Origin of the sequence: Methylomonas lenta, from assembly GCF_001644015.1 — a bacterium.
Lineage (GTDB): Bacteria > Pseudomonadota > Gammaproteobacteria > Methylococcales > Methylomonadaceae > Methylomonas > Methylomonas lenta.
In genome coordinates this window covers 56,705-112,266 of record NZ_LUUI01000044.1, presented here as the reverse complement: position 1 = coordinate 112,266, position 55,562 = coordinate 56,705, and the positions used below count along the sequence as shown (strand labels likewise).

49 protein-coding genes (1 of these 49 cut by a window edge) are annotated in these 55,562 nt (G+C 39.8%); 24 read left to right on the top strand and 25 right to left on the bottom strand.

What is annotated here, in order from left to right; all coding sequences use genetic code 11:
- Positions 1-36 precede the first annotated feature (36 nt).
- Positions 37-474 (top strand): YcgN family cysteine cluster protein, encoded by a 438-nt coding sequence (locus A1359_RS03290; RefSeq protein ID WP_198159254.1) that lies wholly within the window; start codon positions 37-39, stop codon positions 472-474.
- Here the strand turns inward: A1359_RS03290 and A1359_RS03285 are convergent.
- The 22 genes from A1359_RS03285 to A1359_RS03185 all read right to left on the bottom strand — a co-directional run bounded on the left by A1359_RS03285 (position 455) and on the right by A1359_RS03185 (position 24,073).
- Positions 455-2,524, bottom strand: coding sequence for a sulfatase family protein (locus A1359_RS03285; RefSeq protein WP_083960469.1), 2,070 nt, complete (start codon positions 2,522-2,524; stop codon positions 455-457). The genes A1359_RS03290 and A1359_RS03285 overlap by 20 nt on opposite strands.
- 10 nt (positions 2,525-2,534) lie before the next feature.
- Entirely contained in the window at positions 2,535-3,788 is a 1,254-nt protein-coding gene (locus tag A1359_RS03280) for a putative O-glycosylation ligase, exosortase A system-associated (protein WP_066977928.1), read from the bottom strand.
- A gap of 33 nt (positions 3,789-3,821) precedes the next feature.
- On the bottom strand, positions 3,822-4,754 hold the full coding sequence (locus A1359_RS03275; RefSeq protein ID WP_066977926.1) for a glycosyltransferase family 2 protein: 933 nt from the start codon (positions 4,752-4,754) through the stop codon (positions 3,822-3,824).
- 9 nt (positions 4,755-4,763) lie between these two features.
- Positions 4,764-5,699, bottom strand: a complete 936-nt coding sequence (locus A1359_RS03270) for a sulfotransferase family protein (protein WP_083960468.1) — start codon at positions 5,697-5,699, stop codon at positions 4,764-4,766.
- Positions 5,700-5,710: 11 nt separating this feature from the next.
- Positions 5,711-6,655, bottom strand: a complete 945-nt coding sequence (locus tag A1359_RS03265) for a glycosyltransferase family 2 protein (RefSeq protein WP_066977921.1) — start codon at positions 6,653-6,655, stop codon at positions 5,711-5,713.
- Positions 6,656-6,667: 12 nt separating this feature from the next.
- Positions 6,668-7,342, bottom strand: coding sequence for a polysaccharide deacetylase family protein (locus A1359_RS03260; RefSeq protein ID WP_198159251.1), 675 nt, complete (start codon positions 7,340-7,342; stop codon positions 6,668-6,670).
- Between the two features lie 95 nt (positions 7,343-7,437).
- Entirely contained in the window at positions 7,438-8,394 is a 957-nt protein-coding gene (locus A1359_RS03255) for a glycosyltransferase family 2 protein (protein WP_198159250.1), read from the bottom strand.
- 69 nt (positions 8,395-8,463) lie between these two features.
- Positions 8,464-9,036 carry a D-sedoheptulose-7-phosphate isomerase gene (locus tag A1359_RS03250; protein ID WP_066977915.1) on the bottom strand — a complete coding sequence of 191 codons (573 nt, stop codon included), beginning with the start codon at positions 9,034-9,036 and terminating at the stop codon, positions 8,464-8,466.
- 9 nt (positions 9,037-9,045) lie between these two features.
- Positions 9,046-10,104 carry a glycosyltransferase family 9 protein gene (locus tag A1359_RS03245; RefSeq protein WP_066977911.1) on the bottom strand — a complete coding sequence of 353 codons (1,059 nt, stop codon included), beginning with the start codon at positions 10,102-10,104 and terminating at the stop codon, positions 9,046-9,048.
- Between the two features lie 103 nt (positions 10,105-10,207).
- Positions 10,208-10,399, bottom strand: a complete 192-nt coding sequence (locus A1359_RS22210) for a hypothetical protein (protein ID WP_157200446.1) — start codon at positions 10,397-10,399, stop codon at positions 10,208-10,210.
- A gap of 574 nt (positions 10,400-10,973) precedes the next feature.
- Positions 10,974-11,807, bottom strand: a complete 834-nt coding sequence (locus tag A1359_RS03240) for a glycosyltransferase family 25 protein (RefSeq protein WP_066977909.1) — start codon at positions 11,805-11,807, stop codon at positions 10,974-10,976.
- A gap of 18 nt (positions 11,808-11,825) precedes the next feature.
- Positions 11,826-13,754, bottom strand: a complete 1,929-nt coding sequence (locus A1359_RS03235; protein WP_066977906.1) for a hypothetical protein — start codon at positions 13,752-13,754, stop codon at positions 11,826-11,828.
- A 17-nt stretch (positions 13,755-13,771) separates the two neighbouring features.
- On the bottom strand, positions 13,772-15,034 hold the full coding sequence (locus tag A1359_RS03230) for a glycosyltransferase family 4 protein (protein ID WP_157200445.1): 1,263 nt from the start codon (positions 15,032-15,034) through the stop codon (positions 13,772-13,774).
- Between the two features lie 40 nt (positions 15,035-15,074).
- Complete coding sequence (locus A1359_RS03225) at positions 15,075-16,034, bottom strand: glycosyltransferase family 2 protein (RefSeq protein WP_066977900.1); 960 nt, start codon at positions 16,032-16,034, stop codon at positions 15,075-15,077.
- Positions 16,027-17,049 carry a glycosyltransferase family 2 protein gene (locus A1359_RS03220; protein ID WP_066977898.1) on the bottom strand — a complete coding sequence of 341 codons (1,023 nt, stop codon included), beginning with the start codon at positions 17,047-17,049 and terminating at the stop codon, positions 16,027-16,029. The genes A1359_RS03225 and A1359_RS03220 overlap by 8 nt, the downstream gene beginning before the upstream one ends.
- 68 nt (positions 17,050-17,117) lie before the next feature.
- Positions 17,118-18,128 (bottom strand): class I SAM-dependent methyltransferase, encoded by a 1,011-nt coding sequence (locus tag A1359_RS03215; RefSeq protein ID WP_066977896.1) that lies wholly within the window; start codon positions 18,126-18,128, stop codon positions 17,118-17,120.
- Between the two features lie 4 nt (positions 18,129-18,132).
- A complete protein-coding gene (locus tag A1359_RS03210; RefSeq protein WP_066977894.1) occupies positions 18,133-19,389 on the bottom strand; it encodes an ABC transporter ATP-binding protein in 1,257 nt (418 codons plus the stop codon).
- 53 nt (positions 19,390-19,442) lie between these two features.
- On the bottom strand, positions 19,443-20,261 hold the full coding sequence (locus tag A1359_RS03205; protein WP_066977892.1) for an ABC transporter permease: 819 nt from the start codon (positions 20,259-20,261) through the stop codon (positions 19,443-19,445).
- Positions 20,262-20,317: 56 nt separating this feature from the next.
- Entirely contained in the window at positions 20,318-20,938 is a 621-nt protein-coding gene (locus A1359_RS03200; protein WP_066977890.1) for a tetratricopeptide repeat protein, read from the bottom strand.
- On the bottom strand, positions 20,935-21,840 hold the full coding sequence (locus A1359_RS03195) for a hypothetical protein (protein ID WP_066977887.1): 906 nt from the start codon (positions 21,838-21,840) through the stop codon (positions 20,935-20,937). Before A1359_RS03195 ends, A1359_RS03200 begins: the two co-directional genes overlap by 4 nt.
- Positions 21,825-23,072 (bottom strand): glycosyltransferase family 4 protein, encoded by a 1,248-nt coding sequence (locus A1359_RS03190; RefSeq protein ID WP_066977884.1) that lies wholly within the window; start codon positions 23,070-23,072, stop codon positions 21,825-21,827. Before A1359_RS03190 ends, A1359_RS03195 begins: the two co-directional genes overlap by 16 nt.
- A gap of 47 nt (positions 23,073-23,119) precedes the next feature.
- Positions 23,120-24,073, bottom strand: coding sequence for a glycosyltransferase family 2 protein (locus tag A1359_RS03185; RefSeq protein ID WP_066977881.1), 954 nt, complete (start codon positions 24,071-24,073; stop codon positions 23,120-23,122).
- 87 nt (positions 24,074-24,160) lie between these two features.
- Between A1359_RS03185 and xrtA the strand changes: the two genes are divergently transcribed.
- Positions 24,161-25,660 carry an exosortase A gene (xrtA, locus tag A1359_RS03180; RefSeq protein WP_066977879.1) on the top strand — a complete coding sequence of 500 codons (1,500 nt, stop codon included), beginning with the start codon at positions 24,161-24,163 and terminating at the stop codon, positions 25,658-25,660.
- Between the two features lie 176 nt (positions 25,661-25,836).
- Positions 25,837-26,691: a transglycosylase SLT domain-containing protein gene (locus tag A1359_RS03175; protein ID WP_066977876.1), complete on the top strand. Its 855-nt coding sequence runs from the start codon at positions 25,837-25,839 to the stop codon at positions 26,689-26,691.
- 26 nt (positions 26,692-26,717) lie between these two features.
- Here A1359_RS03175 and prsR read toward each other — a convergent pair whose 3' ends face one another.
- Both prsR and prsK read right to left on the bottom strand, forming a co-directional pair.
- The gene (gene prsR / locus A1359_RS03170) at positions 26,718-28,091 is read right to left on the bottom strand and encodes a PEP-CTERM-box response regulator transcription factor (RefSeq protein WP_066977873.1); all 1,374 of its coding nucleotides are present in this window, start codon (positions 28,089-28,091) and stop codon (positions 26,718-26,720) included.
- Complete coding sequence (gene prsK / locus A1359_RS03165; RefSeq protein ID WP_066977870.1) at positions 28,060-30,162, bottom strand: XrtA/PEP-CTERM system histidine kinase PrsK; 2,103 nt, start codon at positions 30,160-30,162, stop codon at positions 28,060-28,062. Before prsK ends, prsR begins: the two co-directional genes overlap by 32 nt.
- Before the next feature lie 103 nt (positions 30,163-30,265).
- Between prsK and A1359_RS03160 the strand changes: the two genes are divergently transcribed.
- The 21 genes from A1359_RS03160 to A1359_RS03060 all read left to right on the top strand — a co-directional run bounded on the left by A1359_RS03160 (position 30,266) and on the right by A1359_RS03060 (position 55,218).
- Positions 30,266-30,739: a Crp/Fnr family transcriptional regulator gene (locus A1359_RS03160; protein WP_066977867.1), complete on the top strand. Its 474-nt coding sequence runs from the start codon at positions 30,266-30,268 to the stop codon at positions 30,737-30,739.
- A 296-nt stretch (positions 30,740-31,035) separates the two neighbouring features.
- Positions 31,036-33,453, top strand: a complete 2,418-nt coding sequence (locus A1359_RS03155) for a tetratricopeptide repeat protein (protein ID WP_232322090.1) — start codon at positions 31,036-31,038, stop codon at positions 33,451-33,453.
- Between the two features lie 49 nt (positions 33,454-33,502).
- The gene (locus tag A1359_RS03150; protein WP_066977860.1) at positions 33,503-34,198 is read left to right on the top strand and encodes a polysaccharide biosynthesis/export family protein; all 696 of its coding nucleotides are present in this window, start codon (positions 33,503-33,505) and stop codon (positions 34,196-34,198) included.
- Positions 34,199-34,234: 36 nt separating this feature from the next.
- Complete coding sequence (locus tag A1359_RS03145; RefSeq protein ID WP_066977857.1) at positions 34,235-35,770, top strand: XrtA system polysaccharide chain length determinant; 1,536 nt, start codon at positions 34,235-34,237, stop codon at positions 35,768-35,770.
- 15 nt (positions 35,771-35,785) lie between these two features.
- The gene (locus A1359_RS03140) at positions 35,786-36,679 is read left to right on the top strand and encodes an XrtA-associated tyrosine autokinase (RefSeq protein WP_066977854.1); all 894 of its coding nucleotides are present in this window, start codon (positions 35,786-35,788) and stop codon (positions 36,677-36,679) included.
- Positions 36,666-38,261: a TIGR03016 family PEP-CTERM system-associated outer membrane protein gene (locus tag A1359_RS03135; RefSeq protein WP_083960467.1), complete on the top strand. Its 1,596-nt coding sequence runs from the start codon at positions 36,666-36,668 to the stop codon at positions 38,259-38,261. The genes A1359_RS03140 and A1359_RS03135 overlap by 14 nt, the downstream gene beginning before the upstream one ends.
- Before the next feature lie 20 nt (positions 38,262-38,281).
- Complete coding sequence (locus tag A1359_RS03130; protein WP_066977851.1) at positions 38,282-39,310, top strand: XrtA/PEP-CTERM system-associated ATPase; 1,029 nt, start codon at positions 38,282-38,284, stop codon at positions 39,308-39,310.
- Position 39,311: 1 nt separating this feature from the next.
- Entirely contained in the window at positions 39,312-40,439 is a 1,128-nt protein-coding gene (wecB, locus tag A1359_RS03125) for a non-hydrolyzing UDP-N-acetylglucosamine 2-epimerase (protein ID WP_066977848.1), read from the top strand.
- A gap of 8 nt (positions 40,440-40,447) precedes the next feature.
- Complete coding sequence (locus tag A1359_RS03120) at positions 40,448-41,314, top strand: XrtA system polysaccharide deacetylase (RefSeq protein WP_066977845.1); 867 nt, start codon at positions 40,448-40,450, stop codon at positions 41,312-41,314.
- Positions 41,311-42,330 (top strand): FemAB family XrtA/PEP-CTERM system-associated protein, encoded by a 1,020-nt coding sequence (locus A1359_RS03115; protein WP_066977843.1) that lies wholly within the window; start codon positions 41,311-41,313, stop codon positions 42,328-42,330. Before A1359_RS03120 ends, A1359_RS03115 begins: the two co-directional genes overlap by 4 nt.
- Before the next feature lie 6 nt (positions 42,331-42,336).
- Positions 42,337-43,536 carry a TIGR03087 family PEP-CTERM/XrtA system glycosyltransferase gene (locus tag A1359_RS03110; protein WP_066977840.1) on the top strand — a complete coding sequence of 400 codons (1,200 nt, stop codon included), beginning with the start codon at positions 42,337-42,339 and terminating at the stop codon, positions 43,534-43,536.
- Positions 43,523-44,677: a TIGR03088 family PEP-CTERM/XrtA system glycosyltransferase gene (locus A1359_RS03105; RefSeq protein ID WP_066977837.1), complete on the top strand. Its 1,155-nt coding sequence runs from the start codon at positions 43,523-43,525 to the stop codon at positions 44,675-44,677. The genes A1359_RS03110 and A1359_RS03105 overlap by 14 nt, the downstream gene beginning before the upstream one ends.
- A gap of 20 nt (positions 44,678-44,697) precedes the next feature.
- Positions 44,698-46,584, top strand: a complete 1,887-nt coding sequence (locus A1359_RS03100) for an XrtA/PEP-CTERM system amidotransferase (protein WP_066977834.1) — start codon at positions 44,698-44,700, stop codon at positions 46,582-46,584.
- A gap of 101 nt (positions 46,585-46,685) precedes the next feature.
- On the top strand, positions 46,686-47,324 hold the full coding sequence (locus tag A1359_RS03095; protein ID WP_066977831.1) for a hypothetical protein: 639 nt from the start codon (positions 46,686-46,688) through the stop codon (positions 47,322-47,324).
- Between the two features lie 10 nt (positions 47,325-47,334).
- Positions 47,335-47,601, top strand: coding sequence for a hypothetical protein (locus A1359_RS03090; protein WP_066977828.1), 267 nt, complete (start codon positions 47,335-47,337; stop codon positions 47,599-47,601).
- 9 nt (positions 47,602-47,610) lie between these two features.
- Positions 47,611-48,480 (top strand): HprK-related kinase A, encoded by an 870-nt coding sequence (locus A1359_RS03085; RefSeq protein WP_066977825.1) that lies wholly within the window; start codon positions 47,611-47,613, stop codon positions 48,478-48,480.
- Between the two features lie 34 nt (positions 48,481-48,514).
- Positions 48,515-49,609 carry a nucleotidyltransferase domain-containing protein gene (locus A1359_RS03080; RefSeq protein ID WP_232322089.1) on the top strand — a complete coding sequence of 365 codons (1,095 nt, stop codon included), beginning with the start codon at positions 48,515-48,517 and terminating at the stop codon, positions 49,607-49,609.
- A gap of 52 nt (positions 49,610-49,661) precedes the next feature.
- The gene (locus A1359_RS03075; RefSeq protein ID WP_066977822.1) at positions 49,662-50,873 is read left to right on the top strand and encodes a TIGR04063 family PEP-CTERM/XrtA system glycosyltransferase; all 1,212 of its coding nucleotides are present in this window, start codon (positions 49,662-49,664) and stop codon (positions 50,871-50,873) included.
- On the top strand, positions 50,870-52,072 hold the full coding sequence (locus A1359_RS03070) for a glycosyltransferase (RefSeq protein WP_066977819.1): 1,203 nt from the start codon (positions 50,870-50,872) through the stop codon (positions 52,070-52,072). The genes A1359_RS03075 and A1359_RS03070 overlap by 4 nt, the downstream gene beginning before the upstream one ends.
- On the top strand, positions 52,072-53,424 hold the full coding sequence (locus A1359_RS03065; RefSeq protein ID WP_157200444.1) for a phenylacetate--CoA ligase family protein: 1,353 nt from the start codon (positions 52,072-52,074) through the stop codon (positions 53,422-53,424). The genes A1359_RS03070 and A1359_RS03065 overlap by 1 nt, the downstream gene beginning before the upstream one ends.
- Before the next feature lie 9 nt (positions 53,425-53,433).
- On the top strand, positions 53,434-55,218 hold the full coding sequence (locus tag A1359_RS03060; protein WP_066977813.1) for an asparagine synthetase B family protein: 1,785 nt from the start codon (positions 53,434-53,436) through the stop codon (positions 55,216-55,218).
- 35 nt (positions 55,219-55,253) lie between these two features.
- Here the strand turns inward: A1359_RS03060 and hemJ are convergent, their stop codons facing one another.
- A protein-coding gene (gene hemJ / locus A1359_RS03055) for a protoporphyrinogen oxidase HemJ (protein ID WP_066977810.1) crosses the window boundary here: on the bottom strand, positions 55,254-55,562 show its 3' portion. Its footprint extends 117 nt past the window's final position; the window shows 309 of its 426 coding nt (coding positions 118-426); the start codon falls outside the window, past its right edge; it ends in the stop codon at positions 55,254-55,256.

Below are 55,562 nucleotides of genomic sequence, written 5' to 3'. Positions count from 1 at the left end.
ATTCGCACCCACAGCTGACGAACTTGTTTCATGCGCATTCCTAACATGAAATTCTGGGAAACAAAAACCTTAGCCCAAATGACTACTGCAGAATGGGAGTCATTATGTGACGGCTGTGGTAAATGCTGCCTAGTGAAGCTTGAAGACGAAGATACTGGTGAAATTGCCTTTACGAGTGTGGTTTGCGATCTGATTGATTTAGAAAGCTGTCGCTGCACTCGCTATAGTGAGCGCTGTACCTTAGTGCCGGAATGCATTGATTTAAAACAACACGATTTTGCCGAATACAAATGGTTGCCATCAACCTGTGCTTACCGATTGCTAACAGACGGCAAGCCCTTACCAGACTGGCATCCGCTAAATTCCGGTACGGTTGAATCCGTCAAAGATGCCGGTGTCTCTATTAGTAGTTATGCAATCAAAGAATCACAGGTAGACGATCCGGAAGACCATATTATTGAATGGTTGGATTGAAAATCCAATCCTCTAATTTAGGTTTTAATTCACTCAATATATCCGGATATAAATCGATCACATTTTTGTAAGGATCAGTTTTTAAATCATATAACTGATAAACAGGCCCATGATAAGTAGGTATGTATATCAGTTTCCAACGATCATTCTGAATAGAACGGTTCTTAGCCTGTATGACAGTTGGATAATATTTTTCGTCAATAACCATCGTACCTGACTTGATGTCTGGAATAGTCAGTAATTCGATGATATCCGGATAAGTGATCTGATCCGGATGCAGGCCCGGTATTTTCCCCATCCAAACACCCGTTTCTTGAAAAGCATAGAGATTAGGGTTTGAATTGTCATTTATATAGGGTGCTAAGCTAACACCATCAATATTATTTGGAATTTCCATACCTAATAAATCCAGCATGGTTGGCATAAAATCAATCGATCGGCAGACATGGCTGAATTTGACATTTTGCGGCACACCTGGTCCGCTGATAATCAAAGGAATTCTGCCGCTCGGATCATTACCAACCAATGTATTACCTTGGCCCCAGCATTCAGTTTCAAAAAAATCAGTGCCGTGATCACTATACAGAACGATAAAAGTATTTTCCCTTAAGCCGCATTTATCAATATGGTCGATAATCTTGCCGACTTCGTCGTCGAACTCTTTTACACAACTGTCATAGAGATTTATGATTTGACTAATATCATGAGCTTCAGAAGTTGACTCTTGGCTTTCGACAATCTGCTCTGGCGTGCTGAAGTCACCCATAATAAAGCGCGAATCTCCTGCATAATCCTTAGGAGTGAATAAATTATAATATGGGTATTCAGATCCAAAAGGCACATGGGTGGAAGATGTAAAAAGGTTGATCAGGAAGGGTTTTTCTTTTTTGGCTAATCGCGAAATTGTGTCGCGACACTCCTGGCCTAGATGACTGGTTAACGGTACGCCAGCAAGATAATATAATTCGGGCAAAAAACGTTTACCGAATCGGTTGTGGGTAAACAGGGTTAGAAACAGCCGTAAATATGCCGGACCTTGCCTAAGTAATAATTTTATATTCCATTGATCTTGTGGAACTGATAGTTCTTTAAATCCAAAGTTGATCTTTTTAAAATCTGCGCCTGCCCAATCCGAAATTGCAGCAGTTGAAAAGCCTTGGCTATTCAAAATGTTAATAAAGTTATCCGCTGGTAAGTCAGTTTGGGTAGCGTCCGGGTAGTTGTCTCTTATTTGATGGTTATGGGGCCATAAAGAGGAAAATAATGAGGTTAAGCTGGGTGCTGTTCGGGCCAGAGGTGTAATGCAATTTTCGAAAATAACACCTTGAGTACAGATTTTATCAATATTAGGTGTTAACTTTCGATGATAGGCGTATGCGCCTAATCTATCGATTCTAAGAGTATCAACACCAATCATAATTACATTGAATTTACTTTTTGTACATTCAATTATAGGCAGTATTCTGATGTGGTTGTGATTCCAGATGCTCAGAAATAGATATAGAGCAATAAAGCCTAATAAGTAGATCGTCAAAAAATTATCATTTTCAAAATTAGAGAAATAAATAGCCAAAATCGTGGCAGATAGAGTTAATCCTGAAAGTAAAACTCTCGCCCATAGCAGGAGGTTTGGAGTAAGTATGCGCCATAACGGCAGAAGACGAGAAAAGCGAAACTGACTGGATAATTGTAAAGCTGCCGGTATATTAAGTAGTTGATGACAAAGTAAATAAAAAGATACAAGTGTTACGGAGATCAATGAAGCAACTATACCTGATTGAATTGTCAATAAATTATATGAGGAACATTTTGAAATGGTATATAAAAGAATTGGGCCTGGAAGAGAAATATAGAAAACTATAACTAAGATCCAAGACGAAATTCTAGAATAAGACAGAATGGCATAGATGCGAAAATTCTTTTCGATAGTGCTCTTGATTTTTGGCCCTGTTCTGCTATAGCTATTTAAGGCAATAGCAGCTAATCCGGTAGTTACAAGAATTGAAATAGCCAAAGGCAATATAGTTAGTAAATAAAAGGAATCAACCATATTAAATGCTTTACCGTATTTTTTTAACTAGAGGGGTTGATTTAACCTTTAACAGACTCTCCAGTTCTTCTAATGCAAATTTTTTAATCAAGGCAGAAATAAAAATCAAGTGATACAGTAAATCCCAGTAAGAAATGCCGAGAAAAGCAGAGCCTATCATATAGGCCAAAAGTGAAGCTTTCAGTGTTGTACTGTAATTGGTTACCCATGCTAGTTCTGGGTAAATGCTGGTTTTCATAGGCAGTCTAATCAGACTGATGAAACTGCCCAGTAGCATGGATAACCAAATACCGAAAGCAATAAAACCATGTTCAGAAAAAATTTCAACATAAGCACTATGCCAGTCACGTTGCGTCACATAAATCCAGCCATCAAATCCAGCCCCAATAAGCGGATGTTGTTTTGCATAATTCCATCCATCAGTCCATGCTTCGATACGAGTCATTGCCGATTCATCTTCTTCGTAAGTATTAATGGTATCCATGCGAGAGAACCACTCTTGCGGTAAATAGGGAATCAATATAAATACGCCAATAAATATTAATGGAACTAGAAGAATTTTATGTTTGCTTTTCGATAGCATGTACATGCCAGAACCAATAAGAGCTAAAAGTGCTCCTCTAGACCAGGAAGAAATTGCCGAAGCGATGCAAACAGGAATAGCAAAAAGCAGAAAATTTTTGAGTAATTTATTCGGAGTTTCCGAACGAAAAAGAATTAGAAAAGGAATGATGATTATAGTAGCAACTGCAAACTCATTATTACCTTCAAATTGAGTTGCTGGTGGCCCCCATACTCTGTAAGAAAAGCCTGTAGCTAAAGCGAAAAGGCCGCCTTTAAAGGCAATAAATCCAAAAGAGCAACCTATAGTGACTATCAAACAGTATAGTTTATAACGTGTGTTAATTAGTGAAAGCGTAAGTAAAAATGGTAGATAGATTTTACTAACATTGATTAACTTTAATTCAGCTTGAATAGGCACCATTGCAAGTAGAGTGGTGAGGACGAAATAGCACCATAATAAAATAAAAGCATTCACGCGCCAATCAAAGAATATGGATTGTTTATCTTTTTCTTTCAAATATAAAAGAAAACTAATTAAAAAAAGAATCAAATAAAGTGGTAGGCTATGAACAAAACCCCACGCATAAGAATGTGGGTTCATGTAACTAAAAATAGCTAAAGCTAAAACACAATGCCAAGGGGTTTTTATTGAATCATATATTAAATAAATGAAGAAAAGTAAAACAGCTATATCACGCATTTTATTGGCTGGTAATTAAAGTATAAGATGTACTTACTGCTTTGCAAGTAAGCCAATTATTTCACCTAAGGTAGAAAATAAACGCATTAGATGAAATCGGTATTTATCTGCATTAAACGCTATAATGGTGTGAAAAATATTACTAGATAATTGTCTAAATAAATACAAAGGAATAGGTTTTCTGTCAGGGTTTATAGATAATGTTATTGATTTATTTCTTTGATAAGACTTAATTAATAGGTACTTCAGAGTTAATCGGTTTTTATCGACGTAGTGATATTGTATAATAGATGGAATATATTGAATAATATGACCTTTATTGATTGCTCTAATAAAAAAGTCAGTATCTTCACTACCCACTAAATTGTGACCTATTGGCCCTAAACATGTAGAGAATACGCCTACATCATCGAAAATATCTCGTCTTATAACAACCTGTCCTCCTGGTGGTAATTCATTTTCTACAGTGAGTTGAGTCGGATAATTTCCGAGATCAAAAACAGGAATGGGAAAAGGGTAAATTCGATATTGACCTTCAGTGTGTATCCAATTGGGTTCATCACCCTGCCAATTCGGCTTTAAAGGACCACATAAAATAGATGCATCTGGATAGGCAAGGATTGCTTTTGTGATCGCAATAAAGTAATGAATATCAATTATTTGGTCATCATCTACAAAGCATATATACCCATCATTAATTAAGCTTAATGCGCGATTTAAAGCATAAGACTTTCCAGGCATTGGTTCAAGCTGGTAATCAAAAGTTATTGTGTTTTCAGTGAGATATGTGGTTTTATGATGTTCTAGTTTACTTACAGTATCATCTGTGCACGCATTTGCAATTACAAGCACGGTAATTTTGCAGTCATTTGGTGTGACCGCCAGATAAATAGAATTGATTGCTTTCATAAGCAAGTCAACCCTATTATGTGTGCAGATAGCTACAGTTAAATGAAGTAAACTCATGGGTCGCAATCAGTTTCTAAAAAAATTGAAATAAATATCACATAACTTTATGTGAGCTTCGTATACCAAGTGATTAAACTTTGATATTGAAGCACAAGGGTTGGAAAGCTCATACCCATACTCAGTCAGTGTTGAACCTGCCATGGCTTCAAATATTTGTAATTCTTTTATACTCATATGATTTCTCCATTTCTGAGTATTATTTGCTTGCAAAGGTCGCGTTAATAATGGTGTTTTTCCACTCTCATTAGATCTTTCAAAATTAATGATTGATTCATTATATTCAATATTTAAAAATTTACATAAAGCCTTGAGCGATTTATGTGGTGAATTAAGTAGATTTGTATACTTAATCTCAAAATAACAATCTGGATTATTTATTCCAAAATCTTTTCCAGATCTAACATACTTATTCCATGTATACGCTGCATGATAAATATTGTAAATTCTTAAATCCCAGCGCCTTTCTAGCATTGATATCGCACAGTCACGACCATCTCTAATAATATGCACTATTCTAGCGTTTGGGAACATTTCTTTGATTAATGGTAAGTGCAAAATGTAATATGGAGTTTTTTCTCCCCAATATTTTTTGTGCTCCGCGGTGGCGTTCATTTGAAAAATTGTCGATATCACATCTGGTATTGTTGAAGTTTTTAATGCGTGAAGTTGATCACTTAAAATATTTATATCAAATTTGATGCCATGAAAATCATCGTCAAAAAAGTCTGGTCTAGCATTATAAATTTCTGTTAAAAGAAACTTTAAATTTTCCTTAACTTTAAGATCACCAAATTCGGCGTGTCTTTGATAGATAGGAATAAAAAAATGTGATTCCCCGGTAGGTAGAGATATTTCGGGATGAGATTTGAGCATATACTGGAGAAGTGTTGTGCCAGATCGTGGGGCACCAACAATGAAAATAGGCGGGTTAATATTGTTCATTGTAGGATCACTTATTTAATATTATTAGTGTTTTTTTTAAAATAACCAGTCATTGTTCCTGCAAAGTAATAAACATTCATCAATTGTCTAAATGACCCTGATAAACCATTCTTGTTACTTAATAAAATATAATGGTAAATGCTTCGTAAAAATTGAGGTATTATAAAAAAAGGGATTCCAAGTATTTGACGCTTGTATTGCATTGTGTCTTGAAGAGCAGTTTGTATTCCCGCATTATGATGCAAAGTTAGAAAAAACCTTTTAGTGAGTTGATGGGGTAATATTTTATGGAATACCAAGGCGTCAGGATGATAATAGAATTTACCGCCAGCGTTAGCTAGCCGCTGAAAAAAATCAGTTTCTTCACCTTTGAATAGTTCGTCTTTCTTCAGGCCTTCACCTTTTCGACCTAAATCAGTGTCAAAGTTACCTATTAAATCAATTACCCGTCTTTGGATTGCCATATTACCACCAAAAGGAAATTCGCTAATACCATCCATTAGCCGAGGTGATGAACCAAAATCTTGATGACCTAAAAAGCCACACATATCGGGTGTAATCCATTTGGGCAGGTTCTCTGTTGATTCTAAGTGTATGCGTCCACCAACTGCATCACAATTATGCTCAACAAAGGTTGAATAAATCGAGTTTAGCCATGTCGGTGTGACACGTATATCATCGTCGATAAAAACTATATAATTACCAGTAGAATATTTTATTCCTGTATTGCGAGCAATAGATAAACCCTGCTTTCCTTCAAAAACGTAATGTATGTCGAGTTTTGTCGTTTTAGCATAATCTTCGACAACTGCTTTTGTTGCATCGGATGAGTTGTTGTCAACTAATATAATTTCCCAGCTTAGATTGTGTTTTAACTTTTGTTGATCAAGACAATTAAAACACTCGTCTAAATTTTGATATCTATTATAGGTGCAAATAATAATACTAAGATCCATGCGTAATTGTCCTCAAGAAATAAGTCGATTAAAAAATCGACTTAGGTAGTATTTAGCAGGATAAAACAAGCTTGCATCGTTCATTCCAAAAGTCATTTTTTGTTGAAGTTTCCACCATGGGTCATTTCCATAAACTTCAATGCGATGTAGAGTTAGAGCATCACGATCTGTAGTATTGAATCCGGATCGAGTTGAGCAGGCAAGGCTAAATCCTGCTCTGTCAACTTGATTCCGATTTTCGGCCGAAAATAAACCAAAAGGATAGGCAAAAAAATTACATCTCTTACCTAATGTAGTTTCTATTGTCTGTTTTGATATGCTAATTTCATTACTAACAGCTTCATTGTCGATCTCGGGTAGTCGAGGATGGCTAATAGTGTGGGCGCCAAATTCAATGTTGTGTTGGCTCATTTCTTGTATTTGTTCCCAATTCAACATCTTTCTTTCCGGGAAACCTCTTTTAGTCATCCAAGCATTGGTGGCACCCAAATATCCTGTAGTTAAAAAAATAGTAGCCGGTATATTATGTTTTTTTAAAATAGGAAGTGCGTTCAAATAATTATCCTCAAAACCATCGTCCAGTGTAATTATTACTGAATTATTTGGGATTTCTGCGCCTAAGTTAAAATGATCATCAATTAATTTCAGTGAAATTGGATTAAAACCAGATTGACGTAGTTTTGACATATGTCTATCGAACAACTCTGGCGGACATGCGTACTTGACTTCCTCATTTGATAATGGTTTGGAAATCATGTGATACATTAAAATTGTAAACCGTGTCATTTTAGGTCTGTTTTGCCAAAAAAGTTAACTAATCCTGAAAATAAGCTGTAAGGCAAAAAGCTGACCGCTATATAAGGTAAGTCTTTGAAATGCCATATGCTTGAGATAAATACAACACGAAAAAGCTGTTGAGCAGAAATTAAATCTCTTTTCCAGAAAGCTGTGTATGCTTGAGTTATAAGATAGCCATCGACTAATTCGCTTAGCTTTTCTTTGGGGATATGGGTCACTAGGTTATTGTAATTAATAATAAAATCTTTTTTTACTTGCCATGCATCCAGAACTTGTTTCCATTTGATAGATGAAATTTGTCCATGGTTATGCCAACGATAAAAAGCTAAAACTTCGGGTACAAGTTTTATCTTTTGGCTTTCGGCAGCAATACGCAACCAGAAGTCATAATCCATGGAGCTGAAGCTGCGAGTTGAAAATCCCTGAACCTTATCAATAATTGATTTGCGGACCAATGCAGCATGTATAGGCCAAGGACAGCCGTTCAGAAATGACTGAATAATATCACTTGACTCATAAGCAGGTGGTACATACTGTGGACCATTTACTCCATTTTCAATCACGTTTTGCCAGCCGCAATAACTCAAATCGACGTTTGCTTCAATTAGTGCATAGTAAAGCTTTTCCAAGCAATCAGGAGACCAGTAATCGTCGGCATCAAGAAAAGCTACGTATTCGCCCTGCGCATGTTGTAATGCAAGATTACGGGCAGGATACGGCCCGCATTTATTTTGCCTTAGTACTGTTATTGAAAGGGACTTTTTGTTAATCTCATCCAATATCTGCGGGCTGCGATCAGTGGAACCATCATCAATAATAATCAATTCAATATTAGGATAGCTTTGCCGGAAAATACTATTAATGGATATCTCTAAAAAAGCCTGTGCGTTATAACACGGCATGATTACGGAAATAAGTGGATATCTAATAGAATTATTCATTTATTTATCTGCTTGATAGAAGCAATATTAAGGCATTCAGCTAAGCTGATTTAAGATTGGATTGCATTTTTATATCGTTCCAAAGTAATCACTTTCAATACAAGCACAGATAATATGACCTATCAAAATATGAGCCTCTTGTATTCTTGCCGTATTATTCGATGGAACAATAATACAGCTATGGGCCTGAGTCGCGATTAATCCACCGTCGTTTCCTGTAAATCCAATAGTATGGGCACCAATTTTCTTCGCTTGTTTAAATCCTTCTATTATATTTGTGCTATTTCCAGATGTGGAAATACCTATGACAATGTCATTGTTGTTACATAGTGATTCAATTTGCCTTGAAAATATTTTTTCAAAACCGTAATCATTTCCTACAGAGGTAAGAATGGAGGTGTCGGTTGTTAAGGCAATTGATGCAAGTCCTTTTCTTTCAAGTTGAAAACGGCCGACAAATTCAGCGGCCATATGTTGACAATCAGCCGCGCTTCCACCATTGCCCATCCATAGAATTTTGCCATTCTGGCTTAAACAATGTGTAATAGATTGAACGATCGTTTCAATGAGATGGCTTGATTCCGCAAGCAATTGAATTGTAGTAATATGCTGCTCAATGTGATGGGTAATTCGATCAGACATCTTTAAGCCTTATAATCTAATATCTCTGTTAAGTTTCTTGCTGACATGGTTTAAGACATCATTTATAGAAATTTCTTCCATGCAGCGAATTGAGTACGGGCAAAAACACTGGGATTTATCTTCGCGCCAAACCCCTAATTTAGTGTTTTCTTGGCAGGGTTGGCAATCAAAGCTTTTCGAAATAATACTAACATTACTAAGAAAGCTAGGGAATACTTTACGGCGACTGGTTGGTCCTAAAATAGGGAATACAGGTTTGCCTAAAGCTACTGCCATATGTGTTATTCCGCAATCATTTCCAATTACATAGCCGGCCTGCTTAATTAGCGCGGCAGTATCTTCTAGTGAAAGTCTGCCGATATAATTTTTAACGTGTTCAGGAAATAGAATTTCTTCATCTAGTCGTTCCGCAAATTGTCGAGCAAAATGCCAGGCTTTACCTTGATAATTTAGTGTCTTACCAAATAGATTTTTACACCATTTAGGAAAAATAATTCTATTTGAATGGTTAAGATCAGCAGGTAAACCGACAATGGCAACATTCTTTATTTTTTTTGCAAGCTCCCCGTATTTCGCCCATTTACGAATTATTACCTGCATCCCGCCGCCAGGGATTAATACACAGGTATCATCATCAATGTCATCAAAAATTCTTTCGGAAGCATTACAGCTTGTTTGTGTGATGTTATCTACATTTGGGACAATAAATTTTGCTAAATTAGAATATAGTTCTATTTCCGAATGTAAACCAAAGCCTTTTTGCCAATCCCACATAGGGTGTAAGATAACGGCATCATTAAAGTTTTTAAAATGAATAGGTTCATCATTAACTTCAAACCCATATATATAAATCGCATATTCTTGATTCAAAAAAGGCTTTTGATCCGGTGAAACAGTTCGTATATGTGGCCAATGTCTAAATAATGTCTCAACTTTGGGTGTTTCACCTTGCAGGCATAAGTCAATTGTATAGCCCCCCCTGGATAACATTTCTATCATAGGTGTAGCCATGAGCATATTACCCATACCACTGCCTAAATGTACCAATATTGTTTTTAAAATAAACATTATCAACTACCCTGTTCTAAGTGAGTTGCTCAGCGAAAAAGCTGCTTATCCCATCTACGATAGCTTCAACTGCTTCAGTATGTATATCTGCTATCGATGGCGTTCAGTAAGCGTGTACTTCTAAATATACAATATCAAATCCTTTATTACTATCTATAGCTTTCAAAGAAGGTAAAACAAATATATATCCATTTCTCATTGTATCAATTATTCCTTCAAATGTTTGTCTGGCGACAAACAAAACCTTGTCAGCTAAACCATATTCATGCAATAACGACTCTAACTTTGGTTTCAAATAGTCATAACTGATAACCGTGTAATTGAATTTAGTCGATTATTTTAAAAAATTAAGAAATGTGATGACCTTGAAGGTATTTTTTAAGAAAATTAAATGAGCGAGTTACCATTAATAATTATGAAATTAATATATTTAATTTATTTGATTTATTGTTAACAAAGCTATGGCTCACACCTATTTGTTCAACTATTACTTTTCTTTCAGATTCTGGATGTTTTGTAAGAATAATATCTTCATTGTATTTATTGTTGGTAAGTATTATTAATAATTTTCATATGAATCGTAGCGTCAAAAAATCTAGAAATAGAAATATACAAGTTGTAAATACCTTGTTAGCCACCATAGTGGGTCCTATTTATAAAAATCAGGATTTCCGGTTAAAGGACAAGTGTCTAAATATTAATTATTGCTATTTGAGATTACAGTTAGCTTGTAAATTTAAAATGTTAGCCAGTTATGTATTGTGATACATATACCATCTTGTAAAAAAATTAGGATATAGACGATAAAACAAATAACCTAAACGTATATAAAATATTATTCGAAAACAAACATTATAAATAAACAGCAATTAACGCATTAAAATTTCTCTTCCAGAAGGAAGAGATTTCCAACGTTTGTTTACACATAATTTCCCATTTTTTTGGAGTTTTTTAATCATAAGATTTCGTTTAAACTTTTTTAGCTTAAGAATATCACGTATTTGGTAAAAAATTGGCCAGCGTCGTAACCATGTAAAAGACAAGTCCTTGATATTGCCAACTTTTGTAGAGGTGAATGATTCCAAGCTATGTTCGCTCACCCAGGCCGCCTTTGGTGTAACTATTGCGTAGAAGCGAATCGAATAGGGGAGATGAGCGTAAAGATCTATTGCTTTTACTAAAGGGTATGCATGTTCCAATCGATTCAACGCTGCATTCAGTGTAATCAAGTATGCATGTAGGGTTTGTGGGCCGCTGGATAACGAGAATCCGGTAAAATTTCCGCCAAACTTCTGACCGGAATCCGCATCATAAAAAACAGGGCCTTCGTCATTATGATCATCGCAGTCCAGGAAACAATAATCCCAATTTGTAAAGGATATGCCCTCATTTAACATTTTTGTTACATCCGGGTTAAGTCTGGCATCATCCTCAAGCACTAACGCCATCGGTATATTTTCCAGCTTCATGGTTTCGTAAATGCTTAAATGTGATAAATAACAACCCACAGTGCCAGGATGCATATTTCTGTCCTTATCGACGATAGCATTAATATCTGTCTCCGACATAGCTATACCATCAACCGCGTCTGTTAGACGATATTCAATATTTAGAGCTGATAAGTGTTGACAGATAGCAGTGCGACGATCGAGAGCTCGGGCAAGGCTAATAACAAATACAGGGATTTGTTGGGTAGTGCTCATTCAGTATAGCTCCTCAGTTCATTGCCCAATTATTTCTGGGTTATCGGAAAAGTTCTTTCCTATAACCCATTGTCTTGCCGGGATGATAAAATTATTTTTATCGAATTCGCTAGCATTAAAGTCTAACCATTTTATTGCTGCGTTCGGCTCATTAATCCAGCAAGCAGTTATCGAATGGTCGAATGAAGTGTTAACTACGATATACTCAAGCTTAGAACCCATAGATAAATTCGCTAAAAGAAGTTCTGGATTTCCTAATTGAAGAGGTTTTGATCTATCATCAAAATCAATAGCTTCTCCGTTATTGCCTAAAAGAGAGGGTGGTATCCCAAAGTTCAAATCATGGCATTCGAGCATAGCTTCTGCCAACCATTGTCGATATTTTATATTCGGCTTGCATAAGCAACGGTAGTAAAGGGCTTCTGCCCAAAATCCAACTGAATACTGCTTCCCAGTTGATAGTTCGCGGTAGCGTTTAATTAAGCCGCTGTCATGAGTAAATTTTAGGCCTTCGTCTAGTATAGTCTCATCAAATTCATCAGGAAAGGCCTTGGCGTAGCGCGCTAAGTCCATTAAATTAATGGTTTGATAATCAATTGCCCAAGTTCTTAAAGACAATTCTCTGTCAATGTAGCCATTTGGCATCACCAAGCGGGGAAATCTGGCTTTAATATCGGGTAATTTCTTTATCAGATATTCAGCAGCGATTCGCTTTAACGCTCTCAACGGTAACGGCAGTTGTACCGCAATCTGCGTTGGTAACATTGTCAAGCCTATAGCCCAAAATAAGGGTTTGTATAGCCAATTAGCCGGTTTAAGCGATAGTACCGCGCGCGTACTTTTTAAAGCCGAGGCTATCAAATCGACGTATTGTTTATCGTCAGTCAATTGAATATAGCGATTAATAGCAATCGTAGTATCCAGATGGGTATTCAATACCAGCATATTCGAAACACTTTTACCAAGGGTTTTATTAGCTATCCATCTGAAAGGGCCGCTATGCATGGATTGTTCCGACAATTCCAAGGAGTCATGAAGAAACCAAACGCCACAATCCAGTCTGTCTGTTGTTTTTGAGAGGAAAGCAACGGCTTTTTGTAATGCCGCTTTAACTTGAGGACAGCCAGTACGCTGATATTCATCCATCAACAAGTGCACGCCACTAGCGTGGAGCCGATAATGGCATTCAGAGCTGTCTGTCCACATGCCGTGATACCAGCCACCATCATCGGCTTGGCGCTGGATCAATGATAAAACCAGTTGTTGTTGAAAATGACGGTAAAGCGCTTTACCCGTTGTTTTTTCCAAGCCTGAAAAAACAGTATAAAGCGCATGAGCTTCGTTTTCAGAAAAACATTTTTTATGATGCGGCCAGGAATAACGAAGATCATAAACTGCACCGTATATCACATGGCGATATAAATCGGCAGGTTTACTGATGCAACCGTGAGATCCCCAAAGGAAGTAACCTTGAGCTTCTATCGGTGATAAAGTAATTATGTCATTAACAGCGAACGTCTCGGCAAACTGCCAGATGATGATATCTATAACAGAGTCTTGAGGGCAGCTTATTTCAATAGAAAAGCCATCCTTTTCATGCCAAGACAATCCAGATAGCGTAATTGGTATTTCAGATTTAATAGTCTGGTCAGAATTGATAAGCCGTTGCTTAGGTAAATCAACTAGCCATAATGGATTTTTGACCGAAGTAGAAATACCTAAGAACCCGCCTGCAATACAGTTTTGAAAAGAATGGTTTTGTTGGCAAGTAAGCTTTACATTTTCCCCTGGTTTAATTCTTAGAAAAGCGCATGCAGCATTGTCAAATTGGTCGACAATTAACTGGTAACCAGGAAAATCATAAAAGTATCGAGTTGTATTTAGAATATTTATTGATTCAAGCGGTTGATCAAGTGTAAAAATTTCTATTAAGGAAAGACTCTGCATAATGCTCTCTATTGAGTTTATGATTTTGGATGCATTTTTAGCATACCTTGCATAAGAAATTGCTCAATTTCATCAACCATTCTTTGTGTGGAAAAATAATCAAGAGCTTTTTTACGCCCAGCTTTCGCCATGAGTTGGGCTTCATGCTCGCGGGTAAGCAAAAAGGTCAGATGTTTTATTAAAGTCGCTACATCATGAGCAGGAAAAATCAGCGCTTCCTCATGGTCCTTTAGGCATTTGCTAATCCCGGTGGCATTGCTGACAATTAGAGGCAAGCCAGCAGCCATACCTTCTGCGGCTACGCGAGGTAGCGGATCAACTTCAGAAGGAACCACAATAATATCATGTGAGGCATACAAAGCCGGCATATCGTTAAATGCAACGGGTTGCAGAATTTGAAGTTTAGAAGGATCATTACTCGTTGCTATTTCATGATTTATTTTAGACAAATAATCATCGTCATGCGGCCAGCCAACAAGAGATAGAGATATGTCAGATATGTGAGATAACTGAATTGACTTGCACGCTTGAATAAGAGTAATTGGATCTTTAGAAGGGTGGAGACGACCGATAAACAAAATTCTTTGTCGACTTGATGGTCTTTCAATCGGAATATTTTTAAATCGTTCCAATGGTGCGCTGTCGTATATTTGCTGGGGTTGGATTTTACAAGCGGGTTCATGTAAACCGGAAATAGTCTCAAAATCATTAAATGCCAGCCCATCAAAAATGATCTTTTGGTGTTTGAGAGGTAAATACTTACTCAGGTGATCCTGTAAAAAATTCTTCAAATATTTTGATAGACCGGTTTGCTTTCCCCAGTTCCAAAATTGATATTGCCGTCTATTGGCGCCTAGGTTGTTGTGATCAGTCAGCCAATAACCGCAGACATAGGCAAATACAGGCAAGCCAAAACTAAATAAACGAGGGGCTATGGAGTAGCTCATGCCCTTTGTAGCCCAAACAAAGCAACAATCAGGTTTAAATTGAGTTATTGCCGATTTAATAAACGATTGTTCTTGCCATTCGCGGCGATACCACTTGTAAAGATCAGTTAACGAAGTTGACTTTAACTCATTGTTTAAATTATCAGGGCAATAATCGAAAATACGCCATATCCCGTTATTGATACTGGTTTGTCCTTGTAACTGAAATGTGCTGGTTAAAACCAAGACATCGTGATTTCGGCATTTAAGTTCCTCAACTGTCTCTTCGCATAACAGAGGATAACCGCCGTCTGAATAAGGCGGATACATGTTCATTAAAATTAGAATGCGCACCTTTTACCTCAAATTGCTGCTGTTTAACCCGTTCAAGAGATTAGGCTCTGTGAATGGTTTGTTGTAATTTTAATAAATACCATACTAAAACCTTTCTTTGATTAGTAGGTAGTAGGCACCAAAATGTTTGCTTGATATTTTTCCAACAGAAAGGCTTGAAGTGAAGCGCCTTAAGATAATGATGGAGGGCTGATTTATAATTTTGCTTTTGCCAAAAAAAACCATTTGCTACTTCAGTATGTAAAGTAGCAAACCTATCATTTAATGTAGCTTTATCAATACATTTAAATACTTCTTTATTTAGATCATATAAACTTTCCAAGGCGCTGAGTTCGGCTTGTTCCATCTTGACGTAATCATGGCTGGCATTGGTTTCGTGGCATCGATATAAGGCAAGCTTTTTATCTTGAAAGCCAATCGGATATTTACTGCATATTCTTAACCAAAGTTCGTAATCATCGACACGAGAAACGGTTTCATTGAAATAACCAATTTCATCAATAACATTTTTCCGTAAAAGTACCGTTAAAACGGCAATTCGATTCCTTTTGAAAAGCTCAGCAAAACATTCGCCGTGCAGATCGGTAACCCAGTCTTTGGGGTAGTGAGAAATTGGGGTGCTATCAGCTTGGATATAACCTTGTCGTGAATGAATGAAAGCAAATTCTTGGTGCGTTTCTAAAAACTGGACTTGAGTTGAAAGTTTATCAGGCAGCCAGCAATCATCTTGATCAAGAAAGCCAATGTATTTGCCTTTTGCATGTTTGATCGCTAAGTTTCTAGCAGCAGCAACACCGGCATTTTGTTGTTCAAAATAACGAATTCTAGGGTCACCTAAGTAATTCATTATTATTGATTTGCTGTTATCTGTTGAGCCGTCATTGACGATTAGTAATTCAAAATTCTGATAAGTTTGGGTTAATGCGCTTTGAATAGCTTCTGAAATATATTGATCACCATTGTAAACCGGTACGAGGATGCTTACTATTGCTTCAGGCATTTTTACTAAATCTCCATAACAAATTCATTCTGAACCATGATTCTATTTTATATGGGATTAAATAAATAGACGATTCTAATTTTGGATAGGCTTTTACAGCTGTTTTCCAGTGGTTTATTAGTGTGGTTTTTGTTAATAAATCCGTTGAATTTGAATAGGCCATATTTCTTAGGAATTGCGCTCTTTTTGCTAGTTGAGTTTTGAAATTTAAGTGCAATTTTCTTTGTTTGACAAATCTTCTTAATGGTTCGTAATTAGGATTATAGGCAAATTCATGTAAAAGGATTAGTCTGTCAATATAATTACTACGATACAGTTGACTAGCATTATTTTTTGAACTAGTAGATGTGGGATGTACGCGGAATTGAGCTAAAGAATCAGGAATATACTTGATACCAGTATTTATACCCACTCTAATCCAGTATTCTAAATCACAAAGTTGTACCATTTCAGCATTAAATGGGCCAAAGTGCTCAAAAATAGAGCGATGAATTAAAGTTGATGAGGGTTCCCCAAAAAAATTTCTAGAGTCATTTAGAACAGCTTGGCAGATTTGATTGGTGCTGATAAAGTTCGAACCAGAAAATAATTCATTAAACCGTGGTATGGTCATTAAATATTCTTTTGTTTCAGGATCAATATCATTATGAAACAAAAAATCTCGGGTGCAAAACACAAATGGAGTATCTATATTCGCTGCTTTCAACATGAGTTCTAAGCAGTCGTGCCTGATGATGTCATCTTGAAATACAAACTTAATCCATTCTCCTTGAGAAAGTTCGATACATTTATTCCAGTTATTGACAAGGCCAAGATTACTTTCATTTCTAAATAGTTTAATACGCGTATCTTGTTTGGCATATCTACTGACTATTTCCCATGTGGCATCTGAAGACTTGTCATCCACAATAACTATTTCAAAATTATTATAGCTTTGGTTTAAGATGCTAATTAATGTTTCTTCTAGGTAACGTTCTCCGTTGAATGTGGGAACGCAAATACTAACGTTTTTCATGATTATGAAAATAGATGATTGACTATATTGGTTTTATTGTAAAACTTTTAAAAGTCTGGAGTCTTGGTTTAGTGAGATGACTTTTTAAATAAAAAGCACGCACGGCCTCCTGTTTTATTTTTATTAACATACTCCGCCAAGTTAATAAACTCATCAATTTCTTTGTCTGTAAAAATCTGATTATCATGATGTAACCAATATGAATTATCTGCTGTTAATGGTATGTTGCGAAGATATTGTTCGCTGCCATAAAACTCAAGGATTAATGAATCGTATATTGTCTCGTAAAGAGTTAGTCCGACTCTCTCTCCTAAAAGTCTTATGCTTTCGAGGGAATGAAGATAAATATGGCGAGGTACATCCATTTCAACCCAGTTAGTTCCGTAGTGATCCCAAACATATGAAGAAACTATTGGTATGCGAATAAGAATAACCCCATTTTCTGACAATAAACTTCGAGCAATAGCTAATGTAGTTTCTTGCTCAGGAATGTGTTCTAATGAATGATGAAATGAAATGAAATCGAAGTTACCAATCAATTCATTTATAGGGCGCTTAAATATTGTAATGCCATTATATCTTGCATCAGATTCAATGAAAGGATCTACTCCGAAAAGATTTTTGAATCCCATTTGGCGCAAGGTATTTAGCCAATTAGATGATTGGCCACAACCCACATCTAGAAAACGGGCATCAAAATTCGCAATATTAGCTTTTTGTATAAATTCGGTTGCTGGTATGACTTTGTCTACTTTTAAAGTAGGTATTTTAATAAAATTCGATAATATTTTATTTAACTTATATCCACGATTGAATAGTGCATTACGGAAGCGTTGTTTTAAAAAGAAATTGAGTATATGGGGTGGTGGCTCTATAGGTTGACTGTTCAGTGAATAATAGTCTTTTGGATAGAATCTACTTAGATTGTCGGGTATGTTTGTTATTTGTAAACAAGAGCAGGATTTACATTGAAAATATTCAAACTCTTCTCTAGTGCCGAACATCATCTCTCGTCCAATGAATGTCGGGTGGTTGTCTTCAGTTTTACAAATACGACATTTATGTTGAAAGATAGTCATAAGGTTAGGCCTGTACTGTAGAATTTACTTTTGCATCTGTGACTTTATTATTTTCTTGGATCCAGAGGGCGTCCAATGCGAAGAATCCATCGCGTATAGTTATTGGTACACTGCCAACTATCTGAAAATGTTTTAGGCTTTCACCATAATAAACCGTTCTTGCTGCTTGGCCGGAAGTTATGCCAAATCGGATTGTATAAATTCCGGGCATGAGTGGTAATTTTTTGATTTTGCAGCTAATCACATGTTCACCAGGCGGGAGGTTGTTGATTTTAAGTTGTTCTTCACTATTGTGGGTAGTTAAGTATAGAAAGTCTGTGGTATGAAAGCCGAAGCCAAAAGTTACTTCATCTAATTTTTCAAGTACACGGATTTTAAAATGGATAGAACAATTTTGATTATATGTCAGGTTTTCCACTTTCTGGTCTGAAGTATCAAGAAAATATAGTCCGACAAGTTCAATTTCACCACTACCTATAGTGCGTGTCTGGGTCTGGTCAATGTTGTTTTTTATTTTTATGTCGTTTTGTTCATAGAAGTTGTCGCAAACTCTTTTAGGGTCGCCTTCCATGCCAATTTTCCCATGATCTAGCAAGATTACTCGGTTGCACAGGCGTTGAATTTGCCGTATGTTATGGCTAACTAAAAGTACTGTTTTACCTTGTCTCTTTATTAATTCTTCCATTCGGTCAAAGCATTTGCGTTGGAAAGCTAAATCCCCAACCGCCAATACCTCATCTACAATCAATATATCCGCCTCCATGCTGGTGGCAATGGAAAAACCCAATTTTACGGTCATCCCTGAGCTGTAGCGCTTGACCGGAGTATCAATAAACTGTTCCAGTTCGGAAAATTCGATAATTTCATCCAGTTTTTGCTTAATAATTCTTTTAGGAATGCCGAGTATGGCGCCATTTAAGAAAATATTTTCTCTACCTGTGAGTTCAGGATTGACGCCTGCACCGACTTCAATTAATGGTGCTACGCTGCCGCGAACAATAACTTCACCTTTGGTGGGTTTGGAGATATTGGCCAGGTGTTTTAGCAGGGTGCTTTTGCCGGCACCGTTATGACCTATGATACCGATCACCTCGCCTTCTTCAATGTGAAAGTTGACATCGTCCAGCGCTTTGAATTTTTCTCTTTCTCGTGTGGGTCGAAAGGTGAGTCTTCTTAGAGTGTTTAAGGCGGTTTCCTTTAGGCTGGTCAGGTGACCTAGTTGGTATTCCTTAGTGAGATGGTTGACTTCTATAATTGCCATGAGATTGCTTTATGTAATTCGTCAATATTGAGTTGTGTAGAGTTTGTGTCTGCTCAGATTACGTCGGCAAACCAGCTCTCAGCGCGCTTAAAATACCAGTAGCTAATGGGTAGAATGGTGAGTGTCAAAATCAGGCCAGGGTACAGGGCGTCAAAATCCGGCGAAACACCTTTGATTAACACGCGCTGAAAACCATCGATGATGCCTACCAATGGGTTGAGGGTATAGAGTGTATATAGTTTTTCCGACCAAACGCCCGCAGCTTGTTCAACCAGGAGTTTTTTCTGCACTAGGCTAAGCGGGTATATCACCGGAGAGCCATACATTAAAAGTGACAATGCGATAGGGATGGCTTGTCCTATATCGCGGTAGTAAACATTCATTGCAGCGCCAAAGAAGCTAATGGTGAGGGCGACAATCATGGTGTAAAGAATAAATGCCGGTATCCACAGGGTGTATATGCTGGGTAGTATTTGGTAATAAATCATCATTGCCATCAAAATGATAAAGCTGATAGTTAATTCTACCAATTTGGTTACCATAGCGGTGAGCGGGAAAACTTCGCGTGGGAAGTAGATTTTTTTAATTAGTGGGGCATTTGAGGTGATACTGTTTACGCCCTCCGACACGGATTCTTGAAAGAATACCCAGGGAATTAATGCGGCAAAAGTAATCAGGGGGTATGGCAGTCCATCAGTTTCGATACCAACAAAGCTCTTTACGACGGTAAAAACCAGCATCAACAGCACAGGTTTCAAAACTGCCCATAGAATGCCGAGATAGGCTTGTTTATACCGGACGACTATGTTTTTCCAGGTAAGCGCAACGATTAGTTCCCGATAGCTATAAAGATTATTAATTATTTTTAGCATAATGTTATGTCAGCTATATGTCGATTGTTTTGAGGCATTATTTTATGCATTAATAGCTATTTAGTTTTAAGTTTTTTAAGTTTTTTTAATAAGCTTTTATGGTTGGGATTTTGTTCTAGACCCAGTTTAATGACTTTTTCGGCATCATCGAATTTCTTTAATTTTATGTATGCGTCTGCTAGGCCAATATAAGAGGGCATAAACTTTTTGTTTTTGTTAATGGCGGTTTGAAAGTCTGATATAGCATCATTATAGTTGCCGATATCAGTTTGAAGTTTTCCCCTTTCGCTATAAAGAAAAGGAAGTAAGGCGTAGTTTGGATCGGATGAATGAGTGATGGCATATGATGTTCCTTCTAGTTGATGCGTTAAGCATGCTTTCATTTCCTTTTCTGGATATTGATAGCAAATGGCTGTTCTAGGCTTGCCATTGCAATAATGGTTTATATAGGTAAAATCTCCACCAAACTTTTGCTTCCAATCTACGTTTTTATATTTGTTGTCAATGTAAATAATACCCGAATTTCCCTGACAAAACGGCGGTACGGACAGGGCCGCCATAGTGGGATCTACACCTCTCGCTAAAGCAGATTCCCACGGTTCTAATGCCAGCACTGGTTTTGCAAGTAAAATTAATTTTATAAATATTAAATAAATAAGTTTGCGATTAATATTCATTTTAGACTGTCTATAATTTCTTTAGCTAGTTCTTGGTAAGTGTTTGATTTAAATCTACACTCACCAATAAAATGGATAAAACTTGTTGTTTGTGTTTCTATTTTTGTACAGTCGCAATATTTTGGGTGGGGAAGTACCATATTTTTATTAATATTTGCAATCACTATGTTGGACATCACTTGTTCGCTTCCCCAGCGGTACCATTTTTTGCCTATGATATTTTCGATTGCTTGAGAAAGTTCAACGACAAAATCTTTATCAAAAGATTTTTGAGGGAAACCAGTAAAGCCAGCGCACCCTCGCACATAATTTAAATTTTCTATATTGGCGAGTTTATCAAAATTGGCCTCAGCAAGCATTTGTACATGGCTGTCTGAATCAATGAGTACATTTTGATTTACTCGTTTCGAACAAATACTCATTGATTCTATTGTTTGATTATCCCATGTGCCGATAACAAAACCAGTTTGTGAGTCAATATTGTGGTTGATTTCCGGGATGTCTGAAATGGTTAGTGTGTCACTGTCTAGTTGAATTACATAGTAATCTTGAACAAAATGCGCTATTGCAAGGAGTCGCTCCCAGCAACCGCCCATTGGGCAGTTGTCGTCAACAAATTCTTTAGCTTCGTGTATTTCACAGATAGGTATATGTGTTTTTAGTGTATTTAAGTCGTTGGATGTGAGGCTGCCGTCATTTATGATGATAACTTTGTTTATAGCTACATTTTTTGTAAATGATTTGATGGCAATTAAAAATAACAATACGTCTTTATGTTGTAACTGTGTTAATACGGCAACTGGTTTCTCTGTCTGGGCTATAACAGGTGGCGTTTTGTATATTCTTTTACAGGCTAGTAAAAATTTAAAGCGGCTTATCTTATCTTTTAATTGATAGAACATGGCTTTTTAGATAATAAATTTGAGTAAATGCCTTCTACGGCTTGTGTGTGTTTTTTTATTGAGAACGCTTTTAAAGCGTTTGCCCGTGCCGCTTGTCCCAAATGTTGTCTTGTGCGTTCCGACTGGTAGAGTTGTATTATCGATTCAGCCAGGGAATCAGCCTCTCCTGGATTAAATAGTAAGCCCGTCTCACCACTAGTTATCATTTCACTTGCCCCTCCATGGTTTGGACCAAGCAAAACTCTTCCCATGGCCATGGCTTCAATGACGACAGTGCCTAACGGTTCCGGGCTGGTTGATGCCGAAACAACAATATTAAGTCCAGCATAAACTTGTTGCATGTTGTCTATGTGCCCGGTAAATTTAATTATTGCTTGTAATTTATCTTCTATAACACGTTGTTTTAGTTCGTTTTCGTAGTCTATGCAATCTTCTGGTGTGCCGCCAATGATCATCATCTTAAGGTTTGGGATTTTATCCTTTATTAAACCTGCAGCATCCAGATATAGCTCTTGTCCTTTCCAAGGGATCAAAAGGCCGACTAAGCCAACGACAAATGCCTCTTGTGGAATTTCGAACTGTTTTCTGAAACTGTTACCGTCGGCATTAATGTCGAGTTTTTCTAATTCGATACCATCATAAATTACGCTGATTTTTTCGTTTGGGATATCCAGTTTCTTATGAACGCTGTTAGCCACCCAGTTGGATACCGAGATGAAATGATCGGGTAAGGAATATGCCCAACGCATCGAGTGTGAGCCATTTTGGTCGCCCCGAACATGGCAAATGCTTGGAATGCTTAGACATTTTGCTACAAGCAGGGCTGCACGGTTGCAGAGTGGTTCGTTGTTGGCGTGGATTAAATCGGCTTTAAAGCGCCATGCAGTCCATAGCAAGCGAATGAAAAAAGGTAGGAAATTGATTAAGTCATCTAATCTAGCCAGTAGTTGCTGAGTTAGGAAGCGTATGCCGGGCAATTTGTCAGGCCAGGTTTGCGCAGCTAGAATTCTTTGTAGGCTGACGATGTCAATCAAGCGATCTGGAATGTGCTTCCAGAGTGCTTCTTCGGCAATTTCCCTATATTGCGGGCCTGTACGACCAGTAACGACCATGGGAAGGTATTTGCTTCTATCCAGATTTCTGACCAGATGGCGGAGACAGATGATTGCGCCGCCGTAACCTATGCCGTTTTCAACATAGAGAATATGTTTGGGTTGGTCTTTTGGTGCCATTAAGGATTACAGTTTTTTATAAATGTGTAAAAGATAATCTCATAAGTTTAGTAGTTTGTGAATTTTTGTCTTATCTGTCTGATAAGTGCTATCCATGCTTGCGGCAATAGACAGGTTAAATAATATAACAATGACCGGGTGTCTAATTTCTCTTTTAAGCTTTGCAAAAATGCCTGCCGCGCATTCAATTTGTCACCGGCTACAAAGTACCAATAACCTAGTGTCCAATAGGCGTCGGCAACCATTTTGTTAGGGTCAATATTTTGTGAGATTAGCTGCGATTTTGTATGCTGGCGAATTGAAGACATAACCATGGGTAGTTGGGATAGCATACGCTCGGTTGCTGTTGTCGCGCTGTCATTGTGTTTCCTGCGAAGGATTAATGCATCTGGTACACAAGTGGCCGGATAATGCGCGACAATTTTGGCCCATAACTCCAGATCTTCGCCAAAACGAATGGCTGAATTGAATGATCCTGCTTCTAACGCGGTGCTGCGTTTGAATAATGCGGAACTGGTGGGGACAAAGTTCTTTTTTACCAAGGCCGCCAAAGCGTTGAGTATGGGTTCACCGGAATTTTTTTTTAATTCAGTTAAAAGGTAATGTTTGTCAAGGCTTGATGGTGTAATGACGTTTTCTTCAGTATCAATTTCTGCCTCGTCACCAAAAATGAAATGCAATGTAGGGTTTGCTTTTAGTGCTTGAAGTTGAAGCATGGTTTTATTTGCCGTCCATTGGTCGTCGGCATCCAAAAGCGCAATCCAGTCGCCTGTGGCTATTTCTATTCCTTTATTGCGCGCAGCAGAGGGACCTTGATTAGGTTGCTTGTAATAGCTAATGTTACCAGACAATTTTGCTACGATTTGTTCGGTATTGTCTGTTGAGCCGTCGTCTATGATGATGATTTCATAAATTGGCGTGGTTTGAGCATTGATGCTGTTTACGGCTGCTGCGATGAACTTTGCGCTGTTATAGGCGGGAATTACGGCGCTGATTTTCATAGTTGATCCAGAAGGTAATAGTTAAGGTTGTTATATGAATTTCATGAATCAAGTTTACAATGGTTTACATTGTTTCGAGGAGGATTAATGCTAAACAGCGTGAATTTACCCCGCCACTGGCAAAAGCCATTAATGGCTTTGTTTGTGGTTTCTTTAGGTTCGATTATAGCTTTTTATCCTACCTGGACGTCCATTGTTTCTATCTGGGAGCGATCTGAAACCTTTGCTCACGGCTATCTGGTTGTTCCTATTAGTTTGTGGCTGATTTGGTTGAGAAGAGCGAATTATAGAGATTTAAGACCCTCTTTCAGTTGGTTGGCTGTGTTTTTTGTGCTCGGATGTGGGTTTTTGTGGCTGGTTGCAGATTTGGTGTCCGTTCTGGTTATAAGACAATGGGCGGTAGTAGGGATTTTGGTTGGCGGTATTTGGGCGGTTTTAGGCAATCGCACTGCATCACAAATGTTATTTCCGTTATTGTTTTTATTTTTAATGGTGCCATTTGGTGAGGAATTTATCCCTTGGCTAATGGACTTTACTGCAGATTTTGTGGTTGGCATGTTGCGGTTGACAGGCATTAGTGTTTATCGTGAAGGCACTTTTTTTACCTTGACATCAGGGAATTGGTCAGTCGTTGAAGGTTGCAGCGGGTTGCGGTATGTGATTGCTTCATTCACATTAGGTACCGTGTATGCGTACCTAAATTATACTAGCTATAAAAAACGTGCGATTTTTATGCTGGCTGCATTTCTGACGCCGATTTTGGCGAATGGTTTGCGTGCCTATATGATTGTGATGATAGGTCATTTAAGTAGTATGAAGCTGGCAACTGGTGTTGACCACATTATCTATGGTTGGGTGTTTTTTGGTCTGGTGATGCTGTTAATGTTTTATGTGGGTTCATTTTGGCAGGATCATCCAGATGCCAATATTCCGCATTCAATGTCCGAAGGTGAGGCTGTTGATGCTAGTCAGCATAATGCTTTACTTGTCATGTTAGTTGTTTTGATTTGCATGGGGATTTGGCCTGTTACTGCCAAAGAATTACATGCTAAGCAAATGGTGAAAGCTGAGATACCTTCAGGTTTGATAAAAGGGTCGCTTAATTCAGAGCTCAAATCACCAGATTGGGGATGGGAGCCTCAATTTAAAGGAGTTATGGCTGATCTTAGGTATTACCTTGATGATGAGGTACAGCCTGTTGCCATGTATTTTGTGAATTTTGGTGATGAATCGCAGGGTGGTGAGTTAATTAACTCACAAAATTATTTAGCGCGACAAAAAGATCCAGTTTGGCGGATAGTGCGTAATGAAAAAGCAGCATTGACTTGGCCAGAGAGTGGCCCCGTTATGATTGACGAATCGGTTTTGAATAGCACACAACGTGACTTGTTTGTTTTGCGGTGGTACCGGGTGGGAAAAACGAATACTTCGAATCCCTATTATGCGAAATGGTTGCAATTGCTTAAGCGATTGACAGGTGATGCTTCTCCGGAGTTAATGATTGTTTTGTACACTCAGACGCCGCATGGTAATTATGATGAAGCCAGAAATAGATTGATCAAGGTTGCTCAGGCTTGTTGTATGTAAAGATAGCAACTCAGTCCATCCCATTTCATGCTAGTACGGTATTTTGCGCGCCAATATGTCCTTTCGTGCAATGCCCTTTTGTGATTATCTGTTTTCTAATGGGGCATCTGTGATTAACTTGCTTAGTGTGCTGGTTTTTTTTGTAAATTTAGCGCAGAAACCATAGTCGAGACCTTATGATTCATATAAAACAATTGATGTGCGCATTTTTGCTGAGTATCTTTGCTCAATTGGTTTGGGCTGGAGGTATGACTGAGACGCCGGATACTGTGCGTAAATTGGCTGCCAATTACGAACATGGACGCGATGGGATCAAGCAAGATTTTCAGCAGGCTTTTTTGTTGTATTGCCAAGAGGCATTAAAGGGCGACCGGGAATCCGCTTATAACATGGGGTTTATGTATTTTAATGGTCGCGGTATGCCACGTAATTTGTCTCTAGCCGTACGATGGTTCAAACAAGCTGCTGATGCAGGCGATAAGCATGCGCAAAAAATGCTGGATAGATTTACAAATGTTTCGCCACTTGAAGATGCAACTTGTAAGCAAGCCAAGCCAGTGCCTGAGTTAAAGTTAGTTGCAGTTCAAAATCCAAACAGGAAGGTGGTTGAAGGCTGGGTGAATCAGATTGCGCCACATTACGGTATCGACCCTGAATTGGTAATGGCAGTGATTAGTGCTGAATCGGCTTTTAACATTAATGCTGAATCTAATAAGAATGCGCAAGGTTTGATGCAATTGATTCCAGAAACGGCTGCTCGATTTGGCGTAATAAATAGCTGGGACCCGATTCAAAATATTAAAGGTGGAACGGCCTATCTGCATTGGTTGTTGCGCCATTTCGACGGTAAGGTAGATCTGGTCCTGGCAGCTTATAATGCTGGTGAAGGTGCGGTTGAGCAATATCAAGGCATCCCTCCATACCGTGAAACACAAAATTATGTGAAGCAAATTCTTTCACACTATCAAAAAACCTCACATCCAGTGCCCGCCAAAGAACTTAAGAAATTTGATGTAGAGCAAAAAACCTAAAGGGGTAATCCAGGCAACTGCTTAAATTACGCTTGATCAAGTTGGTTGCGAATTAGGTCTTGTAGATTATGTTTTTCCAATAAGCTGTATAGAGTTGGGCGAGCTATGCCTAAAAGTCTTGAGGTTTCTGCCACGTTGTAATCACTGTAATGCAGTGCCCGTTTGATGGCGGCAATCTCAGCCGATTCGCGTACCGCTTTTAAATTTAATGGCATGGAATTTTCTGGTTGTGCCGACATCTCCAGGTCTTCCAAACTGATTAATGCGTTATCGGACATAATAACCGCTCGCTTCAATTTATTTTCCATTTCTCTGACATTGCCTGGCCAGGCGTAATTTTCAATGGCTTGAGCGGCCTCGGGTGAGAAACGTTTTTCTTTACAGTGATTATCTTTGCAGTAGCGTTTTAGCAATGTATTGCCAATGGCCATGATGTCGCCTTCACGTTCGCGGAGTGGCGGTATCTCGATGGTGATTTCGCTGAGACGGAAGTATAGATCGCCTCTGAATAAATTTTCTGCTATTAATTCTTGTAGGTTACGATGGGTTGCGCAAACTATACGTACATCAACTGCAATTTCTTTGCGTCCACCAATGCGCTCGATAACTCTTTCCTGAATAAATCTAAGTAACTTGGCTTGGAGTGCAAAAGGTAAGTCACCAATTTCATCCAGGAAAAAAGTCCCACCTTCGGCGTATTCAATTTTACCTTTGGTTTGGACTACGGCGCCAGTGAAGGCGCCTTTTTCATAACCAAATAATTCACTTTCTAGCAAGCTCTCAGGGATGGCTGCACAATTGACAGCGATGAAAGGCATTTTGGCTCGTGAGCTTTTCTCATGTAATGCTCTCGCAAGTAATTCCTTGCCGGTGCCGCTTTCTCCAAGTAGCAGGGTGGTTGCTTGAGTGGGCGCAATACGCTCTATCATGCGCATCACTGTCAGCATCTGCGAACTGGTAGCGATGATGCCAGTTGAAAATGTTTGCTGTTGTTGGAGCTTGCGAAAATCCTGTTCTAGGGCTTGTAAATGAAAAGCCCGGGCAATAATCATATTGAGCACGTCGGCATCAATCGGTTTTTGGTAAAAGTCGTATGCGCCCATGGCAACCGCTTCAATGGCATTACAGCGATCATCATTACCCGTGACGACTATGACTTTAGTTTCAGGTGCTAACTCGAGTATTTCTTTCAGAGTGGCAAGTCCTTCGCTGGCATTGGTTGGGTCTGGCGGTAGACCGAGATCAAGTGTAACAACGGCGGGCATGTGTCGCCTGAGAGCAGTAATCGCTTCTGCTTTGTTGCCTGCCAGGATGATTTCATAGTCATCCAGGCTCCATTTAAGCTGTTTTTGTAGGCCGGGGTCGTCCTCAACAATCAATAGCAGGTTCGATGGAGTCATAAGTTTTGGGTTGTGATAGTGGAAGTTGTAATTTAAATGTAGTGCCTTGATCAGGTATGCTATCAACATCTAAGTGACCGGCATTTTTTAATACAAAATCCCTTGCTTCATAAGCACCGATACCCATGCCAGCATTACCTTTTGTGGTATCGAAGGGTTTAAACAATCGCTCGGCTATAAATGATGAATCCATACCAATGCCGTTGTCTATGATTTCAAGTACAGCATAATCTGGCTTTGTTGTTAAAACAAGTTTCACCCAGCCATCTGGTTTTTGTGTGGCGTCTTGAGCGTTTTGTATAAGATTAGTGATAACACTGGTCAACTTGATCGGATCTACTGTGATCAAGCATACATCAACAGTCGTTACAATTGACAGGGCAGGAAGTCCCTTGTGTTGGTGTTGTATGGTTTTGATGATGTCTGCAAGATTAATTAGCGATTTTGCGGACGGTATGGATTTGCCTTGTTTTAATTGATTCACAATATGCTGCATTTTATTAACAGCATTATTGAGTGTATCGATAGTGTCATCAAAAAAATCGGGATTATGTTTATGCTTATTCGCGTTTTTGACTATAAGTCCTAGTTGGGCTGCAATGTTTTTCAGGTCATGTACCAGATAGGCAGAAAGCCGATGGTAGGTTTCAAATTGACGATTATTGGCTAATGCCTCGCTGGCTTTGTTAAGGGCGAGGGCATTGGCTAATTGCATGCCGACTGTTTTTAACAGATCATGATCTTCCCAGTTAAGCTTTCTGGGGGCTCTGGGCTGTGTGAGCACAGCAAAAGCTTCCAGGTTATTTAGATGAAACAACGGCACGATCAACCATATTTGACTGTCTTCAGAACAGCAGGGTGATAAGTCGATGTCATCATAGACTTCTGGTGCATGCGCTAATTCAAAAAAATCGATCACCCATTGTTTTTTGGATAAATAAGTAGGCAGGTCATGGTTGTTCTTAAAGTGATCAAGTTCCTGCGGAGACAAGCGTAAATTTTGTTCTGCGGCTAAGAAAAACCGGCTTTGTTCGTTTTTTAGCCAGAGTCCGCCACCAGTACTCTCTACTAAATTAGTCAAAGTGGTGATGATAAAGTCTTTGAGTTCACCCATGGATTCAAGTTTAGCCAGTGCTTTGCTGATTTTTAGCCATTCTTCCCGATAGTCATAGTTATAATGGAAAAAATGTTTACCGAAGTATACTTTGGCCAATGCACGCATTTTTCCAGACGTAAAAGACACAAACAACAATAAGACAGCAAGAAAAATGAACACTGTTTGTATCGTTTCACCCCATTCAGCATTAGCTTGTTTAAGGTAGTAACCAGTGGCCGACATCAAAATTAGGTAAGCACCGCAGCCAAACAAAATAGTGGAATAAAAAATGGTTTTCCTAGGGACTGAGTGTGCTGTATTGAAACTAGGTAGGTCTAGCCTTGGTAGAGAGATGGCTAAAAGCGGTACCATTAAGGCATTAAGAATGCCGCGCGATTGCCACAGAGGTATGTCTAAGTGTTTGTATAGCAGGGATTTGCTGTAAACAATCAAATTAAACAAAAATAATGCTGCGAGACTTAAACAGATATATTTAATATTCCAGCGCTGGTTTAAGGGAGTGTTACGGTAAAGCTGTTCGATGAGAATAAGGCCAATTACAGCAAACACCACATGCGCAAAAAACCTAGGATCAGAATCAGTCTGAAGCCGAATAAAGTCCAGAAAACTTGGAAAACCCTCTATAATTCCTGTCAGTAAAAACAATAGGCCAATGGCTGGCGCTAGTCTGGATCGTAAAACGTACTGAAAATTGTTGTTGTAGCGTTGTTTGGATATCAAAGTGGCGAGCCATAAAGTCCAAAACATGTTTCGTAAAGTCTCAAAGACCAATGTGTCTGCGATGAAGAACTGGCTGTCTTGGGTTGCTCGAACTACATTCGCGCTCCACAGTATAGAAAAAGCTACCGCTGTAATGAAAAGCCAATGCCGCTTAATTCTCGTAATAGCGAATAAAAATAAAATTGTATAAGCTATTGCCGCACTCAGATAGCTAAAAAAAATGAACTTTTCCATAATATTTAAGGGTTTTCTAAAGCCGATGGATGTGTGTTTTCATTAATCATTATAGCGATTGTTTGAATTGACTAGGGGTGTTGGATTTAGAGAGCACAAGGGTATGAAAAAAATACTAGACGAAATCTTAACAAGTCCTCAGTTTTTAGAAGGCGATGCATGGCAAAAACGTTGGTATAAAGCAAATGAAAAAGTCATAGAAAAAGGAGATATCGGGAATTCATTGTTCTTGCTTGAAGAAGGTCAGTTGCGAGTGCTGGGCGGGACGGAAATTGAGGGTAAAATCAAGGTCAATCCCGGGTTGTGCGATTTGGATGCAGGCGCTTTGTTTGGTGATATCTGCTTATATGCTGATCATAGAAGAACTGCTTCGGTAATCAGCTTGACCGATGCTTGCATTATAGAAATTCGAAGTGACAAGCTAAGCGGGTATTTAGATAGTCATCCCGCTCAGGGGTATCTGTTTTTAAAGGCGGTTTTTAAGGTCATGGCCCAAAGAGTAGAGTTGGCTAATGAGCGGATTGAAAATTTGCTTGCATGGGGTATAAAAGCGCATGATATTGACAAATATCTTTAGATATGGTTCTTTTGAGCAGTATCTTGGCTTTAAGTTCTATGAATTTCAATAAGGTTCACGGAAAGCCTCTGAAAATTAGTTATGCTGGGTTTGTTGTAATTTATTGGATTGTTACGAAGAGTTTAATGAATAAACCAGATGATTTATTATTATTTTTACCTGAAAATAGGTTGTGGTTTTTAGGTATGACAAGAGTTTTAATAATTGAAGTGAATCTGATTTATCGTTGTTGATTATATGAACTGAGTTAAAAGCAATTAAAAAATATATGTAATAAATATTTTATGGAGTTAGTAGTGTTGACCAGTAAAGCTAAAAATAATAAATTATATGCGCCAATTATATTGATTGGAGCGTTGGTGTTAGCAGCTTGCGATTCGCCAGAAGAAGCAGCCGAAAATCACTTACAAAAAGGTAAGGAGTTATTTGAAAAAGGCGAATATGATAAAGCAATACTGGAGCTGAAAACATCTAGTCAAAGTGAAGATAAGCGGTCAGATACTTATTATTACATGGCTCTTTTGGATGAGAAAAGTAATAATTTCAAGTCAATGCGGGAAAACCTTATAAAAACCATTGAGCTTGATCCTAATAATACTGAGGCAAGGCAGAAACTTGGCAAAGTAAATTTGCTTTTTGGTGATTTGGATAAAGCACTAGAACAAGCTGATGTTGTGTTGCAGTCAAATCCTGCTAGCGAAGAAGCAAAGCTGTTAAAAGCCTCTGTTTATATCAGACAACAGAAAAAAGAGCAGGCTAGCGAAATTATCGATTCGGTTTTGGCAGTCAATGCAGGTAGCATCGATGCGTTGTCATTAAAAGCAGCAATGTACTTTGAAAATAACCAGTTTGACCAGTCTCTGGAAATGGTTAATACAGCATTAACAAAGGATACAAAAAACTTACCACTTAGACTTTTTAAAATCAAGATTAATGCCAAACAAAATAACATTGAGGCTGTGATTGATGATTATAAACAGTTGATTGAAATCTATCCTGATGCTGAAAATTTTAAATTAAGTCTCGCATCAATTTATGCTATGACAGACAAATTGCAATTAGCTGAAACGCTTTTGCGTGAGATGGTTGCTAAAAAGCCAGATAATGTAGAGCCAAAAATTGTCTTGCTTGAATTTTTAAATGCAAAAAATAAGGAAGGTGTTAGCCCTGAATTTAAGACAATGATGGCTGGCGCTAAGAATACACCTGCTCTTGCATTAGAACTTTCAAAGTGGATGTTGGTGTCGGGATATGCAGATGATGCAGCATCTGGTTTGAAACAAGTGGCAGATGTAGATAAAAACGACAAAACAGGTTTGACTGCGCGAACAATCCTCGCTGAAATAGATTTAAATAAAAAAGAACTCGATAAAGCAGAAAAAGAAATTTCTGCTATTTTAGCCACAAACTCTGATTTTGTTGATGCCAGCTTGCTAAAAGCCCGGTTATTTTTAATGCAAAATAAAATTGATGACGCTATCGACTTGCTAAATAAAACAGTTTGGACTAAAAACGATTCAGATCAAGCCTTTATGTTGTTGGGACAAGCATATAGCTTGAAAAAAGATCAGAAACAAGCGGAAAAAAACTTTAAACAGGCTTTAGAGTTAAATCCAGCCAATATTCAAGCTTTCATCCCCGTTTATAGTGGCTATTTACAGGCCAATCAAAAAGAAACAGCCCGACAGTATTTGAATAAAGCATTAAATGCCAAGCCTAATCAAATATTGTTATTGACCAATAAAGCTGACTTAGATATATCGGAAAAACGATGGGATGATGCTCAGGAAACGGTACAGCGAATTGCGCTGTTTTCCAAAAATAAAGCTGTTCCTATGTATTTGCAAGCCAATATTCTCCAAGGTAAGGGTCAGTATGCAGATGCTGTAAAGTTATATGAGCAGTTGCTGAATGAATTTCCCGGCCATGTCAACTCAATGGTTAATTTGGTTAGGTCATATGAAGCGCTTAAGGAACGTGATAAAGCAATTGCTTTTCTTGAGTCGCAACAGAAAAAGCATCCAGAAGATTTGGCTATTGTAGGGGTTTTAAGTGATCTTTATATGGCGAATAAGGATTATGTCAAAGCCAAGCAGCTGTTAAGCAGTCAGATTAAACAGTCGCCGGACAAGTCAGTGCCGCTTTATTTAGCCTTAGCTAAAGTGGAAGCCGTGTTAACCAAGAGTGCTGAAGGGGCAAAAGAAGTTTATATCAAGGGCCTACAAGACAATCCGGATAATCCTCAATTATCATTGGCTTTGGCTGGTCTGTATGAGCAACTGGGCAATAAAAACGAAGCCCGTAAGATTTACGAAAGTGTTATTGAGAAATCCCCCGATACTACTTTGGCAATCAATAACCTGGCTGCATTGTTGATTGACTCCAGTGTTAGTGATGATGTGGCAAGAGGCTTGTCCATGGCTGAACGCTTTAAAGAGGTTGATAATGTATATTTACAGGATACCTACGCATGGGGTTTGGTGAAAAATGGCAAAACCAGTGAAGGTTTGGCTTTGCTAGAATCTTTGATTGTCAAAGAGCCTAAAATGCCTGAGATTAGATATCATTTAGGCGTGGCTCATTTGAATAACGGAAATAAGGCAACCGCGATAGTGGAGCTGAAACAAGCATTATCCTTGTCAGAGAAACAGAAAAGAGGTTTTACTGGAAAAGAGGATGCTGAAAAACGCCTTAAAGAGCTAGAGCACAAATAGGATTACTAAGCTAATATTATGAGGTTGATAGGATGAGGAATTTTTGAGCATGATACAGTTGAAGTGTTTCACAATAGGGCGTCGAATTGCGTTATGCATTTTTCTGATTAGTCTGATGGGTTGTTTCCAGCCTTTGCTAGAAGACGTAAGTCAGACTTCAGATTACACCTATCAAATCGGGCCAGGTGATAGCGTCAATATATTTGTATGGGGTAATCCGGAGTTATCAACCTCTGCTGCAGTGAGGCCGGATGGGAAAATCACAGTTCCCTTGGTTGAAGAATTACTAGCCAGTGGGAAAACCCCCTTTCAATTGGCTAGAGATATAGAAAAAGTCCTAGAAACTTATGTAAAAAGCCCACAAGTCGTAGTCATGGTCTCTGGCTTTAAAGGTGTCAGGGATCAGCAGATTCGCGTAATTGGTCGAATTGGAGGTGGAGGCGGTGCATCAGGCGGAGGCGGTGGCGGTGGTATAAGCGGAAGTGGAGGCGGTAGTGGCGGAATTGGGCGTTATCAAGGAAAGTCCATACCCTATGAAAGAGGTATGACTCTGCTGGATGTAATCATTCAAATAGGCCTAAATCAATACGCTGATGGTAATAGATCAAGTGTTATTCGCGAAGTTGATGGAGACTTAAAGTCCTATCGAGTGCGTATTGATGATTTGATTGATGACGCGGATTTGTCGGCGAATGTATTAATGATGCCCGGTGATATATTGATTATCCCTGATGCTTATTTCTAAATATAGAATCAATATTTTGAGGCGTTAAAGCAAAAAATGCAGCAAGAATTATCTGAAGTATATTTTTATTTAAAAGGTACGCTGAAATATAAGCGAGTGGCAATAATGTTTGGCCTATTAGTTTGTATATGTGGTTGGACTTATGTTTTTATGATGCCAGATAAATTTGAATCAAAAGCGAAAGTGCATATCGATTCCTCTACAATTATTAGGCCATTGATGAGAGGTATGGTAATTGATCCTGATGTTTCTGCGCTTATCCGGATAATTCAACAGCTGATGTTTACCAGGCCTAATTTAGAGAAAGTTATTGAGTTGTCTCAACTAAAACCAGCTAAAACAGGTGCTGTGGTCAATGCAGACTTTATTGAGAAACTCAAAAAAGATATAACCATATCGGGCGCCAGAGATAAGGATATATTTGATATTGCCTACTCATCTACCGATCCGGAAACGGCAAAAAGTGTTGTACAGGCAGTACTGACGGTGTTTTCGGAGCAAGCGCAAGGCAAGGCAATGGCTGACGCTAGTGATGCACAACAATTCATCGAGCATCAACTCCGTGATTATGAGATAAGGTTACAAGAAGCTGAAAAGGCTAAAGAAGATTTTAAACGGGCAAATCTAGACTTATTTCTGGGTGCTTCAGATCAATTTTCATTGCTAAATCAATTAAAAGAACAGCTAAATGCGGCTAATGTGAGTTTAGAGCAAACCATTGCAAGAAAGAATGTGCTTGCAGAACAGGTCGAGGAGGTTCAAGACTCCGACGAAGATTGGGGGTTGGCTAGTTTAACAACGGATGTCGAACAAGAAGCGGACCCAAGGATTTCCTCATTAATTGATAGAAAAACAGAATTATTAATCAAGTACACTGACAAACACCCTGAGATTATTTCTATTGACAGGTTGATTAATACGTTAAAAGAACAGATGGACCTTAATAATAAGGATGAAGTTATTTCTGAGTCAGATTCTATAGGGCCAAAAAAATTGTCAAATCCTTATGTACAAGCATTAAAAATGGGTTTTGATAATGCGCAAGCCGAAGTAGCTTCAAATCAAGCTTTAATTAACTCAATCCGTGACAGGATAGTCAAGGTTGAAGAAGGGTTGAATGAAAAGCTTGCTGTTGAAACTGAGATGAAAAACCTTAATAGAGATTATGAAACTATCAATGGTAAGTACTCAGAGCTTCTAGAGCGCCGAGAGCAAGCTCATATCACCGAGAGCGTTGATGATCAAACGTCCCGGTTAAAATTTAAAATTGCTGATCCTCCAACTAAACCTTCAAAGCCATCATCACCAAATCGAATACTTTTTTATTCGTTAATTTTAGCAGGGGGATTAGTAGTTGGGTTTGGTGTTGCTTTTCTTATTTATTTTATACGTCCGGTTTTTATGTCAACCAGGCAAGTTAGGGTGGTAACCGGGTTACCTTCTTTGGGTGGGGTGTCTTTGACAAATCAAGGTATATTTAAAGCTAAAAACTTTGATTGGTTATTGCTAATTACAATCTTGATGATAATCACAGGATATATTGGCATTATGTTATTTGAGATTATCAAGTAACCTTGGGTAAAAATAATGAGCATAATTGAAAACGCTTTAAAAAAAGCCAATAATCAAGTTTTAGTCGATAATAAGCCAAAAGTTGTTACACAGCCACCAGTGGATGCTGATCAGGCTGTTATTGTTAAGGTTGAAAATAGCGCTGAAAATAATGAAGTAAAAGTACCTCTAGATAACCAAGTTAGTATAAATTGGAAAGCTTTAGCTGAGGAAGGCTTTATAGATCATAATGATAGTAAATCACAATTGGCGGAGGAGTTTAGGGTTATTAAGCGACCTTTAGTGAATAATATTCAAGGTGCAGAAGCTAATGGGATTTCTCGCTCCAATTTGATTTTGATTTGTAGCAGTTTGCCAGGAGAGGGAAAAACATTCATTTCTATTAACTTGGCTTTGAGTATAGCTAATGAATTAGACAAAAGCGTACTTCTCATTGATGCAGATGTGGAAAAACCGAGTATATCTAAACAGTTGGGAATCAAACAATCGCCTGGGTTAATTGAGTATTTAGAAAACGACAAAATCACCTTTTCAGATATTATGTTAAAAACAGATCTGGATAATTTAAATGTCATACCTGCTGGAAAACGACATAAATATTCGACAGAATTACTGTCCAGCCAGAGAATGTATCATTTTGCAGAAGAGGTCAGTCGCCGATATAAAGATAGAATTGTGATTTTTGATTCTCCACCTTTATTAGTGGCCACACAGGCTCAAATTTTAGCGGAACTAGTAGGTCAGGTTGTTTTGGTTATTGCAGCAGAAGAAACACCGCAAAGCGTCGTCAATGATTCAATTGCTAAATTGGCTAATTGCGATGTAGTGATGACGCTTTTAAATAAAACCAAAAAAGAACTTGATCTATACGGTTATAACTATGGTTATGGTAAATATGGACACCCATAAAGGAAGGGTATATTTACAGAATGTCGTTCTGAAGTCTTTTCTTTTAACCCTGTTGTATGGAGTGGCTTTTGAAAAAGAGGCTTTAGCCTTCGATTGGCGGTTGACACCTAGTCTATCTCTGACCGAAATGTTTTCTGATAATCTTAACTTATCAAATACCGCAAAAAGAAGCGGTTTTGTAACTGAAGTTGCGCCAGGGGTTTCCATATATGGTTCATCGCCTTGGAGTAATTTTAATTTAAATTACCGGTTGCAAGGTTTATATAATGCTGGTGGTAATGATGCGGTAGATATCAACCATCAATTGCAGATGAATTCTTTGTATCAGGTGGTGCGTAATAGGCTGTTTTTGGAGACTAGTAGTTCTATCAGCCAAGTAAATACAAATAACTCATTTATAGCAACTGATAATTTAACAGGTGATAACAATCGAACAAATGCCAGAAACTTTAGTATTTCACCCTATTGGACGCCTAAGTTTGGACAGTATGCTAGCGGCCTGTTAAAAGCTGGTTATCAGAAGTCAACTTTTGATAATGCCAATAACAGTAGTACTTCCACATTATACCCAAATCCAATTTCAGACTCTGATAGCTTTACCAGAGAAGCAAGATTGTCAAGTGGAAGTAAATTTAATCTAGTTAGATGGAATTTGAACTACTCAGCGCAAGATCAAAATAGAGACTCTGGTGATGATGTTAGATTTGAACAATACCAAGGTGATGCTCGTTATTACTTCAGTCGTAAATACAATGTTTTTGCTAATTTTGGCTATGAAAACAATGATTATCAGACCTTAAATAATGATATTAGCAATGGGTTTTTCTACACATTTGGTGGGCAGTGGAGCCCCAGCCAGTTTTACTCCCTAGAGGCAGGTTATGGTAATAATAGTCAAGTTACTATTAATCTAAACCCATCTGCAAATTTTACTTCCCACATCACTTACGAAAATAGAAGCGTTGGTCTTAATACAGGCAATGTATGGAATGCACAATTAAATTATCGTTTACAACAAGCGGCTGTTAATTTTAATTATTCACAAGATACCACAACTGCTCAACAAATATTAGCCGCACAACAAGTATTTAGTTTAACTAATCCTTTTGGTGATACAGTGATTGATCCTGTAACACAACAGCCCCAACAGTTTATTATTAATTCGCCTAATTTAGTCAATGATGTAATTATCAATAAGACGGCTAATCTTTCGCTAACATATCAATCAGGTAAAAGCTCTTATAATGCCTCTGTTTACAATACACGGCGTACATATGAACAAAGTACTGAAGAAGATAATGTATATGGTGCCTCTGCAGGTTGGCAATGGCAATTCCAACCTCGGCTTAATTTCTATTTACAACCCTTGTGGCAAACCATTAATAGTACAGGTACTAATGGCTCTAATAATGACCGTTATGATGTTGCTCTTGGCTTAAATCGTTCTATACCCATCAATTTAGGTCGTCCATTATTAATGAATACAAACTTGGAATTTCGGCATATAGAACAGAAGTCTGATATCACCATTAATGATTATACTGAAAATCGTGCAACTGCTAATTTTGCGGTTCGTTTTTAAACTATTTTTCTATTATATTTATGTACGACGGATTTTATAACCTTACACAACAGCCGTTTCAATTAAGTGCTGATCCTGATTTTTTCTTTCAAAGCTCTGTACATAAACGTGCCTTAGCGTATATGCAATATGGCCTAACTCAGGGTGAAGGTTTTGTGCTGGTCACGGGATCTCCCGGGACTGGTAAAACCATGTTGGTTAAAAGCCTGGTCAAAAATTTGAATAGAGAAAAATTATTGATTGGTGTGATGATGACTTCACACGTAGGGCCAGAAGATACCCTGCGTTTGGTCGCCTCTACATTTGGTTTTCAATATCTACATAATGATAAAGCCAGCTTACTAACCAGTTTCGAGAAGTTTATTGTCGAGAACGCCAGAGAAGGGCGACGGTTATTGTTAATTGTTGATGAAGCGCAAAATCTACCCAAACAATCTCTGGAAGAATTGCGCATGTTGACCAATTTGGATGTCAATGGCGTGCCTGTTTTCCAAGTATTTTTACTGGGTCAGCCAGAGTTAAAACGCACCATCTATGCTCCTGATATGGAGCAACTTAAACAGCGTATTGTTTCGACTTATCATTTAGATGCCCTAGATGAAGAGGAAACCAAAGAATATATTCTTTTTCGACTGCAAACAGCAGGTTGGCAGGGAAACCCAGAATTTGCTCCGGATACGTTTACTGAAATTCACAAGTTTTCTGCGGGCACTCCCCGTCGCATTAATTCCTTATGCGATAGATTGTTGTTGTTTGGCTATTTAGAAGAGTTAACTTTACTGGATAGCCAGGCTGTTGAAAAAGTGGTTGCTGAAGTTAATGAGGAAATGCTGCTTGAAGATCGGGATGAACAAACTGCCCCGACCACTATTTCTGTAACACGTTACTCTGATGCTGAGGCAGGTTCTTTAGATGATAGGTTAAATCGCCTGGAGAATAATGTGCATCATTTGCAAGCCGATGTGAACAAAGAAAAATCCTTGTTAAGAAAGGCCATTTTAATTCAGCTGGATATGGATACGGTGTACTCAGATAATGGAAAGGAATGAAATGAAACAACAAACTCTGGTTTGTGTCGTCGGGGCACGGCCCAACTTCATGAAGATGGCGCCAATTATTCGTCAACTACAAAACGTTAATCATCTGATTAGGCCTTATTTGGTGCACACTGGGCAGCATTATGATCAGGCAATGAAAGACACTTTTTTCCAGCAACTGGGAATACCTGAGCCCGATAAAGACTTAGGCGTGGGATCAGGGAGCCATGCGGTTCAAACCGCCAACATTATGCTGCAGTTTGAGCCGGTTTTGGATGAAATAAAACCCTTTGCAGTGTTGGTAGTAGGCGATGTGAATTCCACCATCGCTTGTGGCTTAGTTGCAGTTAAGAAACAGATACCTTTAATTCACGTTGAAGCAGGCTTACGCAGTTATGATCGAGAAATGCCTGAAGAAATTAATCGAATTTTGACCGATCAGCTTTCAGATTTGTTATTGACTACTGAGCGTGCCGCAGCCGATAACTTGCAGAAAGAGGGTGTTTCGGACGATCGAATTTGTTTTACCGGTAATGTCATGATCGACAGCCTATTAAGCAACTGTCAACAAGCATCCCCTGTTTTAACTACGCTGCATAACTATGGCTGCAAAATAGATATTCAGGCAAAAAATTATGCTTTGTTAACCCTGCATCGACCGTCTAATGTGGATGATATCGATACATTGACGAAGCTAATTAGTGTTATTGGTGAAGTCAGTCAAAAATTGCCGGTAATATTCCCGGTCCATCCGAGAACCCAACAAAAAATCACCCAGGCTGGTTTATTAGACAAATTACCGGAAGACAGAGTAATTATGTTGCCGCCGGTAGGTTATCTGGAAATGCTGGGTTTGATGCAATCAGCTAAATTAGTCTTAACCGATTCGGGCGGCTTACAGGAAGAAACCACTGCATTAGGCGTGCCTTGTATTACCTTGCGTGAAAATACCGAACGCCCTATAACCGTTACCGAAGGTACTAATACAATAGTGGGTACTGATACGGCCAAAATAATGCAATGTGTGGATGATATTTTAATCAGCGGTGGCAAAACTGGACGTATTCCCGAATACTGGGATGGTCAAGCAGCGCAACGCATTGTGGCGGAAATTGTGCGTCGCTATCTGCCGGGCAATTGAGGTTTATCATGACAACACCTGGCGTAATCAATGCTATGACTGTCGATGTCGAGGACTATTTCCAGGTTTCGGCATTTGAAAAACATATTGCCAAATCACAATGGGATACTCTGCAGCATTGTGTTGCAGCTAATACTTTCCGGATTTTGGATTTATTTGCACAGCATCAGGTTAAAGCCACTTTTTTTACTTTGGGTTGGGTCGCGGAACGTTATCCTGAGTTGATAAAGCGTATTGTCGCCGAAGGTCATGAGTTGGCCTCTCATGGCTATGAACATATTCGAGTTACCGAACAAACGCCGGAACAATTCAGAGCCGATATCAAAAAAACCAAACAGATTCTGGAAGATATTGGCGGACAGGTTGTTATTGGCTATCGGGCTGCTAGTTATTCTATAGGTGCCAGCAATCTTTGGGCCTTACAGGTATTGGAAGAAGAAGGGCATCTATACAGCTCCAGTATTTATCCGGTAAAGCATGATTTATACGGTATGCCTTCTGCGCCGCGTTTTGCATTTAGACCTGAAAATACTCAATACCTGCTTGAAATTCCCATTACCACCTTAAAACTTGGATCTAAAAACTTACCTTGTGGCGGCGGTGGGTTTTTTCGTTTGTATCCCTATTTATTTTCCAAAGCGGCTTACCAATATATCAACACATTCGAAAAGCAGTCCGGCATTTTTTATTTCCATCCCTGGGAAATTGACCCTGATCAACCTCGCCAGAAAAATCTGCCGTTCAAATCACGTTTTAGACATTATTTAAATTTGAGTCGGGTAGAGAATCGACTCAATAACCTCCTCAATGACTTTGCCTGGGATACCATGCAACAGGTTTTTATAAGCCCGCAGATCGCAAAAATACCATCATGATCAAACTACTTGAACCCGCTGATTATCAGCGCTGGGATAATTTTGTCAGGGCTTCGGATGGAGCCAGTTTTTTTCATCTTTCGGCTTGGCAGCAGGTTTTCCAACAGGCATTTAGCCATAAAACCTATTATTATTTTACCGAGCAAGAGGGTGAAATCACCGGCATCTTGCCTTTGGTGCATATTAAAAGCCTGTTGTTTGGCAATTCATTAATTTCCAATGCGTTTTGTGTCTATGGCGGCATCGTTGCTAGAAATAATCAAGCTTTTAGTGCATTAGAAGCTCAAGCCCAACAATTGGCGCGTGAATTAGGGGTTGATTGCCTGGAGATGCGTAATCGTCAACAGCAACATCCCAATTGGCCACATAAGCAGCTATACGTTACTTTTAGAAAAGAAATTGATGCCGATCATGAGAAAAACATGGCAGCTATTCCTCGTAAACAACGCGCTATGGTTCGAGCGGGAATAAAAGCTGGCTTAACCGGCGTGATTGACACATTGATAGAGCGTTTTTATCAGGTCTATTCTGAAAGTGTTAGAAATTTAGGCACACCTGTTTTCCCTAAGCGTTATTTTCAAGTTTTAAAACAAGTATTTGGCGACGATTGCGAAATTTTGACTGTCGAACATGAAGGGCATTTGGTTGCCAGTGTCATGAGTTTTTATTACAAAGACGAAGTATTGCCCTACTATGGTGGTGGTACCGACTTGGCGCGCGATTTGAAAGGCAATGATTTTATGTATTGGGAAGTCATGCGTCGGGCGGTAGATAAAGGCTGCAAAGTATTTGATTTTGGTCGTAGTAAAGAAGGTACTGGCTCTTATCGGTTTAAAAAGCATTGGGGATTTGAGCCGGAACCTTTGTTTTATGAAATTGATTTGGTTAAAGCCCAACAAATCCCCGAAATCAATCCGCTCAATCCCAAATATCAATTGTTTATTGCGGCCTGGAAGCGCTTGCCCTTGCCGTTAAGTCAATTGATTGGGCCATGGTTGGCTAAAGACTTGGGCTGATCAAGCATGGAAAAATTACTCTATTTGGTTCACCGTATTCCTTATCCGCCCAACAAAGGCGACAAAATACGTTCGTTTCATTTTTTGAAAGCTTTGGCAGAAAAATATGAGATTTATTTGGGCACTTTCATCGATGACCCGGATGACAAGCAATATATCGATGCTTTAAAGCCTTTTTGTAAAGATTCTTTTTGTGTTGATTTGCATCCCAAACTTGGCAAGATTAAAAGTCTGAGTGGTTTTTTGAGCGGCAAAGCACTCAGTTTGCCGTATTATCGTAATCAGGCTTTACAAGCCTGGGTGGACAAAACAATCTCTGAACAATCTATCGAACGGACGCTGATTTTTTCCTCACCTATGGCGCAATATCTACAGAAACATCCGGCCGTAAAACTGATTGCCGACTTTGTGGATGTGGATTCTGATAAATGGCAGCAATATGCCAACAGTAAAACTTGGCCAGCCAGCTGGGTTTATCGCCGTGAAGCGCAAAAATTGCTCAGTTACGAAACACGCATCGCCAGCCAGTCTAAAGCAACCCTGTTTGTTTCCGAGCAAGAAGCTAAGTTATTCAAGCAATTAGCGCCTACCACTGCCGACAAAATCACCTATGTCAATAATGGCGTCGATACCGATTTTTTCGATCCTGCTTTGGATTATGCCTCTCCTTTTACCTCAAATGAGGAAGCTATTGTGTTTACCGGTGCCATGGATTACTGGGCCAATATCGATGCTGTGATTTGGTTTTCCGAGCAGGTGATGCCTTTAGTTAAGCAACAGCAGCCTAACGCTCGCTTTTATATCGTCGGTTCCAAACCGGCCAAGTCAGTCCTACAACTCGCAGAAGCAGATGACGCGGTAATTGTGACTGGGCGGGTTGACGATGTAAGAAACTATGTAGCGCATGCTGGTGTAGTAGTGGCGCCCTTGCGAATTGCCAGAGGCATTCAAAATAAAGTCTTAGAAGCTATGGCTATGGCCAAAGCGGTTGTGGTTACCCCGGCAGCAATGGAAGGCATCCAAGCTAATCGTGCTATTCAAGTTCCGGTAGCTGATAGTCCAACTGCATTTGCCGAACAGGTTATTGCCTATTTGCAGCAACCGACCGTTACCATTGCAGAAAATCGTCATTTTGTGCAGGCCGAATTTAGCTGGCAACAAAATGGCCAACGCTTATGCCAACTAATAGCTGATGACGATACCTAAATCTGTGCCGCAAAATCTGCCGCCTTTGATTGTGCATATTATCTATCGATTAGGCATTGGTGGGCTTGAAAACGGTTTAATCAATTTGGTCAATCGCTTACCTGCTGATCGATATCGACACGCCATTATTTGCCTTACCGAAAGCACCGATTTTAGTCAGCGTATTCAGCGGCAGGATGTGGTTGTTTTTGAAATACATAAACAGCCGGGACAGGATTGGCATTCGTTTATTAAAGTCTATCAATTGCTAAAACAACTCAAGCCGGCGATAGTCCACACCCGTAATTTAGCCGCGCTTGAATACCAACTCTGCGCACTGCTTGCCGGCGTACCTTATCGGCTACAAGGCGAGCATGGCTGGGATGTATTCGATCCTGATGGGAACAACCGTAAATATCAGTGGTTGCGGCGCATTTTAGGGCTGACGATACACCGATTTATACCGCTGTCGCATCAGTTGCAGGATTATTTACAGATAAAAGTTGGTATTCCAGCCAGGAAAATTAGCCGGATTTGTAATGGTGTTGACACCCAAATATTTTATCCTAGGTCGGAAACCCGGCAATCTCCGCATAATTGTCCACTGGATTTGCATAATAAGTTAGTAATCGGTACCGTCGGGCGCATGCATGGCGTAAAGGATCAATTGACCTTAGTGAAGGCTTTTATTGCGGCTTGTCAGCAATCCCAATCATTTGCCGATCGCGCCTGCTTGTTCTTAATTGGTGATGGGCCTTTAAGAGCGCAAGCGATTGAATTGCTGGATCAAAATGGTCTAGCTGATAAAGCCTGGCTTCCTGGAGAACGTAACGACATTGCCCAGATTCTGCGTTGCCTGGATGTGTTTGTGTTGCCTTCCAAGGCTGAAGGAATTTCAAATACGATTTTAGAAGCCATGGCAACCGGTCTGCCGGTTATAGCGACTAATGTTGGGGGAAACCCCGAGCTGGTTTTACATGCGCAAACCGGTTACTTGGTTGAAAAAGAAAATCCACCTGCATTGGCTGCCGCCCTGCTAGAGTTGATTACCGATGATCAGAAACGTCATCAATTTGCGCAAGCGGCTTTTATGCGGGCCCAGCAGGAATTTTCCATCGATAATATGGTGGCGCGTTATCAAACAGTTTATGACAGGCATTAATCAAGCCCGAGGGAATTAATATGTGCGGCATAGTGGGTATTTTTGACATTAACGGTAAAAGCGAAATCGATCGTGATTTACTGTCGCGAATGAATGAATCGCAGTTCCATCGCGGGCCGGATGAAGGCGGCTTGCATACCGAGCCAGGTTTAGGCTTCGGACATAGGCGTTTATCCATTATCGATTTGTCCAGCGGTCAGCAACCCATGCATAGCCAGGATGGGAATGTAGTGCTGACCTACAATGGCGAAGTGTATAACTTTCCGGATTTAAGAGAGGAATTGCAAGCGCTGGGCTATAGTTTTAAAACCCATTGCGATACCGAAGTCATTTTATACGCCTGGCAAGCCTGGGGTGAGGCTTGTGTTGATCATTTGCGCGGCATGTTTGCCTTTGCCATTTGGGATAGAGCACAACAAACGCTATTTCTGGCGCGTGATCGGTTGGGCATCAAACCCTTGTTTTACGCTCATTTGTCCAATGGTCAGTTTATTTTCGGTTCGGAGCTTAAAGCTTTAAAACAGCATCCGCTGTTGCCCAAAAATATTGATCCTACGGCTATCGAAGATTATTTCGGTTTTGGTTATATTCCCGATCCAAAAACCATTTACCAAGGCGTGTACAAATTAGAGCCAGGTTATTGTTTAACTATCAAGCACGGTCAACAAAATTGGCAACCTCGGCAGTATTGGGATGTTAAATTTGAAGTATCGAAAAATCCTGATGTTAATGAGGCTGGAGAGGATTTGATCGAGCGCTTGCGGCAGGCCGTTAAAATTCGCATGATGGCGGATGTACCTCTGGGGGCTTTTTTATCCGGCGGTGTGGATTCCAGTGCGGTGGTAGCCATGATGGCAGGTTTGTCACCTGACCCGGTCAATACCTGTTCAATTTCTTTTGGCGACCCTAAATTCAACGAATCGCAATTTGCCGCCCAAGTGGCCGATCGTTACCACACCGCACATCGGGTTGAGCAAGTCGATCCGGACGATTTTAGTCTTATTGATAAATTATCGGATTTGTACGATGAGCCCTATGCCGACAGTTCTGCTTTACCGACTTATCGGGTCTGTGAGCTGGCAAAAAAACAAGTTACAGTAGTGTTATCCGGCGACGGCGGTGATGAAAATCTGGCAGGCTATCGACGGCATCGTTGGCATACTTACGAAGACAGAATGCGCAAACTGCTACCGGACGCTATCAGGGTGCCGCTGTTTTCAACCTTGGGTAAAATCTACCCTAAACTGGATTGGGCACCCAAGTTTCTGCGGGCTAAATCCACTCTGGAGTCCATCGGTCGCGATTCCATGGCGGGCTATTTTCATAGCGTCTCCATCATGTCCAATGAAATGCGCGAGCAGTTGTTCAGTGATGAGCTAAAAAATCAGTTACATGGTTATCAGGCTATTGAGGTGTTTCGCCGTTATAAAAAACAAGCGCCTAGCGATCCGTTGTCGATGGTGCAGTATCTTGATTTAAAAACCTATTTGCCTGGCGATATTTTGACCAAAGTCGACAGAGCCAGCATGGCGCATGCCTTGGAGGTACGGGTGCCGCTGTTGGATCACAAATTAGTGGAATGGATGGCCACTTTGCCGCCGGATTTGAAATTACATGGCCGCGAAGGCAAGTATGTATTTAAAAAGTCGCTGGAATCCTATTTACCTGATGACATTCTGTACCGTCCAAAAATGGGTTTTTCTGTACCGCTAAGTAGCTGGTTTAGAGGCCCTTTAAAACAACGCGTGCAGGAAGCTTTGTTAGGCGATACACTGAAGCAAACCGGCTATTTCAATCAAGATCTTTTACAGCATATCGTCACCCAGCATCAGGCCGGATTACGTGATTACAGTGCACCGATCTGGTCGTTGCTGATGTTTGAGGCATTCTTAAGGAATAATCTTTAGAAGTCGGTTTTTAGTGAAAACACTGTACAGTTGATCAATAGACAGGTGCTAAGCATTTTGCTAGAGTGCCAACAATTGTTAATCTTCTCGGGTGAATTGAAATGAATAAGCAAAATAAAGAAGATAGTAAACTAGTGGATAGTCAGAACGTTGATAAACATGTTGACAAATCACGACGTTCATTTACCAGAACCGGTGTGATTGCTCCCATTATAATGGGCTTTGCAAGTCGACCTGCATGGGCGACGATGGATAACTGTTCATTTGGGCAGGCATTGTCCGGTAATTTATCCCAGCATCCGGCTACTTGTGATTCCGATACACCTAGTACTGTATCTCCTGGGGTGTATCAAGGTGATGGTGGTGGTAAAAAATGGGAATTTTATGGGGTTGGCTCACAAAGAACTGTTAAGTTTAAAAGTGTGTTTGGTTCTCCTCTGCTTCAATTTAAGAGCGGTAATACTTGGGATAGCAATAAAAATGCTACTTTGGAATATGTAATAAAATTAACAGGTAATAGTATCAAAATTGGTAATTCAACTACTGACGCAAACGCCAAAACAAACCATTATATTGCTGCCTATTTAAATGCGCTGTCTCCGAATTTGATATTTCCATTTACAGCTGCACAAATCAAAGCTGATTGGGGGCATTGGACTTTGTATTCCACTTTACAAGATATACAAAAAGGCGAATTAACTGCATTACAAGCTAATCAATACATAAATTTCTATAATTAGATTTAGTCTGATGGCTCTTTTTTGTACGTTTCCTGAGGTCTTTACTCATCGATTTAATGATGAATTATTGGCTTATAGCCCTTTGACCGGTGAAACGATAGTTTTAAGTGATTTTGCAGCAGATATTTTCGAACGCTTATTATCCAAACAAATGAATTTTCCTGATTTATTAAGCGCTGTTAAGCCAGCGCAATATGGGGATGTAGATATTGAGTTAAGCCTGCGTAATACTTTAAATGAATTGGGTCGTCGTGGCTTTATCGCTAGTTCTAAATAAGTAAGGCGGATGAAGTCCAAACCTATTGTTCTCAGAATAGAGCCTTTCGTTGTTCGACTGGATACCTGCATAGCTCCTGTAGCTGAAGTTGTTTCGAGTCTTTATTCAGGTTATGAATTTATTGAAGAAGCTTCAACGGTCTTTGTAGATTTTTATATCAAAATTGCGCCTGTGAGTTACCTGAGGGGATACTATAGGCCCCAGGTTCAGTGTTTCATCGATGGTAAGGCGCCATTCAAGCCTTTGCCTATTTCCCAAGCCTATCCTTTTTTTGAATGGAGCCTTAATTGGGTGGTGGCCAGTTATGTGCATCATTATCTTTTGGTGCATGCGGCAGTTTTAGAAAAAAATGGTCAGGCCTTGATATTGTGTGGCGTACCGGGTGCTGGCAAAAGTACTCTTTGTGCTGCGTTAATGCATAGTGGATGGCGGTTGTTTTCTGATGAAATGGCCGTTATTGATTTGCATACCAACGAACTAATGCCTTTTGTACGTCCAATTAGTCTTAAAAATCAGGCTATTGATTTAATGCGGCAGTTTGCTCCCAATGCAGTGTTAGGGCCGTCTTTTTTTGATACGTCAAAAGGAACTGTGGCACATATGCAACCAACACAGGATAGTGTGTTAAGGAAATCCATCAGAGCGTCTGCAAAATGGATTGTTTTTCCTAAGTATCAAAAAGATGCAGATACCTCTTTGCATGCTATTCCGAAAAGCCAAACAGTGATAAAGCTGACAAAAAATGCCTTTAACGCCAATGTATTAGGCGGTAAGGGTTTTAAAAATTTATGCGCTCTGGTTGAGGGTAGTGATTGTTATGAGTTTGAATATAGCGAACTACAGGAAGCAGTCAATCTGTTCGCGGATTTATCATCGTGATTAATATTCGATTATATGCGGCAACGGTAAATTGATGGGTATGGATATAAAGCAACCTGCCTTAATAATATCGGCATATAGGCATCCAGAGCTTACAAAAGGTTTTAGTTTATCCGAATGGGATTTGTTGGTCAGGCAAGCGAGACGTGCCGGGGTTTTAGCCAGGCTTTGGTATTTACTCGAAAGACAGCAGTTATTAGCGAATATTCCACTACCTGCATTAAAGCATTTTGAATCGGCCAAGGTGTATGCTAATCAAATGCGAACTTCCTTAAATTGGGAGGTACATTGTATTCAACAGGCCTTACAAGAACTCAATCTGCCCTTGATATTCCTAAAGGGGGCTGCTTATGTTTTGGCTGGGAATGATGCAGCGTTAGGCAGGGTTTTTTCTGATATTGATATCTTAGTACCTAAACAAAGCTTGATGGAAGTAGAGCAGACTTTAATATTTGAAGGTTGGAAGTTTGGCAGCATAGATGCTTATGATCAAATGTATTATCGTAAATGGATGCATGAAATTCCGCCTATGCAGCATGTTCAAAGGCATACGTCGATTGATGTTCATCATAATATTTTACCGATAACCTCCAGGTTCTGTCCTGATTCCAATAAATTATTGGACAATATTAATAAAATTGATGGGCAAAATATTTGGGTTTTAGCACCTGAGGATAGAGTGCTACACAGTGCTGTTCATTTGTTTCATGAAGGCGAGTTTGATCATGGATTTCGAGATTTGACCGATTTGGATTTGCTGATCAAGGAGTTTGCAAATGAGGAAGGGTTTTGGTTGAAATTACAAAATCGCGCTACAGAACTGAATCAAGAAATTCCTTTATATTATGCATTGCGTTTTACTACTAAAATATTACAGACCCCTGTGCCTGTTGATGTTCTTGAGATTACAGAAGCTTATCAACCCAATAAACTGAAGCGAAAGGTTACAGATTTTGTTTTCCTTCGTGCTTTAATGCCTAACCATTTCACTTGCTCAGATACATGGACTCGTTATGCTCATTGGTTTCTTTATCTACGTTCGCATTGGTTAAAAATGCCCTGGTATTTGTTGATCCCACACTTATCAAGAAAAGCCTGGCTGCGATTGTCAGTAAAGGATCAGCACTAATTGTTTAAAATGGTCGATAATTAAAAGAAAAATAATCAATCCAACTTGTGACATGAAAATCCTCCATATTCTCGACCACTCGATTCCGCTGCATAGCGGTTACACTTTTCGATCCCGCGCCATTATTGAAGAACAACGTAAACTGGGCTGGGAAACCTTTCATGTCACCTCAGCCAAACATGTTGGAGGTCGCGCGGCTATAGAAACTGTGGACGGTTTGGATTTTTACCGCTCGCCGGACCCAGAAGGTCTTTTCGCTCGCTTGCCAGTCGTGAATCAATGGGCGATTGTGAAAAGTTTGGAAAAGCGTTTGGACCAGATTATTCCGCAGATTAAACCCGATATCCTGCATGCCCATTCGCCAGCCATAAATGGTTTGGCAGCATTGGCGATGTCAAAAAAATATAACATTCCTTTGGTGTATGAATGTCGGGCTTTTTGGGAGGATGCCGCGGTAGATCATGGTACTACGCAGGAAGGCAGTTTGCGCTATCGTATCACCAAGGCATTGGAAACCCATATATTCAAAAATGCGAATGCGGTAACTACCATTTGCGAAGGCTTGCGTAAGGATATTATCAGTCGTGGGGTGTCGGCAGATAAAATTACTGTAATTCCGAATGCAGTTGATATTGATGCGTTTACTTACGGTGAATCTGCCGATGTCGATTTAATTCAGCAACTTAACTTGCAAGGCAAAACCGTGCTGGGATTTATTGGTTCGTTTTATGCCTATGAAGGTTTGCTACTGTTGCTGGATGCCTTGCCGGATATTATTAAACATCAACCAAATGTGCGTTTATTGTTGGTAGGTGGTGGGCCACAGGTACAGCAAGTCAAACACAAAATCAAATCGCTAGATTTGCAGGACTTTGTGATTCTTGCAGGCAGAGTGCCGCACGAGCAGGTGCAGCGTTATTATAATTTAGTCGATATGTTCGTTTACCCGCGTCTTTCCATGCGCCTGACCGATTTGGTTACCCCTTTAAAGCCACTGGAAGCCATGGCGCAGGGCAGGGTGTTGCTGGCATCCGATGTTGGAGGGCATCATGAACTGATTCGAGACCAGGAAACGGGTTACTTGTTTAAAGCAGGCGATAAAGATTCGTTATCCGAATCGGTATTGTCAGCACTGGCCGATCAGTCACAGTGGGAAAAAATTCGTCAGGCTGGAAGGCGCTATGTGGAGGAAGAGCGTAACTGGCAACGCAGTGTCTCCAATTATCAGTCTGTTTATGCCAATATACTTCAAGCCAACAAATGAGCGATAAAACGCCGCATTTACTGGTTTTTTGTTCATTGTATCCAAGCCAGGTCAGGCCAAATGCTGGCGTATTTATTCGTGAACGCATGAGTCGGGTTGCGGCGCATTGTCCTTTAATTGTTGTATCACCAGTGCCTTGGTTCCCATTACAAAGTCTGATTCGATATTGGAAACCGGATTATCGGCCGCAACCTTCTTGCTACGAAGAACAACAAAATATCAAAGTGTACTTCCCGCGCTTTTTATCGATACCGGGGTTGTTTCGTTCATTGGACGGGTTTTTCATGGCAGTAGCTGCCTTGCCGTTGTTATTTAAGTTAAAAAAAAACTTTGCTTTTAATCTGATAGATGCGCATTTTGCCTATCCTGATGGTTATGCAGCTACATTATTGGGACGTTGGTTCAATGTACCCGTGACCATAACCCTGCGTGGCACCGAAGTCCCTTTATCAAAACTTCCTGGTCGGCGACAGCGGCTACTAAAAGCATTACAGTCTGCGACAAGAGTGTTTTCGGTATCCGAGTCTTTGAAGCAGCACGTGGTTGATCTGGGTGCAGAAGCCGAAAAAATTATAGTAGTTGGCAATGGCGTTGATACAGAAAAGTTCTTTGCTATTGATAAACGCAGTGCACGTCAGCAGCTGCAGCTGGCTGACGATGCGTTAGTCTTGATTTCTGTAGGTGGCTTGGTCGATAGAAAAGGTTTTCATCGAGTTATTGAGCTCTTGCCGGGATTGGTAAAAAAATATCCACAACTGATTTATTTGATTGTCGGTGGTGCCAGTGCTGAAGGTAATAATCGTGCCAAACTTGAACAACAAGTTGAAGTGCTCGGTTTGACCCAGCATGTCACCTTTCTCGGAGCTATGGCATCACAGGATTTACATATTCCGCTGTCAGCTTCCGACGTATTTGTATTGGCGACTGCTAACGAAGGCTGGGCCAATGTATTTCTGGAGGCAATGGCCTGCGGTTTGCCGGTGGTGACTACAAATGTTGGCGGGAATCCGGAAGTAGTTAACAATGATAAGTTAGGTTTCGTAGTGCCCTTTGGCGATGCTGAGGCGTTGTCGCAAGCTATTGAAAATGCATTAAATACAAAATGGGATCGGCAAGCTATTATTAGTTACGCTGCTGATAATGGTTGGAATAAACGGGTAGCAATTCTGTTGACGGAATTCAAAAAATGGGTGGTTTGATGAGTGTTTATACGTCTTTTTGCTCGACTATACTATTCCCCCTCCATGAAGCCTTGAAAAAGCACAGCACGGTTAAAGTGCGGCGTCAGATGGAGCAGTCACAATGGCTTAGTCCTGATCAACTGCAACAGTTACAACTAAAAAATCTCAAATCATTTTTGATCGATGTTCAACAGCATGTACCTTACTACCGGCAGTTGTTTGCCGGTATCCAATTTGATCCCAACGACTTAAGCGATTTGCAGCAACTGGCTCAGTTACCCTTATTGGATAAACCCAGCATAAGAGCCCACTTGGAAGAACTCAAAGCCGATAATGCAGTAGGTTTGTCGCGCTTTAATACCGGCGGTTCCAGCGGCGAACCTTTAATTTTTTATATTGGTAATAAGCGTGTCAGTCATGATGTGGCGGCCAAATGGCGGGCCACGCGCTGGTGGGGCGTGGATATCGGTGATCCGGAAGCCGTTATTTGGGGCTCGCCAATTGAATTGGGTTCTCAGGATAAAATTCGGCTGTTGCGCGACAAGTTTTTGCGCACACACTTAATCCCGGCATTTGAAATGTCCGATCAAAAGCTGGATGGCTTTATTCAGGATATACAACACATCCGCCCCAAAATGCTATTTGGCTATCCATCGGCGTTGGCTCATATTGCCGGGCATGCGGAAAAAAAAGGCATTGTACTGAATAATCTGGGCATAAAAGTGGCCTTCGTGACGTCTGAGCGACTTTATGATCATCAGCGGGGAAAAATTCAAACGATATTTGGTTGCCCTGTCGCCAATGGTTACGGTGGACGTGATGCCGGCTTCATTGCACATCAATGCCCTGAAGGTGGTATGCATATTACCGCTGAAGATATTATTGTCGAGATTGTCGATCCTGAAGGGCAACCGATGCCAAGCGGGGAGTTAGGAGAAATCGTTGTCACCCACCTTGCCACACGGGATTTTCCGTTCATTCGTTACCGTACCGGCGACATGGGTGTTTTATCGGACAAAATTTGCGCATGTGGACGTGGCCTGCCATTATTGGCTGAAGTACAGGGTAGAACCACTGATTTTGTGGTGGCACAGAATGGTACTGTTTTGCATGGTTTGTCACTGATTTATGTTTTGCGTGATCTTGAGGGGGTCGAGTCCTTTAAAATTACCCAGGATAGTTTAGATAAAACCAGCGTGCAGATTGTCCGTGCTCCCAGCTTTCAGCAGTCCGTTGCGGAAGACAGAATCATTACTGAGTTTAAGAAACGTCTGGGGCAAACGGTGAATATCGTCATCGACTATCCTGAATTTATAGCTAAAGAACAATCTGGAAAATTCAGATATGTCATCAGTCATGTCAAACACTAAAGAACAACAATGACAAAATTTGCTGGATGGATGAATAGCGGCGCTGGCCGGGGTGAGTCAAAAACTTTATTGGCTAGCATGATACCTGACTCAGGATTGGTTGTTGAACAGGGACCGGGTTATGCGTTAGCGGCGAATGTAGAAAAAATGCAGCAGTTGGATGGCTGTGTGTTAATCGCGCTGAATCAAGTCATTCAAGGTCCTCAATTACAACATTGTTTAAATGCTTATCAGCAACAGGGTAGTGGGTTTTTAGCATCCCAAAGCTATCATTTTGCCTTGGCATTACTCGATTCCAAGCGTCAAAGTCTGATTTTGGCCACAGATCCCATCGGCTTAAGCAACATCTTTTATGCTCAAACTAGAGATGGCCTGGTTTTCGGTTCTAGTGCGGATTTTGTAATCCGTCATCCTGCCGTCAGTAACGAGATTTCTAGCCAAAGTATTTACGACTACATTTATTACCATCACTGCCCCAGTCCCAACACTATTTATCAGCAGGTTAAAAAACTGGAAGGTGGGCAGTGTCTGGTCTATCAAGATGGACAGATCAGCCTGCAACGTTACTGGAAGCCCGAGTTTCAGGAAAACATGACCGGCAGTTTGCAACAGGCCGGTGAAGAATTACAAGGCTTATTGATCGATGCGGTCAGATCCATGGTGGATACTGAAGATAATACCGGCGCATTTTTGAGTGGTGGTTTGGATAGTTCCACTGTGGCGGGCGCTTTGGCCAAAGTGTTTCCAGGTAAAGCAAAAACCTTTTCCATGGGCTTTCCGGTGGAAGGCTATAACGAAATCGAATACGCCAATATTGCCGTCAAGCATTTCAATACTCGGCAACATGAATACTATGTGACGCCGGAAGATACAGTGAATGCGGTGCCGTCGATAGCGGCTTATTATGATGAACCCTTCGGTAATTCGTCCGCACTGGCTGCTTATTATTGCGCAAAATTAGCCAAAGAAAACGGTATTGATCGCCTGTTGGGAGGGGATGGTGGTGATGAGATTTTTGCCGGCAATGAACGCTATGCCAAACAAATGTTGTTTGACCATTATCACCGGCTGCCGGGCTTTGCAACGGCGGCTTTGGAGGCTGGACTAAATCATTTGCCTGCCGCAATGGCCAATCTGAAACTGCCTTTTAAAGCTAAACGCTATATCGAGCAAGCCAATGCACCCATGCCCGATAGAATGCAGGATTACAACTTTCTGCACCGACATGATGTTGCCGATATTTTTAGCGGCGATTTTTTGGCCCAAATCGATGTCACAGAACCCTTGAATTTGCTAAGAGAGAGCTATCAAAGACCTGATGATGCCAGTACTTTGAACCGTATGCTGGTCATGGACTGGAAAACCACCTTGCACGACAATGATTTGGTTAAAGTAAACCGCATGTGCGAAATGGCAGGTGTGGAGGTTTTCTATCCGTTGCTGGATCAGCGCATTGTAGATTTATCTTGTCGGATTCCTTCTGACAGTAAGTTAAACGGCCAAAAGTTACGCTGGTTTTATAAACAGGCGATGGCCGATTTTCTGCCGGAACAGATCATCAACAAATCCAAGCATGGTTTTGGCTTGCCGTTTGGTATTTGGTTGAAAGAGCATCAGCCCTTAAAAGAGCTGGCTTATGACGCGGTTCATAGCCTTAAAAAACGTGACTATTTTCAGCCAAAATTCCTCGATCACGCCATTGAAATGCACCAAAGTATTCATGCAGCCTATTACGGCGAATTGATTTGGGTGTTAATGATGCTGGAATGTTGGCTGGTGGGCAAAGGCCGGTAATTGGTGCCTTTGCCGGACAACAGTATTGCTTATAGTTAGAAAGGTTTAAGTACCGCCAGCCAAATGATGGCGATTAAAAATATCACCGGCACTTCATTCATCCAGCGAAAATACACATGACTGTGCTGATTGCGGTCATGTTTAAAATCCAGCAGCCATTTGCCGCACAGAACGTGATAAATCACCATCAATACCAATAAACTTAGCTTAACGTGTAACCAGCCGGCTGTGGCATATAAGTTCCAGGCATAATCAAACAACATCCAGATACCAAATAACAGCGTGCAAATCATGCCGGGTGTCATGATGCCGTAATACAGTTTTCTTTCCATGATTTTAAAACG

Bases quoted from the DNA above. Each gene is read 5' to 3' on its own strand.
- A1359_RS03285 (WP_083960469.1), bottom strand. From the start codon at position 2,524: ATGGTTGATTCCTTTTATTTACTAACTATATTGCCTTTGGCTATTTCA.
- A1359_RS03280 (WP_066977928.1), bottom strand. From the start codon at position 3,788: ATGCGTGATATAGCTGTTTTACTTTTCTTCATTTATTTAATATATGAT.
- A1359_RS03275 (WP_066977926.1), bottom strand. From the start codon at position 4,754: ATGAGTTTACTTCATTTAACTGTAGCTATCTGCACACATAATAGGGTT.
- A1359_RS03270 (WP_083960468.1), bottom strand. From the start codon at position 5,699: ATGAACAATATTAACCCGCCTATTTTCATTGTTGGTGCCCCACGATCT.
- A1359_RS03265 (WP_066977921.1), bottom strand. From the start codon at position 6,655: ATGGATCTTAGTATTATTATTTGCACCTATAATAGATATCAAAATTTA.
- A1359_RS03260 (WP_198159251.1), bottom strand. From the start codon at position 7,342: ATGTCAAAACTACGTCAATCTGGTTTTAATCCAATTTCACTGAAATTA.
- A1359_RS03255 (WP_198159250.1), bottom strand. From the start codon at position 8,394: ATGAATAATTCTATTAGATATCCACTTATTTCCGTAATCATGCCGTGT.
- A1359_RS03250 (WP_066977915.1), bottom strand. From the start codon at position 9,036: ATGTCTGATCGAATTACCCATCACATTGAGCAGCATATTACTACAATT.
- A1359_RS03245 (WP_066977911.1), bottom strand. From the start codon at position 10,104: ATGTTTATTTTAAAAACAATATTGGTACATTTAGGCAGTGGTATGGGT.
- A1359_RS03240 (WP_066977909.1), bottom strand. From the start codon at position 11,807: ATGAGCACTACCCAACAAATCCCTGTATTTGTTATTAGCCTTGCCCGA.
- A1359_RS03235 (WP_066977906.1), bottom strand. From the start codon at position 13,754: ATGCAGAGTCTTTCCTTAATAGAAATTTTTACACTTGATCAACCGCTT.
- A1359_RS03225 (WP_066977900.1), bottom strand. From the start codon at position 16,034: ATGCCTGAAGCAATAGTAAGCATCCTCGTACCGGTTTACAATGGTGAT.
- A1359_RS03220 (WP_066977898.1), bottom strand. From the start codon at position 17,049: ATGAAAAACGTTAGTATTTGCGTTCCCACATTCAACGGAGAACGTTAC.
- A1359_RS03215 (WP_066977896.1), bottom strand. From the start codon at position 18,128: ATGACTATCTTTCAACATAAATGTCGTATTTGTAAAACTGAAGACAAC.
- A1359_RS03210 (WP_066977894.1), bottom strand. From the start codon at position 19,389: ATGGCAATTATAGAAGTCAACCATCTCACTAAGGAATACCAACTAGGT.
- A1359_RS03205 (WP_066977892.1), bottom strand. From the start codon at position 20,261: ATGCTAAAAATAATTAATAATCTTTATAGCTATCGGGAACTAATCGTT.
- A1359_RS03200 (WP_066977890.1), bottom strand. From the start codon at position 20,938: ATGAATATTAATCGCAAACTTATTTATTTAATATTTATAAAATTAATT.
- A1359_RS03195 (WP_066977887.1), bottom strand. From the start codon at position 21,840: ATGTTCTATCAATTAAAAGATAAGATAAGCCGCTTTAAATTTTTACTA.
- A1359_RS03190 (WP_066977884.1), bottom strand. From the start codon at position 23,072: ATGGCACCAAAAGACCAACCCAAACATATTCTCTATGTTGAAAACGGC.
- A1359_RS03185 (WP_066977881.1), bottom strand. From the start codon at position 24,073: ATGAAAATCAGCGCCGTAATTCCCGCCTATAACAGCGCAAAGTTCATC.
- xrtA (WP_066977879.1), top strand. From the start codon at position 24,161: ATGCTAAACAGCGTGAATTTACCCCGCCACTGGCAAAAGCCATTAATG.
- A1359_RS03175 (WP_066977876.1), top strand. From the start codon at position 25,837: ATGATTCATATAAAACAATTGATGTGCGCATTTTTGCTGAGTATCTTT.
- prsR (WP_066977873.1), bottom strand. From the start codon at position 28,091: ATGACTCCATCGAACCTGCTATTGATTGTTGAGGACGACCCCGGCCTA.
- prsK (WP_066977870.1), bottom strand. From the start codon at position 30,162: ATGGAAAAGTTCATTTTTTTTAGCTATCTGAGTGCGGCAATAGCTTAT.
- A1359_RS03160 (WP_066977867.1), top strand. From the start codon at position 30,266: ATGAAAAAAATACTAGACGAAATCTTAACAAGTCCTCAGTTTTTAGAA.
- A1359_RS03150 (WP_066977860.1), top strand. From the start codon at position 33,503: ATGATACAGTTGAAGTGTTTCACAATAGGGCGTCGAATTGCGTTATGC.
- A1359_RS03145 (WP_066977857.1), top strand. From the start codon at position 34,235: ATGCAGCAAGAATTATCTGAAGTATATTTTTATTTAAAAGGTACGCTG.
- A1359_RS03140 (WP_066977854.1), top strand. From the start codon at position 35,786: ATGAGCATAATTGAAAACGCTTTAAAAAAAGCCAATAATCAAGTTTTA.
- A1359_RS03135 (WP_083960467.1), top strand. From the start codon at position 36,666: ATGGACACCCATAAAGGAAGGGTATATTTACAGAATGTCGTTCTGAAG.
- A1359_RS03130 (WP_066977851.1), top strand. From the start codon at position 38,282: ATGTACGACGGATTTTATAACCTTACACAACAGCCGTTTCAATTAAGT.
- wecB (WP_066977848.1), top strand. From the start codon at position 39,312: ATGAAACAACAAACTCTGGTTTGTGTCGTCGGGGCACGGCCCAACTTC.
- A1359_RS03120 (WP_066977845.1), top strand. From the start codon at position 40,448: ATGACAACACCTGGCGTAATCAATGCTATGACTGTCGATGTCGAGGAC.
- A1359_RS03115 (WP_066977843.1), top strand. From the start codon at position 41,311: ATGATCAAACTACTTGAACCCGCTGATTATCAGCGCTGGGATAATTTT.
- A1359_RS03110 (WP_066977840.1), top strand. From the start codon at position 42,337: ATGGAAAAATTACTCTATTTGGTTCACCGTATTCCTTATCCGCCCAAC.
- A1359_RS03105 (WP_066977837.1), top strand. From the start codon at position 43,523: ATGACGATACCTAAATCTGTGCCGCAAAATCTGCCGCCTTTGATTGTG.
- A1359_RS03100 (WP_066977834.1), top strand. From the start codon at position 44,698: ATGTGCGGCATAGTGGGTATTTTTGACATTAACGGTAAAAGCGAAATC.
- A1359_RS03095 (WP_066977831.1), top strand. From the start codon at position 46,686: ATGAATAAGCAAAATAAAGAAGATAGTAAACTAGTGGATAGTCAGAAC.
- A1359_RS03090 (WP_066977828.1), top strand. From the start codon at position 47,335: ATGGCTCTTTTTTGTACGTTTCCTGAGGTCTTTACTCATCGATTTAAT.
- A1359_RS03085 (WP_066977825.1), top strand. From the start codon at position 47,611: ATGAAGTCCAAACCTATTGTTCTCAGAATAGAGCCTTTCGTTGTTCGA.
- A1359_RS03080 (WP_232322089.1), top strand. From the start codon at position 48,515: ATGGGTATGGATATAAAGCAACCTGCCTTAATAATATCGGCATATAGG.
- A1359_RS03075 (WP_066977822.1), top strand. From the start codon at position 49,662: ATGAAAATCCTCCATATTCTCGACCACTCGATTCCGCTGCATAGCGGT.
- A1359_RS03070 (WP_066977819.1), top strand. From the start codon at position 50,870: ATGAGCGATAAAACGCCGCATTTACTGGTTTTTTGTTCATTGTATCCA.
- A1359_RS03065 (WP_157200444.1), top strand. From the start codon at position 52,072: ATGAGTGTTTATACGTCTTTTTGCTCGACTATACTATTCCCCCTCCAT.
- A1359_RS03060 (WP_066977813.1), top strand. From the start codon at position 53,434: ATGACAAAATTTGCTGGATGGATGAATAGCGGCGCTGGCCGGGGTGAG.